Annotated in this window: 52 protein-coding genes and 6 pseudogenes (1 of these 58 cut by a window edge); 24 read left to right on the top strand and 34 right to left on the bottom strand. The window is 64.8% G+C overall.

All coding sequences use genetic code 11. The annotated features are described in order from the left end of the window. The 7 genes and pseudogenes from MYXE_RS10640 to MYXE_RS10670 form a co-directional block, all read left to right on the top strand. On the top strand, window positions 1–77 hold the 3' end of the coding sequence (locus MYXE_RS10640) for a helix-turn-helix domain-containing protein (protein ID WP_085194500.1). The gene continues 373 nt to the left of window position 1, outside the view; only the last 77 of its 450 coding nucleotides appear in the window; its start codon lies off the left edge, out of view; it ends in the stop codon at window positions 75–77. A 14-nt stretch (window positions 78–91) separates the two neighbouring features. After that, window positions 92–676 carry a PIN domain-containing protein gene (locus MYXE_RS10645; RefSeq protein WP_085194502.1) on the top strand — a complete coding sequence of 195 codons (585 nt, stop codon included), beginning with the start codon at window positions 92–94 and terminating at the stop codon, window positions 674–676. Window positions 677–980: 304 nt separating this feature from the next. Further along, a complete protein-coding gene (gene mauJ, locus MYXE_RS10650) occupies window positions 981–1,823 on the top strand; it encodes a methylamine utilization protein MauJ (protein WP_332102245.1) in 843 nt (280 codons plus the stop codon). A gap of 124 nt (window positions 1,824–1,947) precedes the next feature. Further along, window positions 1,948–2,112: a hypothetical protein gene (locus MYXE_RS10655; protein WP_157139263.1), complete on the top strand. Its 165-nt coding sequence runs from the start codon at window positions 1,948–1,950 to the stop codon at window positions 2,110–2,112. 15 nt (window positions 2,113–2,127) lie between these two features. Continuing rightward, window positions 2,128–2,721, top strand: coding sequence for a hypothetical protein (locus MYXE_RS10660; RefSeq protein ID WP_003920154.1), 594 nt, complete (start codon window positions 2,128–2,130; stop codon window positions 2,719–2,721). Between the two features lie 114 nt (window positions 2,722–2,835). After that, window positions 2,836–4,295: pseudogene (locus tag MYXE_RS10665) on the top strand (DDE-type integrase/transposase/recombinase). Between the two features lie 38 nt (window positions 4,296–4,333). After that, on the top strand, window positions 4,334–5,107 hold the full coding sequence (locus tag MYXE_RS10670) for an ExeA family protein (RefSeq protein WP_232061813.1): 774 nt from the start codon (window positions 4,334–4,336) through the stop codon (window positions 5,105–5,107). Between the two features lie 32 nt (window positions 5,108–5,139). Here the strand turns inward: MYXE_RS10670 and MYXE_RS24975 are convergent, their stop codons facing one another. The 10 genes and pseudogenes from MYXE_RS24975 to lpqS form a co-directional block, all read right to left on the bottom strand. Further along, a complete protein-coding gene (locus MYXE_RS24975; protein WP_269474422.1) occupies window positions 5,140–5,271 on the bottom strand; it encodes a hypothetical protein in 132 nt (43 codons plus the stop codon). Between the two features lie 443 nt (window positions 5,272–5,714). Further along, on the bottom strand, window positions 5,715–6,017 hold the full coding sequence (locus MYXE_RS10675) for a hypothetical protein (RefSeq protein ID WP_085196530.1): 303 nt from the start codon (window positions 6,015–6,017) through the stop codon (window positions 5,715–5,717). A gap of 238 nt (window positions 6,018–6,255) precedes the next feature. Further along, window positions 6,256–7,668 carry an MATE family efflux transporter gene (locus MYXE_RS10680; RefSeq protein WP_232061786.1) on the bottom strand — a complete coding sequence of 471 codons (1,413 nt, stop codon included), beginning with the start codon at window positions 7,666–7,668 and terminating at the stop codon, window positions 6,256–6,258. A gap of 11 nt (window positions 7,669–7,679) precedes the next feature. Next, window positions 7,680–9,050, bottom strand: coding sequence for a type III PLP-dependent enzyme domain-containing protein (locus MYXE_RS10685; RefSeq protein ID WP_232061787.1), 1,371 nt, complete (start codon window positions 9,048–9,050; stop codon window positions 7,680–7,682). Further along, window positions 9,041–10,060 (bottom strand): ornithine cyclodeaminase, encoded by a 1,020-nt coding sequence (locus MYXE_RS10690; RefSeq protein ID WP_085196534.1) that lies wholly within the window; start codon window positions 10,058–10,060, stop codon window positions 9,041–9,043. Before MYXE_RS10690 ends, MYXE_RS10685 begins: the two co-directional genes overlap by 10 nt. A gap of 129 nt (window positions 10,061–10,189) precedes the next feature. Further along, on the bottom strand, window positions 10,190–11,374 hold the full coding sequence (locus MYXE_RS10695) for a PPE family protein (RefSeq protein WP_085196536.1): 1,185 nt from the start codon (window positions 11,372–11,374) through the stop codon (window positions 10,190–10,192). A 14-nt stretch (window positions 11,375–11,388) separates the two neighbouring features. After that, window positions 11,389–11,688, bottom strand: a complete 300-nt coding sequence (locus MYXE_RS10700) for a PE family protein (protein WP_085196573.1) — start codon at window positions 11,686–11,688, stop codon at window positions 11,389–11,391. 103 nt (window positions 11,689–11,791) lie between these two features. Then, the gene (locus MYXE_RS25280) at window positions 11,792–12,061 is read right to left on the bottom strand and encodes an anti-sigma factor family protein (protein WP_415624468.1); all 270 of its coding nucleotides are present in this window, start codon (window positions 12,059–12,061) and stop codon (window positions 11,792–11,794) included. A 151-nt stretch (window positions 12,062–12,212) separates the two neighbouring features. After that, window positions 12,213–13,320: pseudogene (locus tag MYXE_RS10710) on the bottom strand (PLP-dependent cysteine synthase family protein). Between the two features lie 276 nt (window positions 13,321–13,596). Further along, the gene (gene lpqS, locus MYXE_RS10715) at window positions 13,597–14,106 is read right to left on the bottom strand and encodes a putative copper homeostasis (lipo)protein LpqS (RefSeq protein WP_232061827.1); all 510 of its coding nucleotides are present in this window, start codon (window positions 14,104–14,106) and stop codon (window positions 13,597–13,599) included. Between the two features lie 390 nt (window positions 14,107–14,496). Between lpqS and MYXE_RS10720 the strand changes: the two genes are divergently transcribed. Continuing rightward, a complete protein-coding gene (locus MYXE_RS10720; RefSeq protein WP_085196540.1) occupies window positions 14,497–14,766 on the top strand; it encodes a metal-sensitive transcriptional regulator in 270 nt (89 codons plus the stop codon). A 251-nt stretch (window positions 14,767–15,017) separates the two neighbouring features. Here MYXE_RS10720 and MYXE_RS10725 read toward each other — a convergent pair whose 3' ends face one another. Further along, the gene (locus MYXE_RS10725; RefSeq protein WP_085196542.1) at window positions 15,018–15,686 is read right to left on the bottom strand and encodes a DUF305 domain-containing protein; all 669 of its coding nucleotides are present in this window, start codon (window positions 15,684–15,686) and stop codon (window positions 15,018–15,020) included. Window positions 15,687–16,000: 314 nt separating this feature from the next. Here MYXE_RS10725 and MYXE_RS10730 point away from each other — a divergent pair, with 314 nt between their 5' ends. Then, on the top strand, window positions 16,001–16,597 hold the full coding sequence (locus MYXE_RS10730; RefSeq protein WP_085196544.1) for a class I SAM-dependent methyltransferase: 597 nt from the start codon (window positions 16,001–16,003) through the stop codon (window positions 16,595–16,597). A 30-nt stretch (window positions 16,598–16,627) separates the two neighbouring features. Here the strand turns inward: MYXE_RS10730 and MYXE_RS10735 are convergent, their stop codons facing one another. The 11 genes from MYXE_RS10735 to MYXE_RS23985 all read right to left on the bottom strand — a co-directional run bounded on the left by MYXE_RS10735 (window position 16,628) and on the right by MYXE_RS23985 (window position 29,785). Next, window positions 16,628–17,875, bottom strand: coding sequence for an MFS transporter (locus tag MYXE_RS10735; protein ID WP_085196546.1), 1,248 nt, complete (start codon window positions 17,873–17,875; stop codon window positions 16,628–16,630). A gap of 45 nt (window positions 17,876–17,920) precedes the next feature. After that, window positions 17,921–19,120, bottom strand: a complete 1,200-nt coding sequence (locus MYXE_RS10740) for a YHS domain-containing protein (protein WP_232061788.1) — start codon at window positions 19,118–19,120, stop codon at window positions 17,921–17,923. Between the two features lie 204 nt (window positions 19,121–19,324). Further along, window positions 19,325–21,613, bottom strand: a complete 2,289-nt coding sequence (locus MYXE_RS10745; protein WP_085196550.1) for a heavy metal translocating P-type ATPase — start codon at window positions 21,611–21,613, stop codon at window positions 19,325–19,327. 62 nt (window positions 21,614–21,675) lie between these two features. After that, window positions 21,676–21,882 carry a heavy-metal-associated domain-containing protein gene (locus tag MYXE_RS10750; RefSeq protein WP_085196552.1) on the bottom strand — a complete coding sequence of 69 codons (207 nt, stop codon included), beginning with the start codon at window positions 21,880–21,882 and terminating at the stop codon, window positions 21,676–21,678. A gap of 497 nt (window positions 21,883–22,379) precedes the next feature. Then, entirely contained in the window at window positions 22,380–23,768 is a 1,389-nt protein-coding gene (locus tag MYXE_RS10755) for an NADH-quinone oxidoreductase subunit N (RefSeq protein ID WP_085196581.1), read from the bottom strand. Between the two features lie 14 nt (window positions 23,769–23,782). Beyond that, window positions 23,783–25,279 (bottom strand): complex I subunit 4 family protein, encoded by a 1,497-nt coding sequence (locus tag MYXE_RS10760; RefSeq protein ID WP_085196583.1) that lies wholly within the window; start codon window positions 25,277–25,279, stop codon window positions 23,783–23,785. 2 nt (window positions 25,280–25,281) lie between these two features. Further along, window positions 25,282–27,138, bottom strand: coding sequence for a proton-conducting transporter transmembrane domain-containing protein (locus MYXE_RS10765; RefSeq protein WP_085196554.1), 1,857 nt, complete (start codon window positions 27,136–27,138; stop codon window positions 25,282–25,284). 7 nt (window positions 27,139–27,145) lie between these two features. Then, window positions 27,146–27,448: an NADH-quinone oxidoreductase subunit NuoK gene (locus MYXE_RS10770; RefSeq protein ID WP_085196555.1), complete on the bottom strand. Its 303-nt coding sequence runs from the start codon at window positions 27,446–27,448 to the stop codon at window positions 27,146–27,148. Beyond that, window positions 27,445–28,008, bottom strand: a complete 564-nt coding sequence (locus MYXE_RS10775) for an NADH-quinone oxidoreductase subunit J family protein (protein WP_085196557.1) — start codon at window positions 28,006–28,008, stop codon at window positions 27,445–27,447. Before MYXE_RS10775 ends, MYXE_RS10770 begins: the two co-directional genes overlap by 4 nt. 12 nt (window positions 28,009–28,020) lie before the next feature. Beyond that, window positions 28,021–28,944, bottom strand: a complete 924-nt coding sequence (locus MYXE_RS10780; RefSeq protein ID WP_085196585.1) for a complex I subunit 1 family protein — start codon at window positions 28,942–28,944, stop codon at window positions 28,021–28,023. Next, window positions 28,937–29,785: a hypothetical protein gene (locus MYXE_RS23985; protein WP_232061789.1), complete on the bottom strand. Its 849-nt coding sequence runs from the start codon at window positions 29,783–29,785 to the stop codon at window positions 28,937–28,939. Before MYXE_RS23985 ends, MYXE_RS10780 begins: the two co-directional genes overlap by 8 nt. Before the next feature lie 36 nt (window positions 29,786–29,821). Between MYXE_RS23985 and MYXE_RS24440 the strand changes: the two genes are divergently transcribed. Further along, window positions 29,822–30,034 carry a hypothetical protein gene (locus tag MYXE_RS24440; RefSeq protein ID WP_232061790.1) on the top strand — a complete coding sequence of 71 codons (213 nt, stop codon included), beginning with the start codon at window positions 29,822–29,824 and terminating at the stop codon, window positions 30,032–30,034. Between the two features lie 95 nt (window positions 30,035–30,129). On the opposite strand, the gene MYXE_RS10790 is transcribed toward MYXE_RS24440, so the two are convergent. Next, on the bottom strand, window positions 30,130–30,474 hold the full coding sequence (locus tag MYXE_RS10790) for an NADH-quinone oxidoreductase subunit A (protein ID WP_085196561.1): 345 nt from the start codon (window positions 30,472–30,474) through the stop codon (window positions 30,130–30,132). A 276-nt stretch (window positions 30,475–30,750) separates the two neighbouring features. On the opposite strand from MYXE_RS10790, the gene MYXE_RS10795 reads away from it, so the two are divergent. Further along, entirely contained in the window at window positions 30,751–32,265 is a 1,515-nt protein-coding gene (locus tag MYXE_RS10795; RefSeq protein WP_085196563.1) for a multicopper oxidase family protein, read from the top strand. Window positions 32,266–32,698: 433 nt separating this feature from the next. On the opposite strand, the gene MYXE_RS24445 is transcribed toward MYXE_RS10795, so the two are convergent. Beyond that, window positions 32,699–33,481 (bottom strand): hypothetical protein, encoded by a 783-nt coding sequence (locus MYXE_RS24445; RefSeq protein WP_232061791.1) that lies wholly within the window; start codon window positions 33,479–33,481, stop codon window positions 32,699–32,701. Window positions 33,482–33,776: 295 nt separating this feature from the next. Next, window positions 33,777–33,950: pseudogene (locus MYXE_RS24450) on the bottom strand (helix-turn-helix domain-containing protein); the annotation flags it as partial. Window positions 33,951–34,471: 521 nt separating this feature from the next. Here MYXE_RS24450 and MYXE_RS10805 point away from each other — a divergent pair. From MYXE_RS10805 to MYXE_RS10820, 4 genes and pseudogenes are all read left to right on the top strand, one after another. Continuing rightward, the gene (locus tag MYXE_RS10805) at window positions 34,472–34,816 is read left to right on the top strand and encodes a hypothetical protein (protein WP_085196565.1); all 345 of its coding nucleotides are present in this window, start codon (window positions 34,472–34,474) and stop codon (window positions 34,814–34,816) included. Between the two features lie 96 nt (window positions 34,817–34,912). Beyond that, window positions 34,913–36,361, top strand: a complete 1,449-nt coding sequence (locus tag MYXE_RS10810) for an FtsK/SpoIIIE domain-containing protein (RefSeq protein ID WP_085196567.1) — start codon at window positions 34,913–34,915, stop codon at window positions 36,359–36,361. A gap of 23 nt (window positions 36,362–36,384) precedes the next feature. Then, entirely contained in the window at window positions 36,385–37,953 is a 1,569-nt protein-coding gene (locus MYXE_RS10815; RefSeq protein ID WP_112650031.1) for a replication initiator, read from the top strand. Window positions 37,954–38,165: 212 nt separating this feature from the next. Then, window positions 38,166–39,855 (top strand): annotated as a pseudogene (locus MYXE_RS10820) (recombinase family protein). Window positions 39,856–39,949: 94 nt separating this feature from the next. Here MYXE_RS10820 and MYXE_RS10825 read toward each other — a convergent pair. Continuing rightward, the gene (locus tag MYXE_RS10825; RefSeq protein ID WP_019733675.1) at window positions 39,950–40,657 is read right to left on the bottom strand and encodes a hypothetical protein; all 708 of its coding nucleotides are present in this window, start codon (window positions 40,655–40,657) and stop codon (window positions 39,950–39,952) included. Window positions 40,658–40,697: 40 nt separating this feature from the next. After that, a complete protein-coding gene (locus tag MYXE_RS10830) occupies window positions 40,698–41,756 on the bottom strand; it encodes a hypothetical protein (protein ID WP_019733676.1) in 1,059 nt (352 codons plus the stop codon). 324 nt (window positions 41,757–42,080) lie between these two features. Here MYXE_RS10830 and MYXE_RS10835 point away from each other — a divergent pair, with 324 nt between their 5' ends. Further along, window positions 42,081–42,344: an SMODS domain-containing nucleotidyltransferase gene (locus MYXE_RS10835; RefSeq protein ID WP_019733677.1), complete on the top strand. Its 264-nt coding sequence runs from the start codon at window positions 42,081–42,083 to the stop codon at window positions 42,342–42,344. Window positions 42,345–42,385: 41 nt separating this feature from the next. Here MYXE_RS10835 and MYXE_RS10840 read toward each other — a convergent pair whose 3' ends face one another. Further along, window positions 42,386–42,793 (bottom strand): MerR family DNA-binding protein, encoded by a 408-nt coding sequence (locus MYXE_RS10840; protein WP_019733678.1) that lies wholly within the window; start codon window positions 42,791–42,793, stop codon window positions 42,386–42,388. Window positions 42,794–43,064: 271 nt separating this feature from the next. After that, the gene (locus tag MYXE_RS10845) at window positions 43,065–43,913 is read right to left on the bottom strand and encodes a DUF732 domain-containing protein (protein WP_075362388.1); all 849 of its coding nucleotides are present in this window, start codon (window positions 43,911–43,913) and stop codon (window positions 43,065–43,067) included. A 685-nt stretch (window positions 43,914–44,598) separates the two neighbouring features. Between MYXE_RS10845 and MYXE_RS24460 the strand changes: the two are divergent. The 5 genes and pseudogenes from MYXE_RS24460 to MYXE_RS10870 form a co-directional block, all read left to right on the top strand. Continuing rightward, a pseudogene (locus MYXE_RS24460) lies at window positions 44,599–44,924 on the top strand (cadmium-transporting ATPase); the annotation flags it as partial. Window positions 44,925–45,332: 408 nt separating this feature from the next. Continuing rightward, a complete protein-coding gene (locus tag MYXE_RS10855; protein WP_019734356.1) occupies window positions 45,333–45,644 on the top strand; it encodes a DUF1490 family protein in 312 nt (103 codons plus the stop codon). A 49-nt stretch (window positions 45,645–45,693) separates the two neighbouring features. After that, window positions 45,694–48,021, top strand: a complete 2,328-nt coding sequence (locus MYXE_RS10860) for a copper-translocating P-type ATPase (protein ID WP_085989686.1) — start codon at window positions 45,694–45,696, stop codon at window positions 48,019–48,021. 127 nt (window positions 48,022–48,148) lie between these two features. Continuing rightward, a complete protein-coding gene (locus MYXE_RS10865; protein WP_019734354.1) occupies window positions 48,149–48,787 on the top strand; it encodes a DUF5134 domain-containing protein in 639 nt (212 codons plus the stop codon). 1,100 nt (window positions 48,788–49,887) lie between these two features. Further along, window positions 49,888–50,286, top strand: a pseudogene (locus MYXE_RS10870) (PRC-barrel domain-containing protein); the annotation flags it as partial. A 210-nt stretch (window positions 50,287–50,496) separates the two neighbouring features. Here the strand turns inward: MYXE_RS10870 and MYXE_RS10875 are convergent. The 5 genes from MYXE_RS10875 to MYXE_RS10895 form a co-directional block, all read right to left on the bottom strand. After that, window positions 50,497–51,219, bottom strand: coding sequence for a cation efflux transmembrane domain-containing protein (locus tag MYXE_RS10875; RefSeq protein WP_196236150.1), 723 nt, complete (start codon window positions 51,217–51,219; stop codon window positions 50,497–50,499). Window positions 51,220–51,487: 268 nt separating this feature from the next. After that, window positions 51,488–53,743 (bottom strand): manganese-exporting P-type ATPase CtpC, encoded by a 2,256-nt coding sequence (ctpC, locus tag MYXE_RS10880; protein ID WP_033712784.1) that lies wholly within the window; start codon window positions 53,741–53,743, stop codon window positions 51,488–51,490. Window positions 53,744–53,752: 9 nt separating this feature from the next. Next, on the bottom strand, window positions 53,753–54,031 hold the full coding sequence (locus tag MYXE_RS10885; protein ID WP_014379988.1) for a DUF1490 family protein: 279 nt from the start codon (window positions 54,029–54,031) through the stop codon (window positions 53,753–53,755). Between the two features lie 278 nt (window positions 54,032–54,309). After that, window positions 54,310–54,648: a DUF732 domain-containing protein gene (locus tag MYXE_RS10890; protein WP_014379989.1), complete on the bottom strand. Its 339-nt coding sequence runs from the start codon at window positions 54,646–54,648 to the stop codon at window positions 54,310–54,312. A 43-nt stretch (window positions 54,649–54,691) separates the two neighbouring features. Then, window positions 54,692–54,862: a hypothetical protein gene (locus MYXE_RS10895; protein ID WP_019734015.1), complete on the bottom strand. Its 171-nt coding sequence runs from the start codon at window positions 54,860–54,862 to the stop codon at window positions 54,692–54,694. 248 nt (window positions 54,863–55,110) lie between these two features. Between MYXE_RS10895 and MYXE_RS10900 the strand changes: the two genes are divergently transcribed. The 3 genes from MYXE_RS10900 to MYXE_RS10910 all read left to right on the top strand — a co-directional run bounded on the left by MYXE_RS10900 (window position 55,111) and on the right by MYXE_RS10910 (window position 57,286). Then, complete coding sequence (locus tag MYXE_RS10900) at window positions 55,111–55,833, top strand: YoaK family protein (protein ID WP_033712808.1); 723 nt, start codon at window positions 55,111–55,113, stop codon at window positions 55,831–55,833. Between the two features lie 186 nt (window positions 55,834–56,019). Further along, the gene (locus tag MYXE_RS10905) at window positions 56,020–56,304 is read left to right on the top strand and encodes a TFIIB-type zinc ribbon-containing protein (RefSeq protein WP_014379992.1); all 285 of its coding nucleotides are present in this window, start codon (window positions 56,020–56,022) and stop codon (window positions 56,302–56,304) included. A gap of 76 nt (window positions 56,305–56,380) precedes the next feature. Continuing rightward, entirely contained in the window at window positions 56,381–57,286 is a 906-nt protein-coding gene (locus MYXE_RS10910; RefSeq protein WP_014379993.1) for a cation diffusion facilitator family transporter, read from the top strand. Window positions 57,287–57,671: the final 385 nt, after the last annotated feature.

The raw sequence follows: 57,671 nt of genomic DNA on the forward strand, positions 1-57,671 counted from the left end.
CCCGCCGGCGCGCGGCGCTTGACGAGCTAACCCGAGACTCGGCGAACGAGATCAAGGCGATCCTCAAGGCGCGGTGAGGGTTTAAACGAGCATGGCGTTCCCGGTGTTGCTGGATGCTTGCGTGCTCGTTCCCATGCCGCTTGTTGATTTTCTGCTGCGGCTCGCCGACGAAGGCATCTACCGACCGCTGTGGTCGCAGGACATCCTAGCCGAGACGCAGCGCACCCTAATCAACAAGCTCAACAAGACGCCCGAAGAGGCCGACAAGCGACTAAAAGCCATGCGGGACAATTTCATTGACGCTGAAGTCACGGGCTATCAGGAACTCGTCGGCGCGATGCGCAACGACGAAAAGGACCGCCACGTGCTGGCCGCAGCGGTCAGAGAACGCGCCGAGGTAATCGTCACCGCAAACCTCCCACACTTCCCAGCCGAGGCCGTCGAGCCCTACAACATCGAAGTGCGTCACCCGGACGACTTCCTGCTCGACCAGATCGACCTCTACGAGGACGCCACCCGTTCGGCCCTTCTCGGGATCGTGGCCGCTTACACGAACCCGCCATTCACGGCCCACCAGGTCCTCGATGCGCTGGGCACCCAGGTGCCGAAGTTCGCCGCTGAAGCGCGTCGGCTAATCCCGCCTTCATCGGTATCAATGCCGAAGCGAGGCGGCTGATCGCCAGAGATTCTTAGGCACGGTGGTGGCCGCCGCGTCGCTGCAGCGAGTTATCAGACAGTAACCAACTCCTAACCAGGAAAATCCGGTGGCAGGAAATCGCAAGCCCACAAGACCACGCCGAACACCGCCGGCTTCCCGACCCGCGGCATTCCCAGGCCCCAGTGCAAATGCGCTAGGGCAGCCCGGCCAGGCCGGACGGCCGTATGTCACGCAGGGCGTTTACTACACGGTGGTTCCGATACTGCCGGGAGGTCGTGAGCCTGACCCGGCCGGATCACCGGGTAAATACCGATTGACGTTCGTGCTCGCGATACCAGGCCGCGCAGTCGTTCTGGATGAGGTTAACTTCGCCAAGCTGATCGCGGCAGGTGACAGTCTGCTAGAGGTTGCGTCGGATGTTCACACGCTGCGAATGGACGGCCATGATGACGCCGGTAATAAGCACGCACTGACCGTTAATGTGAACGGACAGCACCGGCTACGTGATATCGAGCTTGAGGTCGACGCCGACAGTTTCATGCACGCGGCAAGCCGCGGCCACGATCTCATTGCGCCGGCATTGAGCCGCTGGGCATATCTGCACGACGCACCCATCACGACATCTGGGTTCCAGATCATCGAGCTCGCCACCGGAACTCAACTATTCTGGGTTAATCGGATGCTGGGCGCCGTAAAGGCATTCGCCGACACTGGTGGCGCAAGCCATCAAGATCACCGGATTCTGCTATCGGCATACCGCGATGGCATCAGCTCGACCGAACCACTCTGGCAAGCCCTTTCACTATTCCGCCTGATCGAAGGTGCATTCAAGATGCAAGGCGAGAGGCGTGCTGCCCTAATCGCAGCTGGTCGGCAACCACCGCAAGTCGAGTGCGTCCCAGCCGATGTAACCACGATCGGCCAAGAGAATGACTACGGGTTGCGTGACTCGTTAAAGCCTTACGCCGGCCAAAAGTTTACGCAGGTCCGCGACACAATCCGTGGCAAGCTCCGGAATGCGATCGCCCACCTCGACATCGACAGCGACATCCTCATCCAAGACCGCTGGGAGGATGTCCAGAAGGTCGAGCAGGTTTTGCCCTGCCTCCGCTGGATGGCCCGTCAACTACTCGACGCAGAGTTGCAGCAGACACCGCTGCAGTAGAGGCCCGCGGACGGGTTTCGGTACGGCAGTTCGCGGCTTCTCGGCCAGAATGAAGCATCCCGGGTTCGATGCACACCTCGTTTCGTGTGACCGGTGTGTTTCCGGGTGTTGACCGTCTCTCCGGGTGACGACCACGGCGGTCTTGTTCGTCATTGAGTTTGCCGATGTGGTTGTCGGCTTGTTCGCGGGGTTGATCTTGTTCGTGTGCACCGTCAGTGTGACGAGGAACTGGTGGGTGCGCGACACCCCGCTGAAGTCTTGGCGGGCTTGCGGGGTGCCGCGCTGTTAGTGCTTGGAGGCACCGATGGTGACGGTAGAGGCTGATGTTGTCGGCGTCGAGTCGCGGCTGGCGGGCGGTGGGATCGGATGCCCGACATGCCGGGATGGGGTGCTGGGCGGCTGGGGGTATGCCCGGGTCCGGCGGGTCGAGGGACTGGGCGGTCCGCTGCGGCCGCGGCGGGCACGATGCCGGGCGTGTTTGGTTACCCACGTGTTGTTGCCGGTGACCGTGTTGTTGCGCAGAGCTTATGCGGCGGAACGGATTTGGGCCGCGTTGACCTCCCGCGCCGAGGGAGCTGGGCATCGCCGGATCGGCGCGAGCCTGGGCGTACCAGCGGCGACGGTGCGGGGCTGGCTACGACGGGCGGCTGATCGGCTCGAGGTGATTTGGAATTGGTTCTTGCGGGTGGCCGTGGCCGCTGGAGTAGATGTGCAGATCCCGGACGGGTCTGGGTGCCCATGGCGCGACGTGCTGGCCGCGGTGCAGGCGGCGACCGCGGCGATCAGGTTCCGGTTCGGTGCGGTCGGGTTGGGCGGCGCGGTGACGCCGGGGCGGGTGGTGGTCGCGGGCAGTGGCGGGCGGCTGCTGGCACCGGGATGGTCGCCACCACGCAGTTGAGGCTGCGCAACACGAATCGCCCCTGCCGCTGCGGGCGATGATCGGTGATCCTCGCCAAGGCGCCTGCCCGGCAACGGTTTCGGGCAGGCCTTCGATTGGAGAGGAGAACCAAGGGTGTCGTTGGAGGAGCACAAGCGCCGCGAGCGGGCGCAGGCGATCGGGCTATTCCGGTATCAGCTGATCTGCCCGGCCCTGGACGAGGGGCTATCCACCAAGCAGCGCGGCAAGCTGGTGCGCGAGATCGCCGGCCAAACCCATGCCGACCCGTTCGGTAACCAGGTGCGCATCTCGCGGGAGACACTGGATCGCTGGATCCGCCGCTACCGCGCCGGCGGGTGTGAGGCGCTGGTGCCGCCCCGCGGCGGCTGGCGGCCCGCACCGATGCGCAGGTGCTGGAGCTGGCGGCGTCGCTCAAGCGGGAAAACCCGACCCGCACGGTGGCGCAGGTGGCTCGGATCCTGCGCACCGCCACCGGGTGGGCGCCCTCGGAATCCACGCTGCTGCGCCACTTCCATCGGCTCGATCTGATGGGGCCGGGCGGCGGGGAGGCCGCGGCGGTGTTCGGCCGGTTCGAGGCCGCCGACCCCAATGAGCTGTGGGTCGGGGACGCACTACACGGGCCGCGGGTCGGGGACCGCAAGACCTACCTGTTCGCTTTCCTCGACGACCACACACGGCTGGCGGTCGGCTATCGGTTTGGCTTCGCCGAAGATGCCGTGCGGCTGGCCGCCGCGTTGCGCCCGGCGTTGGCCGCCCGCGGTGTTCCGGCCGGGATCTACGTGGACAACGGCAGCGCGTTCGTCGATGCGTGGTTGTTGCGGGCGTGCGCGAAACTCGGTGTGCGCCTGGTGCATTCGGCACCTGGCCGGCCCCAAGGGCGGGGCAAGGTCGAACGCTGGTTTCGCAGCGTGCGTGAACAGTTCCTCATCGAGGTAACCGACACCAGCGGCGAGGACCTCGCCGCCGCCGGGGTCGATCACGCGACCGCGCTGTTGGAGCTTAACCGGCTGTTTGTGGCCTGGGTGGAAACCGAATACCACCGCCGTGTGCATACCGAGACCGGCCAATCGCCGCTGGATCGCTGGGAGGCCGGCTGGGACCGGCTCGGGCGCACACCAGCGATGCCCACCGCCGACGAGCTAACTGAGGCGTTTTTGTGGTCGGAATACCGTGTGGTGACCAAGACCGCCACCGTGTCGCTGCACGCCAACACCTACCAGGTCGATCCCGCGCTGGTGGGGCGCAAGGTGGAGCTGGTGTTCTCACCCTTCGACTTGGAAACCGTGGAGGTCCGCTACCGGGACAAGAGCTACGGGAAAGCCCTGCCGCACACCATCTCCCGCCACACCCACCCCAAGGCCAAACCGGAGACCCCTCAGCCCGAGCCGCCGGCGGCGACGGGGATTGACTATTTGGCGCTGACCGCGGCCGCCCACGACGAGCAGCTGCGCGGTGATGAACGCATCGGCTATTACGCCCTCTACGGCCAGGACGACCAGATCCCCGGTCAGCTATCCATCGACGATCTTCAGCCCACCGTCGATGACAATCCAGAAGGTGAGGTGTCGGCGTGAGTATTCAACGGCTGCAATCACATTGGGGATTCACCCGGATGCCGTTCGGGCGTGACCTAGCACCGGGGATGCTGCATCGCCACGCCGGCCACGGTGAAGCGGTGGCCCGCATCACCTGGTGTGTGGACCAGCGCGCGATCGGGGTGATCACCGGCGAGGTCGGCGCCGGCAAAACCGTGGCCGTGCGGGCCGCCACGGCCAACCTGGATCCCTCCCGGCACGTATTCATCTACCTGGCCAACCCCACCATCGGGGTGCGCGGCATGCTCACCCACATCGTGGCCACCCTCGGGCACACCCCCGCCTACCACAAATCCGCCCTGGCCCCACAGGCCGCCGAGGCGCTGGCCAGCGAACACGCCGAACGAGGACGCAACCCCGTGCTGGTCATCGACGAAGCCCACCTGCTGGATAACCACCAGCTCGAAGCGATCCGGCTGCTGACCAACCACGACATGGACAGCGGATCCCCATTCGCAGTCATCCTGGTCGGCCAACCCAGCCTGCGCCACCGGCTCCGGCTCGGGGTGCTGGCAGCGTTGGATCAGCGCATCGCGGTCCGCTACACCATCGCCGGAATGAGCGGCGCCGACACCGCCGACTACATACGGCATCACTGCAAGATTGCCGGCCGAGCCGACACGCTGTTCTCCGAGGACGCGATCGGGTTGATCCACAACGCCTCCCGTGGCCATCCCCGCGCAGTCAACAACCTCGCCCTGCACGCACTGACCGCCGCATTCGCCGCCGATCACGCCATCGTCGACGAAAAGGCCGCCCGCATCGCGATCAGCGAAATCGCCGCGGACTGAACCCGATCCGCGTCAACACAACCAGCACCACATCAACCCGACGAGCATCCCGTCACCACGCCCACCACCGCCCCGCTCACCACACCGAGCGGGGCCGTTCCCATCATCGGCTCGTCGTCAACCCCAATGACGCCATCATCGTCATCCAGAGTGACGCGCAACACCGGGTCCGGTCGTGAGCGTAGTCCGTGATGGCAACGCTTTGGTTGAGTTCATGTAGACATGTCGAGACGCTGGCGCGGTCAGCGGTCCGCGGCAATGGTAGCGGGGCGGTGTCCCGTAAAGGGATCCCCTTGCGGACCTTCGAAACCAATCAGTTTCGTTCGGTTGCTAAGGCGACCCTACCTACCCCTGGCGGACAAACCGCTGTGGGAGCTTCGCAAGCTTCGTCGCGCACCATGCTCACTCGAAATAAGTTGCACCGACTGCGAGCTGGTGGCGGCGCTGAGGTTCTGGGAAGAGGCCCTGAATGACTTTTGCGAAATTGGCAATGGCCGATCTTCGTGTGTTGCAGTTGTCATACTGGATTTCGGCGCTTGCACGCCGTGTGTGTGTGTGGAGCATGCCGGCGTATGCGGCCACCGAGACCGCCCGCATCGTCGGCCAGCTAAGGCATGCTGTGATGATTACTCGAAGGACGACACCTCGGCGGCGTCGTCATGATCACTTCTGTTGGACACGAGCGGTGCTGCTGCTCCACCCCACCCGCGCAGACGTAGTAGGCGTTGGGATCGTCGGGGTCCGGCAGGTACTGGACGTCGTCGGGGCCACCGTTCGGGCAGGTGATGTCAGTGCCCGGGGGGATGCGCGGCGGCTGGGCGTACGCGACGACCGGACTTACCGTAGTCATCCACCCGACGCCGGCAATGGCGGCCCCGATAACGCCCACGTGTTTGATTTTGGCGAACATGAACCCTCCTCATCATTCGGGTAGCACTCGTACTCGAATAGGTTCCGGGCCCGCGCGGTGTCCCGATAAGGGCCTTTTGGCCCGACACGATCGCCGAACGTCACCTGCTGCTTCACCGCACTCGGATCTTTCATGCACGACCAACACCACATAGGAACAAGCGTGCGGAGCAATCAGGCAGCGGGGATGCCCGGCTCGAAGAGCATGTTCGCAGCGGGGGCCACGGTGGACATCATCGTCAGTGCGGCGAGCCGGGTGGGGCGGTTCGGGGCAGGTCTTGGCGGAATCGGCGCAGCAGCAAGACTGCTGTGGTGGCGAATCCTATGCTCATCCCCAGCCATACGCCCGGCCCGTGCAGGCGCGCGGGGAAGGCCAGCAGCAGCATGGCGGGCACGCCGGCGATCCAATACCCGATAGTGGTGGCACGTAAGCCCGTCGCGGTGTCTCCGATGCCCCGCAGCAGTCCGATGGCGATATTTTGGGTGAAGTCCACGACCTGCTGAACTATGGCGAACAGCAGAAAAACCTTGGCCAGCACGATGGTTGCCGTGGCGGTGGGATCCAGAAATGGCCGCAGCACCCAGTTGGGCACGGCGACGTAGACCACTGCGAGGGTAGCGGTGGTGAGCCAGCCGAGGACTAGCGCTGCATTGGCGGTCTGCTGAGCCTGTTGTCTGTCCAGTCTGCCGATGGCACGACTGATGAGGATCGATGATCCGTGGGATAGGCCGATGCTGACCTGAAAGGCGATGCGGGTCAGCTGATTCACCACATTGTGCGCTGCCAGGGCGATCGGCCCGAAGGCCCCCATCACCACGGCGGCAAGGGAGTTGATGCCGGCCTCCGAGCCGTAGGTCAGCGAAATGGGAAAGCCTAGGCGAAGGATATCGCGAGCCATTGCAGCGTCGGCATTCCACCCGTCGATCGACAGCAGCGAGGCAAGCCGCTCATCACGGCGTAGTATCAGGTAGAACGCGGCAACGGTGAAAACCTGGACAAGCGTTGTCGCCAGCCCGATTCCGGCCAGGCCGAGTTTGGGTAAGCCGAGCAGACCATAGATGAACGCGAAGTCCAAGCCGGCGTTCACAGCAATGGAGGCGATGCTGACAGCTAAGAGCGGACCGGGGCGGCGCATCCCGACAGAAAACTGACGCAGAACATTAAGCCACACCATCGGAATCAGCCCGGGGGCTAGGGCGATCATCATCGGCCGGGCATGCGCGAGCACGTCCTTGTCCACCCCGAACAGTGGCAATACGTAGCCCAACCCGATCAGCGCAGCGCCCAGCATGACTGCAGCCCCCGTCGCCACCAGAAACGCTGAGCGTGTGATGTGGCGTATTTCCTCCTGCGCCTGCTCATCCGGCCAGTCACCTCCGGAACGTGCCTCGCCCTGTCCGGCTGCCCGGGCGACCAGGTTTCCCACGGCGGTCACCACACCGACACACATCGTGCGCATCAGGTTGTACAACACCGCAGCCAGCCCACCAGCGGCGATGGCCTGTACCCCGATAAGACCCATGACGGCCAAGTCAGTGGTGGTCAACGCCACTTGCGCGAATTGGACACCGGCGATCGGCGCCGCCAACGCGGTTAGTGCCCCGCTGGTGCGGATCAGTTGAATCAGGCGCGCGCGGCGCGTTTCTGCCACCGGTGGACGGCTCACTGCTGCCTGCCGCTTTGGTCGAGCCGCCAACGGAACCGGCCGTGGTCAAGGGTCAACACAATCTTCGGGGGCAAGGGCAGGTCATGAAACTGTGATTCGTTTTTGTCCATTTGATACCCGGCCGTATTGGGGTAGATCAGCATGTCGCCGTGACGGGGCTCGTGCGGCAACACGACTTTGCGCCAGGTCAGCATGTCGTATTCCAGGCAGCTGGCCCCGGCAACGCAGGTGAGCACGGGGCCGGTCGGCTCCGACTCGGTCGAACCCTGTTCGGGCCATAGCGTTGGATCCGGCAGGAACTCGCTGGATTTCCATTGCTCGGACAAGCTCATGCTCAACCCGTCAACGGTGACGATCCCGTAATCGCCTCGCCGCTTAAACCCCTGGACGGGGAAAACTGTGAACCCGGCTCCGTGCAGCAGCGCGCGTCCGGGCTCCAGCAGGAGCTTGGTCCCGGATGCGGCCAATTTTTCGCCGACGGTGCTTGTGCCGCAATCGGTTTCGCTGGCCAGAATCGCGGATAACATGTCGGCCCCGGTCGGCGCCTGATGATACGGGTAGAAGTGACTGAAGGTCTTGCGGCTGTGAAAATCGGTTTCCCGATGATCGCGCAGGAAGCGGGTCCAGGTGTCGGCGTCTAGATAGCTCACCGCGAACCCGCCACCGATAGAAATCGAGGTCGCCGCTAGCCCGTCGGCGCGTGCCTGGACGAGACGGTCAACCAGTTGGGCGGCCAGCTGCGCGCGTGGTTTGACCTCGTAGCCGTTGAGGTGAAAGGAAAACCCTTCCATCGACAGCCGGGAGCGCTGATGGGCGCATCGTTTCAGGGCGATGTCGAGGTCAGCGGGATCGAGGCCAAATCGGCTGTCGGGGTTCACCTCCGGAAGCACCCGCAACAGGATGCGAACGCCATCTGCTTTGCCGGCAAGCGCCATGACCCGGTCGAGCTCGTCGAGGGCGTCGACGGCGATCAGGCAGCCGTGCCGGGCGCCCAACCACAGCAAATGTTCGCTTTTGGCCGGGCCGGTGACCACGATGTCGCGTCCGCGCACACCATGAGCCAGTGCGTGAACCAGCTCCGCGCTGCTGGCCACGTCGACCCCGGCACCGGATTCGGCGCACACCGGTAGCCAGCATCCCGCCTTGTTGGCCTTTTTGGCGAAAAACACTTGGCCTTGCAGCCCCGACGAGGCGATGACGTCGGTGAAGGTCTTCAGGTTGTGCGCGAATTGCGGTGGAAACAGGACATGAAACGGGCCGCGGACCGCGTGGGCGATATCAGCCAGCAGTGACGGGTCGGCCCTGACTTGACCGGCCCATGACGGCTCAATCGCCGGCAAGGACAAAGGGCGTTGGGTCAGCTCCACAACCGGATCTCCTGTCCGCGCCCCAGCGCGATCGCCTGGGTGGCCAGCGCATGCGCGACCGGGATGTCGGTGATGGCCATACCGCTGTTGAACACGAAAACCCGGTCAGCCTCGTCTCGCCTGGCGGGCGCTTTTCCGGCAAGAATGTCGGGCAGTTGGGCATCCAGTGGTAAAGAGCCGTCCTCGTTGGCGAAACGCCTACCGGTCACGGCCAGTTGGCCCGGGCTCGTCGCGACGGCGTAGTCGGCGTCGCGCAACGACGACGGGTGCACCCCGGTACCGTTTACCGAGATAAACAGCGCCCCGGGTTTGAGCCAGCTGGTGCGCAACTTGACGTTGGTGGCCGGGCCGGCCGACGTCGCCACCATGACGTCCGATTCGCCTGCGGCTTTCTCCGGGTCGGTGACGACTTCGATGTCACGGTCGGGATGCTGCTCGCGCAAATACGCGCGCACCGAGGCGATCCCGTCTGGATGCGTGGCGAACAACAGCAACCGCTCCAAGTCCGGAAGCGCGTCCAGCAGGAACGGGAACGTTTCCCGCCCTTGGGCACCAGACCCGCTGACCAGCGCGGTACGCGCCCCCGCGGGGGCACATGCTGCCGCGATCAGCGCGGTGCTCGCTGCGGTGCGCAGCGTGGTGACACGGGTGCAGTCCATAAACGCGATCGGCGCCCCGGCCTTATCGTCGTAGAGGGTGATGGTGATGTATTCCTTTTTCCCCTCGTCGTTTTGCATGTAATAGTCTTTAAACGCTGACACATGCAATCCGCCATCGTAACCAGGCATCGCGTAGGCCACCGAATCCCGATGGGGCGAACGCATCATGATCTTGGCTGGGGCCACCGAGGAGCCTTGGGCCACGCGCAGATAGGCACCCCGCACCGCCTCGATCACATCGCCGGGAGTGACGGGAATATTGGCGAGGTCGCTGCGGGTAAGCACCGGCAGCGTCACACCCTCGCGGGACAAGATCTGCTGAACCGGCTGACTGGCTGCTGGAGAACTCATTTGCCGCTTTCCTTTCTATGTTCATCGTGTCAAATCGGTGAATGCGCGGTGTGCGCCATCGCTAGTTTCGCGGCGATAGCACGATGGCGCGACTTGCGTGGCGTCGTAGCGGAGCGTCTTTCCTCTCTGTTATCCGCCGGCCGGCACATGCGGTATCACGGTGGGACGCATGTCGAAACGGGGCGTGGCACTTGTGCCACCGCCGGCGCCGCGCCCAGTCATAGCGGCCAGCGGCATCGCGCCGGGTAGGGCATTCGGCCCGCCTTCGGGGATGCCGCCCAGGCTGGCGGTGGGCAGCGCCGCAGCGGCGGGGCTCATCGCCGAGGCGGTCGTGGCCCAGCTCTGCGGCACCGACAGCGCACCAAGGGACCCGGCGCGGCCCAGGCTGGCCGAGACCGCACCGCTACCGCCCAAGCCTGCCGACCCTACCGAGCCCAGTGCGCCCGTCCCCGAACCGAGCCCGCCCGTGACGGCCGATCCCAACGCCTTAGCCTCGGTACCGACAGCCTGGGCAGCGGCAGTTGTGGACGGCGCCATCATCTTCGCGACCGCACTCAACGAGTAGCCCACCGAGGAGCCCGAACTCAGCAGGGCCGCCGACGAACTCATCGACGACATAACCGAGCTCATCGACGACAGCGACGGCGTCGATGTCCCGGGCGACGCAAGCCCTTGCAGCGCCTGGGGCATCGCGGAAGTCAGCTGCGACAGGGTCGACTGGGCGTGGCTGGCGGCTGAGGTTCCGCTGGCTTGGGCCACCGCGGCGGCCTGGCCGGCCATCCCGGCAGGGTTCGTGGTGGGCGCTGGCGGGGTAAACGATGGCATCGTCGAGGCGGTCGCCGAATTGCCGGCATAGCCGTACATCGCGGCGGCATCTTGGGCCCACATTTCGGCGTATTCGGCCTCGGTTGCCGCGATGGCCGGGGTGTTTTGACCGAGAATGTTGGTCGCAACAAGCGCCATCAGTTGGGCGCGGTTCGCCGCGATGAGCGGCGGTGGCACGGTCATCGCGAATGCGGTCTCAAATGCGCCCGCCGCCGCCCTGGCCTGGTTCGCGGTCTGTTCGGCTTGCGCCGCGGTGGCGGTCAGCCATGCGACATGGGGGGCGGCGGCGGCCGCCATCGACGCCGACGCGGGACCCGTCCACGACGCGCCGGTCAGCCCCGAGACGACCGAGTGATAGGAGGTCGCCGTGGAGTACAAGTTGGCGGCCAATCCGTCCCAGGCCGCCGCGGCGGCCAGCATCGGCCCTGGCCCCGGACCGGCATACATGCGACCGGAATTGATTTCCGGCGGCAATATCCCGAAATCCATTGCCCCACATCTCCTTAGCTCGCCGCGACCGCGTTGGCGGCCTCGGTGGCCGCATACGAGCCGGCGCTTGCTCGCAGGGTGGCCGCGAACAGCTGTTGCACGTCGGCCGCCTGGGTGCTGATTGCCTGGTAGATGCCGGCGTGCGCGGCGAACTGCGCCGCGGTCAGGGCCGATACCTCATCTGCGGCAGCAGGGACCACTTCAGTGGTTGGGCCTGCCGCGGTGGCGTTCTGTGCGGTCATCGCCGAACCGATGGCATCCAAGTCGCCGGCCGCTGCCGCCAGCATATCCGGCTGCGTTGTCACGAAAGACATCTGCATTTCTCCTTTGTTCTCCGTGATCGCTCGATAGTTATCGGGCGCAGGCTTGTTAAGGTGATCGGTCCCAAGGCACTACATTGCAAGCCGTCCCGAAGCGCTACATTCCGCGGCCGCTGAAAGATTCGGGCGCTTCGCCGGAATTCGCGATCGATGCGAGCTCGTCGATGCCAGCCACCTCGTCGCGGTCGAGCAGTGCCAGCAGCGCGGCGACACCGCCAAGTTCGGTCAAGGCCTGCCAGCAGGATTCGCACTTGCCAAGGTGGGCCTCGAATTCGCGGCGCTCCGTCACCGACAGTGACCCCAATACGTATGCGGCGTCCCACATCGCATACTCGTGGCGACCCGCCCCGCCCGGCGCGCCGATCACGGGCTTGCCGCGCCGCGCGGCGGGCCTCAGCGAGGCGCACCTATGGCGTGCACCGGCTGTCAGCGCGGTTGTCACGCGTGCGACAGCGGCGACAGCATCCTGCAATCTCGTTCGACTGTTTTCCTTATTCACGATCGCAGTCCCTTTATGGCTAGGCCGGGATTTTCTGCTCGGCCGTGTCTCCGTCGTCGCTTGCCAGAATTGCCGGCCGCGCTTGGGGTTTCGCGACTGAGTGCGGGGCTAACGTGGTGGGGTCGACGACCGTGGTGCAGCGAGTCCAGCGGTCGACGATGGCCTCGGTGGGTGTGCTGATCTGGTCGGGGTGGGTGGGCGGCGCGACGTCGAGCAGCCCGTGGTCGCGGCAGTAGTCGTCGTTGTAGATGGTGTCGAAATAACGCTGCGGGCCGTCCGCGAACACCGCGGCGATGCTGGTGCCGCGCGGGTAGGTGCGTGCGGCCCAGCCAGCCACCAGGGCCACCGCGCCCACGCTCCAGCCGCCGCTGGTGTAGTAGGTGGCCGCCAGGGTGCGAGACGCCCACACCGCTTCGGCGGGCGCCACCCAGTGCACTTCGGCGAAGGCGCCGTAGTCGACGTTGCGCGGGTAGATGCTGGATCCCAGCCCGCGCATCAGCCGGGAGGCGGCGGGTTGTCCGAAGATGGTCGAGCCGATGGTGTCCACCCCGATCAGCTGCAGATCGGGGTTGGCTTGGCGCAGCACCCGGGCCACCCCGGCCGAATGCCCGCCGGTGCCCACCGAGCACACCAGCACATCGATGTGGCCGAGTTGGTCGAGCAGCTCGTGGGCCAGGGGCCGGTAGGCGTCGACGTTGTCGGGGTTGTTGTATTGGTTGGGGCACCACGCATCCGGTTCGGCGGCCAGCAACTCGGCGACGCGATCCTTGCGGGCTTGCTGCCAGCCGCCGCCGCGGATGCGGCTCTGTTACCACATCCACCTGGGCGCCGTAGGCGGCCAACATGTGCTGGATGATCGGTTCCATGCCGGGGTCGGTGACCAAGGTGACCGGATGGCGATAGACCATGCCGGCCAATGCGAGGCCCAATCCCAGGGTGCCGCTGGTGGATTCGACGATGCGTGCCCCCGGCAGCAGGTCACCGCGCAGGCGGGCCCGCTCGACCATGTGCATGGCCGGGCGGTCTTTCATGCCACCGGGGTTAGCACCTTCGAGTTTGGCCCAAAAACCGCGGTCGTCGGCGCCAAACGGCTCAGAGACCCATACCACCGGAGTGTTGCCGACCATGGCGCCCACCCGGCGATACTTTTCCGGGGCCGGGCGGCACTTATCACAGTTGGGGCCGCACTGGTGCGGGCTGGAACGAAACCCCTCGCCGGTAAGCGGATGGCGGCGGTGGGTGAGGTGGCGCATGCTGTGCGCCGCCGTGGTGTTGAAAGGTAGGACGTGGTTCATCGATCCTCGCTTGAACGTGGGGCCGCGGGCACACCAACGCGGCTATTGACACGGGTCGGCGGTCACCGGCCATATGTGCGGTGAGCACAACGGCCTGACGCTGACCAGTCAGCGCCGAGCGAGGCAGAACCGGGTCAATCTAGCTTGACCCGTAAGAACAAGGGCCAACCGCGGCGGGGGACCCCGCCCGGGGGAGGCCACCAAATAAGAGAGCACACCGGTGAAGGCGACGGCCGCCACCACCAAAGCCAGAGCGATCAACGCGGTGGTCGGCCGCTGCGGTAGCACCGCGGTCGCGAACTGCTCAGGATGATGCGAGAGCGTCGACCCGTCGACCAGATGGGCATGCCCGACATCAACCACAAACTCGTGATCCAGCGAGCTAAGCAACGGATGTGCATGCGCGCCGTGGTGCTCCTCCGGCAGCGCTCCGTGAGCGCCCACAGCCAGCAGCGCCCAAACCACGGCGGCCACGACAATTAGCGACCGCCACCGTGGCCGCCCGCTCGCGCTGGGGTGGCGCACCCGGGCGATGCTGGACAGGCCAGCAGCCAGCCGGCCACGCCGCACCGATCCGCCGCCGTCCTGCGGCGCGGAAAGGGCGACCACCCGTCGCATATCCACGTGCCCGATCTTATACCCCCTACCCGTACCAAGTAAAGAACTTCGCCGGGAACGTATACCGGCCCAGGGTACTTTCCTTGAGGTTATGCCGTAGCTAAACTCAGCACCATGCATACCCTGTCTGGGTATCCTAGGGGAAGCTATGACGGCACCAATGCGAGCGGACTGGCACTTGCGCGGCGAGTGGTTTGATGTATGCAGTTGCTCCCTGTCCTGCCCGTGCCGCTTTGCCCATGCGCCCACGCACGGGGACCGCGTGGGATACCCCTACCGGGAGCGTCGCCCCGCCGGGAAATCTGGAGCCGACGACACAAGGAAGAAAAATGACGACCATGCCAACTGAATCGGTAGCACCGGCCTCGCAGGCAGAGCCGCAGGGCCTACATCACCAATAAGGACCGCTACCTCGACCGGCTAAGGCGCATAGAAGGGCAGGTCCGTGGAATCCAACGGATGGTCGAGAACGACAAGTACTGCATCGACATCCTGACACAGGTGAGCGCACTCACCCGCGCCCTGCAAGCCGTGGCGCTCGGCCTGCTCAACGATCACCTCACGCATTGCGTTGTCGACGCCGCCGAGCTCGGCGGCGAAGAAGCAGACCTCAAAATCAAAGAAGCCACCGACGCCATCGCACGACTCGTACGTTCGTAATGGTTGACCGGCCGTGCGCGCGGCACGCGCTGAATGTCTTCGCCGCCACATGCCGCGCGACCGGTTTCGACCAGTGCGATTCGCCGGTCAGATAGCCCGCGACGACGCAATCTGCCGGTGCATCACATCTGATCGACGATCAACACAACCCCGCGGTCGCATTAGTCGTGACGATCACGGGAGCCAAAGGCCTCGATGTAGCTCAGTACTCGATGTAGCTCAGTAGATGGTCCCTTTGGGCCAAACTGGTGCTATAGCGAACCCAAAATGCTCTGCATCGTGTTGATCTCCTGCTGCTGGCTGGTAACGATCGATTGCGCCAGCGCAGTGGCGGGTTGGTAGTGACCGGACTTGATTTCCTTCTGGGCCATTGTGATTGCACCTTGATGATGCTTGATCATCTGGGTGAGGAACAGCTTGCTGGCATCGACGCCTTGGGCGTTCTGCAGGGCTTGCATGTCTTGTTCGGACATCATGCCACCCGTTTCGCCCATTGGTGGCATACCGCTCTGGTTCGCCATCTCGGGCATTGGGTGCTCTGCCGTCATGTTGGCGCTTGGAATCGTTGGCATCGTTGGCTGCCCCCACTGGGCCAGCCACGCCTGCATCTGTTGGATCTCCGGTCCCTGCGCCGCCTTGATCTGGTTGGCTAACTGAATCACGCGAGGGTCGATGCCTTCCTTGCCGAGAATGATGTTGCTCATCTGGATTGCTTGCTGGTGATGAGGAATCATGTCGTGGGCGAACGCGACATCTGCGTCGTTGTGGGCCGGGGCGCCTGATGGCAACGTCGATCCCCGCGAAGAGCTGGCCGACGTTGTGGTGGAGCCGGCCCGATTGCCTGAACTGTTACATGCGGTCAAGGTCAACAGCACCGCCAGCGCGGCCGCAACGACAATGCACAACCGTTGCCTCTTCACGGTGATTGTCCCTTCCAAACGTGGGTCGCGGGGCGGGTTTCACCCCTTGCCTCATATACCCAATACGGGTATACCGTAACTCTAGACCACAGACTTGCTCGACGGGGAAGGGTGCTAGCGATGGGATTGGCGCGAAAGCTACAGGTTGTCGCCCACGATCACCACGCTGGCCGGATGATCACGCATTGCAAGCAGGGCCGGGGACGTGTCGCGACTGCACTACCTGGCCGCAGAACGGCCACGCGAGTGACGACTCCGGCACAGAGGTCAATCTCGTTCAGCTTGGACCACCGGCTATGGATGGAGGAGATGTCGTGAAGCTCAACGCGATTGAGCGGGCCTTGATGAATAACCCTGTCCGCGCCGCCCTTCAGCACCGCAACCAGGCCGAGTGGTTTCGGCGGCTGGCCGACGGTTCGCTGTCTGGGCAAAAGGTGCTCGAGGTCGGGTGCGGGCGGGGCGTCGGTACCGAGGTCCTTCTGGATCGACTCGGCGCCGATAGTGTCACCGCCTTCGACCTCGATGAATTAATGGTGGAGCTCGCACGACGGCGCACGTACCGACGTCCGGTGTCGTTGTCGGTCGGCGACGTGTGCGACATCGCACAGCCGAGCGCGAGCGTCGATACTGTCGTCGATTTTGGCATCATTCATCATGTACCCGATTGGCCGCAGGCGATCGCCGAGATTGCACGGGTGCTCGGTCCCGGTGGGCTGCTGCTGTTCGAAGAAGTCCCACGCCACATCCTCGACACGTGGGTGTTTCGGACATTCACCGCTCATCCGCGCGAGAACCGTTTCGAGGCCGAGGAATTCGCCGCCGAGCTGGCCCGTCATGGTCTTCACGGCACCGGTCGAATCGAACGCCACTACGCCGGTTTGGTGTTCGTCGGCGCGGCTCGTAAGACATGACTGACTCTAGCCTTGAAAGGCTCCACGTCCTCAACGCGACACGACATGCGGCGCTTCCAGGTAATGGCGGCGGTCGAGACCATGAAGCGCTAGCGCGGCGATGATGCCGACGAGGATCAGCCCAGCCCATACGAGTTCGTCGAGGCCAGCCTCGCGTGCCGCGCCCATGAGCGCGCCGATGGCCAGATTGCCGACAAGGACTCCAGTTCCAACGATGGTGTTGTAGAACCCATAATGGGTGGCCACCTGCTGACCTCCGGCGAGGGAGACGACCGTGTCCATCTCGAACGGAAAAACGGCAGCGGCACCAATGGCCAGGATGGCGGCGGACGCCAGGAGTGCAGCCAGAGCCGGGATGATTCCGAATCGATGACTGTCGCGCACAATGCTCAGCGGCAAGAATGAAGCGGCCAGGATCGTCGTACCCATGGCAAGGCTACCCCCGGGGTTCCAGCGAGCGGCGAGCCAGCGGGTGATGCGCAGCTGAGCGGCGACTGGAACCAGGCCCGAAACCACGAAGAGCGCTGCCACCACAAATGATTCAAACTTCCGCGTAAGAATCGATGCCTGCAGCGGCATCGTGAAGAAGACCTGGGAAGACAACACGTAAGAGCCGGTCATCACTGCGGCGAAGAGCACAAAGGACCGGTTGACCACAACGGCCCGCCACTCGCGGATTATCGATGTCTGCTCCGATGCGGCGTCGGCGCGGCGCTCAGGCAGTGTCAAAAGCTGGGCCAGCGTCAGCATGGCGGATATCGCCGCGGCAGCCAGTGCGCTGATCCGGAAATCGACGGCCACCAGTGCAAGCCCGACCAGGGGACCGAGCAGAATCCCGGCCTGATAGAAGAGGTTGAACATCGCGAAGGCTGCCACGCGGCGATCACCGGCATCGGCGGCGAGGTAGGCGCGGATCGCGGGATTGAATAAAGCGGCCGTGAGACCGGTTGTGGCTGAGGCGATGAGCAAAGCCGGCAATGACTGCGCAACCGCCAAGAGTGCGAACGCTCCAGTGCGCAACAGGCATCCGGCCACAATTAACGCTTTGTAGCCGACCCGGTCGGCGAGCGTGCCGCCAATGATGAACATTCCTTGCTCCGAAAAGTTCCGGACGCCGCTGACCAGGCCAACGGTCCACGCGGCGAGCGCCAGAGCGCCCGCAAGGTAACCGGCCAGATACGGGATCAGCATGTAGAAGCCGATGTTGATGCCGAATTGATTAATCATCAGCAGCCGGCTGGGCCTGGAGAAACTGCGGAACTGCGCGATCAACGCCATTACCGCATCATGTCAGTTGGGCTGCGCATGTAGTGTCCGGCGCTCTCAACCTTCGATCCCGCGCGGCGAACGTTTGTGGTCCGCAGCAACGAAGCGGCCGGGATCTTCGTCGAAGGCCTCCGCGCAGGTCAGAGAGCAGAAGGCGAATGTCCTTCCATGCCATGTGATCCGAGTTGCCGCGTTGTGGGGGTGCAGTTGCATTCCGCAGACCGGATCGGTGGCACGGTGGGCGCGTTCCGGGCCGCGCGGCCGTACCTCGCTGAGGTGAACCGATTCCGCTATACCCTTGAGTCGTCGCGGTGGCAAAGCAGCGAACTCGGCGTCTACGCCGCCCTCGGTTGCGCGGCGCAGGTCTTGAGTGATCAGGAACTGTCCTGGGGCACTAGCCGACGCCACCCGTGCGGCGAGGTTCACAGTGCCGCCAACGTAGTCACCCTCCCGATACAGAACCCTGCCATGGTGGGCACCCATATGCAGGGCAGGAAATTGGGGCTCTGCGTCGACGAAACGACTTATCGCAAGCCCGAATTCGATAGCGTCTGTCGGCTGCGTGAACGTCAGCATGAATGCGTCGCCGATCTGCTTGAGGATGCGGCCTCCGTGCCGAGTTGCCGCGCTACGTACCGTGATGCCGAACCTGTGCAGCACTTGAGCGGCAGCGTGGTCACCCATTGCCGCGGTGAGCGGGGTGAAACTTGCGAGATCGACAAACAGAACGGTCGCTTGTTCCTCGCCCGGTGCCATGGAGGGTGGGGTGGTCTCCTCGGCGATATGGCGTAGCAGGTGTTCCCGGTTGGCCTGCTGATATGCGCGTCGGTGGAAATACACGACGGCCGGCTTTATCAGATCGAACAAGGGTTTCGCGATGCCGGTGCTCGCCCCCAGCAGCTCGCGGCCAACCAGTCCCTGTGCACGCAAACGCTCATGGACATAATTGTGGAATGTGCGCACCTCGGCATCGGCCAAGCGCTCCATGGCATCAGCGAACACTCGCACCAGCTGCATGAGGGTGTCGCGAGGCAGCCCCGATGCGAGTGCCCGGGCTACCACACGCAATACGGAAACGTCGGTATCGGTGATAGCCCCAATCTCATTCCATTGGAGAATTTCGATCAAGTCAGTGACTACCTCATCGTCGAGTCCCAGCTCCGCGGCGATGTCAGTAAGGTTTACCGGGGCGCCGCTGGGCGGCGCGAGCTCCTGGAAAATGTCCAATAGATCGCCATGGCTGGTGGCCGCCGCCAATTGCTGCGCACCGACACCTCGAGCCTGTGCGAACTGAATCAGCCGCAAGGGCTGCAGCGAGTCGGGCTCGAAGTCTGCGTCGGCGTGTCGGTACAGCAATCCCAAGTCGGCGTACGAACAAACACGTTCTTCGGTCTCGGCGGCTACCGTCGCCAGTCTGTGCAGACTCCAAGACCCGGCCATGAGATGCCACGCTCGATCCGATTACGTCGCCCTGGGCTTGACAGCGGATTCAGTCACGATTGACTGGAATCGGCGTAGCTGCAGACTGTTGCTGACCACGAAGGCCGACGAAACGGCCATCGCGGCGCCGGCCAGCATCGGGTTGAGCAGTCCGGCGGCCGCAAGTGGCAAGGCGGCGATGTTGTAGGCGAATGCCCAGAACAGGTTGCCTTTGATCGTCGCCAACGTCTTGCGCGCGAGGCGGATCGCGTCGGGCACGGCGCGCAGGTCACCACGCACCAGTGTCAGGTCGCTGGCCTCGATGGCGATATCGGTGCCAGTTCCGATGGCCAGTCCGAGATCGGCCTGTGCGAGCGCGGCTGCGTCGTTGACCCCGTCGCCGACCATGGCCACCACTTTGCCTTCGGCCTGCAGCCGCTTGATGGTGTCGACCTTGTCTTGTGGCAGCACTTCGGCGATGACTTCATCGATGCCTACCTGCTTGCCGATCGCGCGCGCGGCGGCCTGGTTGTCGCCGGTGAGCAGAATCGGTGTCATCCCCATCGAACGCAGCTGGCGTACCGCTTCGGCGGAGGTCGGCTTAACGGCGTCGGCCACCACCAGCAGCGCGCGAGCCGTGCCGTCCCAGCCGACGGTGACGGCGGTCTTGCCCTCCGATTCGGCTTCTCGCATGGACCGCGCCAGCTTGTCCGGTAGGTGCTGGGCCCAGTCGGCAAGAAGCCGCTCGCGGCCGACGACGACCGCGTGGCCCTCGACGACGCCCTGAACACCCAAGCCCTCGAGGTTGGTGAAGCCCTCGACGGGCGGCAGCTCGCCGACTTTTTGGCGGGCGGCCTTGGCGATCGCCGTGGCTATGGGGTGCTCCGAGGAGTCTTCGAGTGCACCCGCAACTCGTAGCACCTGGGCTGGCTGTTCCCCGTCGGCGGTGATGACGTCGAGCAGGTTCATGGTCCCGGTGGTTACGGTCCCGGTCTTGTCGAGGACCATCGTGTCGATGCGCCGCGTGGATTCCAGAACCTCTGGGCCTTTGATGAGGATGCCCAGTTGTGCGCCGCGGCCCGTGCCGACCATCAGGGCGGTGGGGGTGGCTAAGCCGAGCGCGCAGGGGCAGGCGATGATCAGCACCGCGATCGCTGCGGTCAACGCCGCGGCGATCGGTTCTCCGGTGCCGATCCAGAATGCGAGCGTGGCCGCCGACAGTGCGATGACGATCGGCACAAAGATCCCGGAGATCTTGTCGGCCAGCCGTTGCGCCCGGGCTTTGCCGGTTTGTGCCTCTTCGACGAGCTTGGCCATCTGCGCCAATTGGGTATCGGAACCGATCCGATTGGCGCGCACCACAAGTCGTCCACCAACGTTGACGGTGGCGCCGACAACTTGGTCATCCGGGCCGACCTCTACCGGCACGGATTCGCCGGTCAGCATGGACGCGTCGACCGCCGAAGAGCCCTCGATCACGATGCCGTCGGTGGCGATCTTCTCACCGGGCCGGACCACGAATTCATCGCCAACCACGAGTTGCTCGATCGGGATGCGTTGCTCCACACCGTTTCTGCGTACGGCGACGTCCTTGGCGCTCAGCTCAAGCAGGGCGCGCAACGCCGCGCCGGCACGCCGCTTGGAGCGCGCCTCGAAGTAGCGGCCGGCGAGGATGAATGTCGTCACCCCCGCGGCCACCTCGAGATAGACGTTGCTGGTGCCGTCGGTGCGAGTGATGGTCAACTCGAACGGGTGCCTCATCCCAGGCATTCCGGCCGTGCCCCAGAACAGGGCGTAGATCGACCAGCCGAACGCGGCGATCGTGCCCATCGAGATCAGCGTGTCCATGGTCGCGGTGCGCTGGCGCAGGTTGGCCCACGCGGCCTGATGGAACGGGAGCGCACCCCACACGACCACCGGCGCCGCCAATGTCAGCGACAGCCATTGCCAGTTGGTGAATTGCAGCGCCGGAATCATCGCCATCGCGATCACCGGCAGGGACAACACCAGGCAGACCAGCAGCCGCCGCCGCAGCGCAGCGGTCGAGTCTTCCTCGGTCGTGCTTCCTGAACCAGCATCTGGTTCAGGCTCTTTCCGCTTGGAAAGCTCCGCCCTATATCCGGCTCGTTCGATGGTTTGCACCAGCTGTTCGGCTGTGACATCCCCGACGTAGTCGACCCGGGCTTTCTCGGTGGCGAAGTTGACCGCTGCCGCTATCCCGGGCAGCTTGTTCAGCTTCTTCTCAATTCGGGCCGCGCAGGACGCGCACGTCATACCGCCGATGTCCAACTCGACGTGGCGGCTCGGGGTTCTTTGGGTAACGGGCCTCACAATCAACTCCTCGGATGGGAAGTCATGAGCCGGTGGTCGCGTTCGACGCTTCAGATGGTGTTTCAGCGCGCGAGATGATAGCCCGCCTCGTCGACGGCGTTCTCGATTGCGTCGCTGTCCAGGGGTCCGGCGCTCTCGATTGTCACTTTCCCATCGGTCATATCCACATCGACGGCCGTCACACCGGAGACCTTTGCGATCTCTTCCCGTACCGCGGAGGCGCAGTGTCCGCAACTCATTCCGGTGACGGTCACACTGACAGTGTTCATCTAGATGCCTTTCCGTAGCACCAACAACATATAGCATACCCCTGTAGGGTATGTAAACGGTCGGTTTTCTGTGCAGAGCCAGATGGCAGCGCCTTGGTCACCACGGCCGGGAGAGTTACGTACGCAGCGTCGCGTCCTGAGTAGAGGGATCTCGTTGTCGTCGAAACCGAGCTGGCCCGTCGGACCTGCGAAACCATTGGTGCTAAATCACCACGCGGTGCTCTCAGCACGATGCGCCCTGCCAAGCAGCAAGGCTGGCTCCCATGTGACCGCCGCCATGCGGCTCGTTCAGATTGGTGTTATGCCCTACCCGGCCCGCCGGCCGCAAACGGCGTTGGCAACAGCGCCAACCGGTTCAGCGTTCACGTCAGCGGCGTTCACTAAGCGCACGACCACTTTCACGCCTAGTTCCGATCGCTGTGCACACGTCGCGCACGCCGCACCGCTTATAGCGATGGCGAGGGTCAAGAACTTTCGATGCAGTAAGCAGCCAACGTTCAAGTGAGCAACTGCCACACGGCGCCGGCCGAAATGCCCAACGCCAGGCTGACGCCGGAAGCTAGCACCGCGGTGATGCTGGACGACTTTTTCGGGTCGAATACGTCGCCGCAGTGGGCGGTTGACTGCCTGAACGACGGAATGATCCAGCGCAGATAGTAGAACAGGCTGATGAGGGAGTTCACGAAAACGACCACGGCAAGCCACGATTGGCCGCCGTCCCAGGCCGCGGTGGCGGTGGTGAGCTTGCCGACGAAGACGGCAGTCGGGGGAGTGCCGAGCAGGCCGAGCAGCGCGACCAGCAGCGCACCGGCTAAACATGGCTGGGACCGGGCCAGACCACGGTAGGCGCCGAGGTCACGGCGGCCCGGCAGGGCGGTGGTCACCGCGAACGCGGCGCTATTGGTGAGCGTGTAGCCAGCCAGATAGAACAGCAGCGACGGCAGCGCGAGGTCGCTGCGGCCGGCCACCACGATGGGGACGAGCAGGAACCCGACCTGACTGACTGTTGACCATCCCAGCAGTCGGCGTGGGTCCTGTTGCCAGTAGGCGGCCAGGTTGCCCAGCGTCATGCTCGCGACGGCCAACACCGCGACCAGCAGCGGCCATCCGATGGTGTCCGGCAGGACCGTGGCCAGGCGGTATAGGGCGATAAGCGCACCGATCTTGGGCACCGTTGTCAAAAACATTGCCGCCGTGCCGTTTGCGCCTTGCGCCGCGTCGGGCACCCAAAAATGCGCGGGCACACCGCCGGCCTCGAACATCAGGGCGGCGAGGACGGCGACTGCCCCGGCGGCGACGGCGCCTGCCGGGGCGTTGCCGAGACGGAAGCCAAGCTCGTGATAACTGGTGGCACCGGTGACGGCGTAGAGGATAGATACACCGAGCATGAGCACGATGCCGAACAGCGCGCCGATCAGGTATGCCTTCATCGTCGCTTCCGCTGCAGTGGGGGAGCGCAGCAGCCCTATCAGCCCATAGAGCGGGATGCTGGTGAGCAGGAACCCGGTTATAAGCACAAGCAGGTCATCTGCGCCCGCCAGAATGAGCACCCCTGTGGTCGAAAACAGCAGCAGCGCATAGGTCTCGCTTTCTCGTGGCGAGCCCCGTATTTCGTCACCCGCCACGGCGAGAACCAATAGCGCCCCGATCGCAGCAACGATCCGGGCCAGACCGGTGCTGGTATCTATGGCGAACGTGTCGTCGAACGCGCTCTGATCGGGCCCCGTCATCCCGGTGATTGCCGCCAGGGTGGCACCGGCTAGCACCATGGCGGCGATGACGCTGGTCCACCACTGCCGGTGCTTCGCGAGGAAAGATCCGCTGATCATCACCACGAGTCCCCCGGCGAAGACCAGCATTTCCGGCAACATGAGCAGTGGCCGCATTCCGGCCTCGGTGTTCACGGGGATCTCCCGACGAGCGCGACGAGTGTGTTAGCAGCCGGTTCGATCAGATCGAGCAGTGGCCGCGGCAACACGCCGATGGCGACGGACAGCAGCAAAAGCATTCCGGCTGAGGCTATCTCGGAGGTGTAGGCGTCGCCGAAGCCGACCGCGTGACCGCGTGTCTTACCGGTGAAGATGCGTTGAAGCGCACGCAGAAACAGAGCGGTGGTGATCACGATGCCCGGCAAGGCAATCGCGGTGACGTGTGTGGCCGCGATGCTGCCGGTGAAGATCTGGAATTCGGCGATGAACCCGGAGAAGCCAGGTAATCCGAGCGACGCGAACGCGCCGACCGCATATAGGGCAGCGAACTTCGGGGCCGGGCCGGCCAGTCCACCGTAGGCATCCATGTCGTAGCTTGCCGCCCGGTCATACAGCACGCCAGCGAGCAGGAACAGCGCGCCGGTGATCAGACCGTGGCTGACCATCTGGGTGACCGCGCCGGTGACCGCGACACCGCCGGCGTGAGCAGTGCCGCCGCCGATCAGCCCCGCCGCACCGACCGCCAGCACGATGTAGCCCATATGGTTGACCGAGGTATAGGCGATCATGCGCTTGAAGTCGTTCTGCGCCAATGCCACCAGGGCGCCGTAGAGCACCGACACGATGCCCACCGCGATGATCACCCAGGCCCACGAGCGCCACGCCTGCGGAAGCATCGGCATCGCGATCCGCACAAACCCGTAGGTCCCCATCTTCAGCAGCACCCCGGCCAGAACGGCGGAGCCGATCGCCGGCGCGTCGGTGTGGGCGGGAGGCAGCCAGGTATGGAACGGAACGGTGGGGGTCTTGACCGCCAAGCCAAGCAGAATAGCCGCCAGCACCAGCCCGCCCACCAGGGGGCTTTTGGCCAACGGGGTGGTGGCGGCGATGTCGACCATGTCAAAGGTATGTGGCTTGGACGCGATATAGAGGCCGATGAACCCCACCAGCAGAGCCAGGGAGCCGAGAAAGGTATAGAGGAAGAACTTGAGCGCCGAGCGGCCCGCATCGCCGTGGCCCCAGCCGGCGATCACGAAATACATCGCCACGATCGACAAATCAAAGAAGACGAAGAACAAGATCAGGTCGGCCGAGACAAACAGGCCCAGGCTCACGGCTTGAAGGAACAAAAACAGCGCAGCTTCCAGCCTGGACCGGTCGCGCCCGCGCAATCCGTAGACCGCACAGGCCAGAAAGATCACCGCGGTCATGATCACCAGCGGCAGCGACAGACCATCCACGCCGACGTGGTAGCTGCTATTGATGCCGGGGATCCACCTCGCTTTTTCCTCGAACGCCAAGCGATCCGCGGGCGGCGGACGGTATCGCGCCCACATCAGCGCGGTCAGTGTCGTCTCTGCTGCAGCGACTGTGACCCAGACCAACTTGGCGCCGCTGTCGCCGATACGAGGAACGGCCAGCAGCCCGAACCCAGCGGCCAGGGGCAAAAACACAATCAGGCTAAGCACATTCACCTCACCGCAAGCACCAGCACGACACCGACCATGAGCAGCGCCACGCCGGCAAGGTAGTACTGGTGCAGCTGACCGGTTTGCGGTCTGCGGGCCAGCTCGCCGAGTGCACGCATGCGCTGCGCGACCGCCTCGACTGCACCGTCGACGCTTCGAATGTCGATCCGTGCCGCGCCTTCAGCGGCCCGCAGCACACCCATGGCCGTCACATCCACGGCCCGGTCGATCACATGGTCGTCGAATCGGGCCAGCATGCGGGCGAGACGCATGGTGGGTCCGGCGACAAGCACATGCGCGACTCGTTCAAGGCCGAGCCAGGCAGCGGCCCACCTCGGCTCCGGCACCCGCCACAGCACCACGGTCACCACAACCCCGAGCGACAACAGAGCAGAACCGGCCAGCCCGAAAACCGTTGCCTGGGCGGCTGATCGGTTGTCCAAGGCGCGGCTGAGTATCGAGCCGAACGGGGGCAAGGCAAGCACACCGGACACCGCGGCCCCGATGGACAGCATGACCAGCGGCGCTTGTTCGAAAGCCGTGAGCCGTCGCGCGTCTCTCGAGTTCGCCACTCGGGTGGGTGAATCAGCTTCTGGCTGTGCGGGTTTAGCGCGCCACAGAACTACCAGAAGTTTTCCTGAGTAGGCCGCCGAGACAGCCGCCGCAACGACACCTGCTGCATAAACCCCCGTCCAGCGATTCGCTGCCGCGGCAAGGACAGCATCCTTGGTCGCCCACAGCGACAGCGGCGCCACCCCGGCCAGGGCCAGAGCCGCGACACTGGCACACCAACCCACGAGTGGCCAGCGGCGAGCAACGCCCCGCAGATCGTCGAGTTGCTTGCTGCCCAGCAGGGACAGCCACGCGCCGGCGGCCAGGAACAATCCTGCCTTGGTGCTGGCATGGGCCACCAGCTGTGCAGCGCCACCACTGACCGTGCCCACGCCCGCGGCCATCACGACGAATCCGAGCTGCGCCGCGGTCGAGGCGGCGAGCAGTTGCTTGAGATCGCGCTGGGCCAGAGCCACCACACCCAGCAGCACCGCCGTCGCGACCCCAACCCACGCGACGGTAGCGGCCACCCATCCGGTGGCCGCGAGCAGCGGCTCGACCCGCAGCAGCAGATACGCGCCCATCGCGACCATCGCCGCCGAGTGCAGCAGCGCGCTGACCGGGCTAGGTCCGTCCATCGCCCGCGACAACCAAAACGAAAACGGCAGCTGCGCGGCCTTACCCAGCGCGGCGACCACCACACCAACCGCGACGACCTCGCGCCAGCCACTACTCGCGGCGGGCAGATCCGCCAATGCGAGTCCCGCGCCACCGGCCAGCGCAGCACCCGCGGCCACATAGAGCCCCAGATCAGCGGAACGGGTAGTTAGGAACGCGATCAGACCCGACGACACTCGGTGCTGGTCGCGCCACCAGAACCCGATCAGCGCGTATGACGCGGCCCCCATCAGTTCCCACGCCAGCAGCAAGGTCGGCACCGTCGCGGCCGTCGCCGTCAACATTGCGGCCGAAGCAAACAGCAGCATCAACCCGTGAAAGCGGCCCTGCGCGGCCCGGATATCCCCGACGGCGAACACCAGCACCAGCGAGGTCACCGCAGCGACCGCGGGCACCACCGTGGCGGCCAAAGCGTCAACGTGCATCCCAAAGTTCGCATCCGCCAGGTAGGCCACCGAGACCGTGGGCCGGGCGATGGCGGCCGCGATGGAAAGCGCCACCACGATCGCGGCGGTGGCCACCGAGACCGCCGCCGCCCACCGGCGCGCTCCACTGAGCACGAGCGCGGCACCAACCACTGCCGGCGCGCAAACCAAGAGCCACAGCAACAGCTGTGCCGCTGATGTCATTGCTATCTCACCCGGACAGGTCGGTGGCCATGTCCGTCATGTCGGCCCGGCGCTCGCGGTGCAGCAGCGTGGCCATCGCAAATCCCATCGCCATCTCCACCGTCATCGCGGCAATGATCACCAGGAGCAGCACCTGCCCCGTCGGCGCCGGCACGACAAACCACCAGAAACCCGCCACCGCGAGGATGACCGCGTTGATCATCAACTCCAGTCCCATCATCACCATCACCACGACTTGCTGGGACAGCGCGCCGTAGAGTCCGACGCTGAACACCGCCGCGGCCACCAGCAGCACCGTCTGCAGGGTCACGGTCCGACACCTCCCGGTTGTGGATCGCGGGCCGGTCTGCGCTTGAGGTCGTCACCAAATCGGTCATAGCGAGTTCGGCGGGCAGCCAAAACAATTGCCGCGACGATGGTGGCCACCATCACTGGGCTGATCACCGCCATGGCCAACATCTTCGGCCCCATCAACTCCTCGCCAAGCGCGGCGGTGAGATCCTGTGGCGGTTCGCCTCGCCGGGACGGCCAGTCGGTCAACAAAATCCCGGTCGCCAGAACGACGAACGTGACAGCGGCGGTGGCCAGGGCCCGGCGCTTGTCGTGCACCATGCTCATCGGCATCAGCGCCGGATTCATGCCCATGAACATGACCATGTACACCGCCATCACCGCCATCTCCATCACCATCATCAAGATCGTCACGACGCCGATGTAGTTCTGCTGCAACAGCAACACCGCGACACCTACCGCCACGAACGAGACCGCGAGTGCATATGTCGCGCGGGCCATCGAATTCACCCGAAACACAGCGGCCCCGGCCAGCACAGCGATCACACCGGCGATCCAGTACACGATGTGCACGACCATGTTTCAACTCCTTCAGACGGCGATGACGGCGACAACGAGGTCTTGCACCAGCACGGCCGGCAACAACACCACCCAGCCGATTTCCATGAACTTGTCCGGGCGAAACACCGGAACCCGCCGACGCAACCACACGAATGCCGTCAGCAGCGCCACGGTTTTCACCAGCACCCACATCCAGTCCGGCAGCAATGGTCCGGCACCGCCGCCGAGAAACATCGGCACCGCGAACGCCGCGCCCGCGGCGAGCAGCGCATACCGGCCAGCTAGGAAAACCAGCCGATCAACCCCAGATAGTTCAACGGTCACTCCGCCGGCGATGTCGGCACCGATCGCCGGGATAAATGGACCCCACACGGAAAAGCCCACTACGCCAATGCAATAGACCACGAAAGCGATCGGCATCCACACCGCGAACCACAAGGCGCGCTGGGTAGCCACGACAGTGCCGATATGCAGGCTCTGCGCTGCGATAGCCGGGGCGACGAGCGCGAACATCAGCGGCAGCTCGTACCCCAGTGCGTGGGCTAAAAAGCGGTAGCCGCCAACGAGTGAATGTGCGGAGTTAGGCCCCCATCCGGCAAGCCACACCAACGCCCACACCATCACGTCCATCGCGTTGAACCAGACCACACCGACATCGAGATCGACCAGCGTCCACCGCCCGAGCGGCACTACCGCCACCATCAGCAGGGCGACGACAAGCAAGCCGGCACCACCCGCCCGCCATAGCAGCCTGTCGGCAGCCACGGTGGTGCGGCGGCGCTGCCGCATCAAGCGCGCGGTCTCCCACAGCGGTGTGGCGATGGCTCGTGCGGTGTGCCCGCGCGTGGTGAGCACCCCGTTAACGCTGGCGGCGTACAGCGCGAGCAGCGACAGCAACGCCGCGGCAGCAAAGGCCCAAACGCCGGGCACGGTCGTGGTGGTCGCCTCAGCCATGGCGATTCGCATCAGCCGGCGTCGTATCGATACCGAAACTGGCCACCGCCAGTCGAGCGGTGGCCAGTTCGGCACCATCCAGTAGATCAGGCAGCGCGTCGATTCTGGTTGTCCGATCAAAGTTAAACAGCCTGCCTGCCAAGGGATCTGATACCATATCTCGTAATTCATGCGCCTGGGCAAGGAGCCGGTCGTAGGTGTCCCCGGCAAGCACGGCTGGCAAGTCGTGTCGTTCCAGATCCGCGGCGGTCAAGGGTGTCAGGCCGCGCAGTGACCAGCGCAGCAGTCGCGACCGACGAAGCACGCCAAGCAATTTCCCGACTGATGCCTGCACCCGACCGGTGTCTGGCGCATCCAGTAGCATGTCGCGGACGTCCCGGGCGATGTCGGCGGCGCGTGACCATCCGGCCAAGGCCAGCAGATCCACGATGTGGTCGCATCGTCGCGCAGCCCGCAACGACACGCTAATTGCTGACGAGACGGCCGCGAGCCCATGGTGCTGGTGGCCGTGGTCGACGATCCACGCCTGGCCGCCAGTAAGAACGTCTCCCTGCAAAGTGCACCGCAGCACCAGGCCCGCCGGCCAGTGGCGAAGGACCGGACCCAGGCGTACGTGTAGGACGTCCATTTCCAGACCGTCACGATCTTCACCGCCCTCGGCGAGGGCGATGCCCTGTGGAGCCATCTGCATGTGGCCGTGATGCATGTGGTGCTCGCCGCCGTGGTCCATGTCGTGCTCGTGGTGCGTGTGGTGATTGCCGTGGTGCATATGGTCGTCGTCGGTATGCCCATGATTCACATGGCTTTCGGACGAGTCTGCGCCACCGTGTTCACCGTTCACCTCCGGCGATTGGGGACGTTGACGCCCGTCGTGTCGGTGCTGAGCGACCTCCAGCAGTTCCTCAGCCGCACCGGCCAGTGCGGCGTCCACAGCTTGCGGATCATCGACGCCAATCCGGACCCGCGGGCCAGGCAACTGATCCCAGATGCGGTCGACGGCTGCAGCAAGCTCAGGTCCAGGCGAGCCGCACACCACGAGGACATCGGCGTCGGCTGGCGAGTCAGCCTCACACCACCCGCCAGCGGCTAGCCGCCGTTCGACCTGCGCGCGCAGTGACCAATTCCCCGGCACTTCAGCGACCAGAGCATGCGCCCGGCGCGCCGCGCACCTAGCCAGCATGTCGTTCACGCCCATCGCAGCGCGCCCTCTCGCCATGCCCATACCACCGCGACGAGCAATGCGCCCAGGAACACAAACATCTCGATCACCGCCGTGACGCCCATCCGTGCGACAACGACTGCCCAGGGATACATGAACAGCATCTCGACGTCGAACGCCAGAAACACCAGCGTCGCCGGATACCACCGCGCGTGATAGCGCGACAGCGCATGCTGCTCGGGCAGCCAGCCGGACTGATACGGAAGCGAGATCAGTGCATCAGGCACCACTGCCGTGAAACGATGAACCCCATAAAGTGCCGCAAGGCCGGCTAGTGATGCCAGTAGCGTCCAGCCCAACCCCGAGTACACGGCGGACTCCCTTCAGCAGTGCGGTCGCCGATATTCGTTGGAGGCCTCGAACCGATGCCCGCTGTACGAGCATCCACCTGGCGCACTCTATACCCGGTACCGGTATGAAGTAAACACGCCTGAATTGATCAACAAGCCCCGCGCTTGCACGATTCGCCTTTCTGCAAGCCCAGCCTGGTAAGCCGAGCGAAGGACAGGGTTGCAATTCTCGGTATACCTGGGCAGGGTATATCAGGTGAGGTGTGAGATCGAACAAATCGGGAGGCGGGCGCTCGTATGACGAGATCACCGTTCGGCACGGTGCAGCTCAACAGGCGCGGCTTCATCGCCACCAGCGTCGCCGCTGGATTTACCTTAGCCGGCTGCGGTCGATCGACACCAACCACAGCGACACGCGACGCCGCAGTGGCCGATGCCATCGCGGTGACCGAGGCGGCACGACCACACAGTGGGCGCACCGTCACCGCCACCTTGGCTCCACAGCAGGCCACCATCGACTTGGGTGGTGTCAGCGTCCAGACGCTGGCATACGGCAACACGATTCCTGGCCGGCTGATCCGGGCCAATGTCGGCGACGAACTCGCGCTCACCGTCACCAACCGGCTCAACCGGCCCACCTCGGTGCACTGGCATGGCATCGCGCTACGCAATGACATGGACGGCGCCGAACCCGCTACCGCGAACATCAAGGCCGGCCAGCAGTTCACCTACCGGTTTTCGGTTCCGCACTCGGGGACTTACTGGGCGCATCCGCACGTCGGCCTCGACGCCGACTACGGGCTGTATCTGCCTGTCATCGTCGACGACCCAACCGAGCCCGGCGGCTATGACGCCGAATGGATCGTCATGCTCGACGACTGGACCGACGGCATCGGCAAGACCCCCCAACAGCTGTACGACGACCTCACCAACCAGCGGCGATCCAACATGGACAACATGCCCGGCATGGTGGGAACGACGATGGACGGTGCCGCCATGAGCGACTTGCTCGGCGGCGACGCCGGAGATATCAACTACCCGTACTATCTGGTCAACGGTCGAATCCCCGCAGCTCCCAGCACCTTTAGCGTCAAACCCGGACAGCGGATCCGGATCCGGTTCATCAACGCCGGCTCCGACACCGCCTTCCGGGTCGCGCTGGCCGGGCATTCAATGACCGTCACCCACACCGACGGCCGCCCCGTGGTGCCCACCGAGGTCGATGCCCTGCTGATAGGCATGGCCGAACGCTACGACGTGATCATCACCGCAGCCGACGGCGTCTTCCCGCTGGTCGCACTCGCCGAAGGCAAAAACGCCGTCGGACGAGCCCTCCTCACCACCGCTGCGGGGACCGCGCCAGATCCGGGCTTCCGACCGCCCGAACTGACCAAACGGATCGGCACCGTCGAAACATTCACTGCCACACCGACAGTCGACTTAGGCCCAACCAAACCCGACGTCAAGCTATCGGTGGCCGTGCAGGGCGACATGATGAAGTACGACTGGACGATCAACGGCCAGCCCTACAGCAAAACCCAGCCACTAAGCATAAGGCAGGGCCGGCGCGCCCTGCTGACATTTGATAACACCACGGCCATGTGGCATCCAATGCACTTGCACGGCCACACGTTTCAAGTGATCAAAACCGACGGCAGCCCGGGCCCGCGCAAAGACACCGTGAATGTGCTGCCCAAACAAAAAGTCAACGCGATCCTCGTCGCCGACAACCCCGGCACCTGGCTATTACACTGCCACAACACCTACCACCAAGAAGCCGGGATGATGACCCGCCTGGACTACAAAATCTGATCTATCCGCGGACGGCTCATGGATAGCCTGCTCGACTTGATCCCAGTAAAGAAACTCCTCACCGCCGATGTCAGACATCGTTTTCAGGAGTCGATCGTGATCTGATCTGCGGCTGCGAGGGCGACTCGACGGCTGCGCTTGGGAGCGCCATGCGCACGGTGATCGCTGCCCGTTGTCCGGCCGGCGGAAGTTCTCCCACGGCTCACTTGGCGGCTGGTTTCGTTGGCGGGCGGCGGACGCAGGGCGCAGTGCAGCGACCGGCGCGGACGGGAGCGCCAGCGGACGGAAGCAGAGGGAGTGCAGCGGAGCCCGGAGGTAGCCGCCCGCCGGGCAGGCACGATCAGCTCGAGTTGGCGGTGAGCTGTGGGAACGGTGCTGCGGTGGCCGAGGCGGCGGGCACGCAGCGGCCGTGTCGCGGGATCGCGAGTGGCGTTTAGCTGTAGAGGCGTTGCCGGAGTTCACGCAGGCCGGACAGGCGCGGGCGTCGGTTGAGGGCTTCGATGTCGTCGATGAGTTCGGCGACGCGGGGTGATTCGGCGAGTTCTTCGACAGCGATCTGTTCGGCTTTGATCAGGGCTCGCAGCGCCTCGCGGCCGGAGCGGGTCAGTAGATGGGCTCGGGCGATGTCGACCAGGTAGCGGGCCTGGCGTTCGGGGGAGAGCTGCTCGGGGTGGCGGACATGTGCGGCGCGATCGAGAGCTTGTTGTCCGTTGCCGAGTTCGACCGCGACGCCCACGGCGTGCATGGCCACGTTGGTGGGTCCGAATTCGGTGTCGTGGTGGTTGCGGTCGGCGCCCAGGACGGTGGCGAGCCGACGTGCCACCGTCAGGCATTGTTCGGCGTCTGCGGTGTTGGCGTCGCGGGCGTGCAGAATCGCCAGCAGCAGCGCGCTGGAGCCCACGAGGGAGATCAGGCCGTGATCGCCGCCGGCGATGATGGTTTCGTGTCGTTGGGTTGCTTGGGTTAAGACGTGGCGGGCCAGTGCTTGTTCGCTGGAGTCGAGCAGGGTGCGGGCCATGCGTAGTTGACCGGCCAGGATCAGGGCGGGGTCGTGGGTTCGTTCGGCGGCGGCGATGGCGCGGTCGGCGGCGACCCATCCCGCACCGCGGTCGCCGACTTTGACCAGCATCGCCGCGGCGGCTTGATAGGTCTGGGCAAGCAGCGAAAGGAGTTCGGGGCGTTGAGTTTTCGCAGCGGTGCGGCTGGCTTTTTCCAACTCGCTGATGAGAGTAGCGATTGCTGGCCCTGTGTCGCGGTAGGCGCTGGCGTGGATATGCTGCCAGACGTGCAGAGTGCGTTGTCGCAGTGATTCCAGGTCGCAGGGTCGGCCCGTCGGCGACCCGCGTGATGATGCTGTCGGGGGCGGGATGGCCGGCGATGGCCAGACGAAGCCGCTCCACGTAGGGCCGGTTCCGGACGGTCTCGGTGTCGGGTCCCAGCGCGGCCTCGATGAACTCCTGTAGCGGCGCGCCGAGCACCGCAGCCAGCCGTTGTATGACGGTGAGGTCGATCAGTCGTATTTCGCCGCGTTCGATCTGGGCAACCCAACTGGCCGATCTGTGCATCTGACTGGCCAAGCGCTCTCGTGACCAGTTCTTCTCGTTTCGGTAGCGGCTGACCAGTTCGCCGGGTGTGGGGTCAGCGCGGGGCACCGTCGCCTCGAAATGGCCTTCCGTTGATCGCACCGGCAACGGGCGCAAGTGTCCACACCTCGGGCGCGTGGGCCAGGTGTTGAGTCCGCTCGGCCAGGAACCGGCGGATGTGTGGCGCGGCTGGGCTCGCCGGCGTGGATGTGGCTGGCATACACGATCGTGTCGGGTTCCTCGGTAGTGATCGCGGCCAGTGTGTGGGCGACGAGTGCGTCGAAGGCGTCCTCGTGTCCTGGGCGAACGCTGAACCCGACCAGCAGTGCGAACATCTCACCCCCACCTGCGACACCATCCTGGCGCGTCGTTGTCGTCTCATGTGCGCGGTTGCCGCACACCCTACCGGCTCCCTCGTTGGCGGCGTTGATGACAAGCGCGGGCACCGGCGGGCGGCGGCAACCCGTGAATCAGCGCCCGACGGTGCGGGTAGCGCACAGTTTTGCACAGCCCCACTGTGTGTTTGAGTCTGTCGTTCGCGACCGCATCGTTGTCCGGCTGCACTGGTGCTGCGCCCAACAACACCGTTGGGCCGCTCACCCGAGAAGACAGGACACATCATCATGAAGTTGCGAATCGACACCACCGGCGTGACGTTTCTCTGCACCCGAATTCCCGAGCAGCGCACCAATTTCGACACCGGCGCACCACACATCGACAAAGCCACCGGGCAGGCGTTGTGGCTGGTGCAGTTGATCGCCCTGGACGCCACCGGCGGCGAAGTGCTGGCGGTGACCGTGATTGGTGAGCCGAAAGCGATTGTCGGGCAACCCGTTGCGGTGTCGGGTCTGGTGGCGTTGCCGTGGTCGCAGGACGGCCGCTCGGGCATCGCGTATCGCGCCGAGGCCATCACCGCTGCCGCCGACCCGGCAGCGGCCGCCCCGAAGGCGGGCCAGCAGGCCCGCTAACCGAGGGTCTGGCCCGACAGCACCCGCACGAACGCGAGCTGTCGGGCCAGCCTCCCCGGCAATACCACAACCCGTCGTAATGGAAAGCGTGCCATCATGTCGAACACCTCAAACCGTAAGAACCACAACACTAGTCAGTCATCTAATGATGAATGGATCGGCGAGCTGATCTGGTCGCTGGCCAAAGCCGCCGGACAGCTGCTGTGGTGGGCAATCCTGTTCCCCACGCTCAGCATTCCGGTAATCCTGACGATCTGGGTCGCCATCGCCCACGGCACCCGCGCGGGTCTGCTGACTGCCGTCCTGGCCGTCGCGGCCTATATCGGCTGGGCAGTCGTGGAGCCGTCCTCGTTCACCGTGTGGGTGACCACGCCGGTGCGGCAGCGCTCGCTGTCGTGGTGGCGATACCGCCGCAACTGGGAGTCGGTGTGCACCCTGCACGGTTTGACCGCCCGGCTCGGTGACCGAACCTTGGCGCCGGCACTGCGGTCGGTGCAGATCGGCAGCCCCGCCGACGTGCTAACCGTGCGGCTGGTGACCGGCCAGTCGATCAACGATTGGCAGAAACGCGGTGCGGCACTGGCGGCGGCGTGGCGGGCCGAGCGATTGACGATCCGCGCCACCACCCCCGGCGAGCTGCGCATCATCATCAACCGAGGCGACGTGCTGGCCCAACCCATTGCCCTACCCATGCCGACCCGGGTAACCACAGTCAATCTGGCCGCGGTGCGGGTCGGAATCACCGAGACGCGGACCTGGTGGCGGCTCCCCGTGTTGGGCCAGCACATCCTGATCGCCGGTGCCACCGGAGCCGGGAAGGGCTCGGTGCTGTGGTCGCTGATCGCGGGACTGGCACCACACGTGAAGACCGGGCGGGTGCGGTTATGCGTGATCGACCCCAAAGGCGGCATGGAGCTGGGGGCTGGCGCCCCGATGTTCACCCAGTTCTGCCACCACACCGGCCACCCCACCGTCGAACTGCTGCGCCAGCTGGTGGCAGTGATGCACGCGCGGGCCAACCGGCTGCGCGGACACACCCGCCTGCACACCCCTAGTACCACGGAACCGCTGATCGTGGTGGTTATCGACGAGATCGCCGCGTTGACCGCTTATCTCACCGACCGCAAACTGCGCACCGAAATCGAACAACTACTCGGTCTGCTGCTCTCCCAGGGCCGCGCAGTCGGGATATCGGTGGTGGCCGCGGTGCAAGACCCGGCCAAAGACACCGTGCCGGTGCGGCAGCTGTTCACCGTGCGGATCGGGCTGCGCATGACCGAAGCCACCCAAACCGCGATGGTATTGGGCCAAGGTGCCCACGATGCCGGCGCCGAATGCGACTTGATCGCCGATGCCACGCCCGGTGTCGGGTACGTGATGGTCGACGGCACCGCCGACCCGATACGGGTGCGGGCATTTCACGTCACCGACCGTGACATCACGCTGTTGGCCCGAACCTTTCCCGCACCCAGACCCCGCACACAGGGCAGTGACAACAGCGCAGACCCTGGCACCGATCACCACGACAATCAGGGGCAGCGGTGAGCACCGTCGTGGCGGACAGCCCGATGATCGTGTTGCCAGGCCTACCGACCACCGTAGATCCCGGGCCGGTGATCACGCAGATGTTGCGCCGCGCCGCCTCACCGAGTTACGGGTCGTGGTGGCACCGCGCCGAATCGGTCGGGTTTTGCGCCCACCCCATCCAACTGCGCGGCACCGACACGGGCGGGCGTCGGCACACCGTGTGGACGCGCTGCAACAACCGCCGCGCGACGGTGTGCCCATCATGCTCAGACCTATATGCCCGCGACACCTGGCAACTCGTACACGCCGGAGCCGCCGGCGGCCACCACGACATACCCGCTGAAGTCGTTAGCCGTCCGCAGGTGTTCGCCACTCTGACCGCGCCCAGTTACGGCGTCGTGCACAATGCCAGCGGCACACCCTGCCAGGCTAAGCTCAGCGGATCGGCGGGCCGCTGCCAGCACGGAACACCACTGCGCTGCAACATAACCCACGCCGTTGATGACCCTATGGTGGGCCAGCCGCTGTGCCGGCAGTGCTACGACTACCGCGGGCATGTCTTGTTCACCTGGCACCTGCCCGAGCTGTGGCGGCGCTTCACCATCGCGCTACGGCGAGCTGTCACAACCCAGCTGAAAGCCGTTGGGGTAGAAGCGGATTCGGTGCGGGTCAGCTTCGTCAAAGTCGTTGAAATGCAAGCCCGCGCCATCCCACACATCCATGCCCTGATCCGCCTCGACCCACCACCAGCCAAGACCACGAAACCAGGTGACCACGATCGTCACGGCCCCGCCGCCCTTCGGGGTGGTCGGGAGCCCCGCTCGATAACCGACCAGCACACCGACTGGATCTCACCGATCACCGCCATCGACCTGGCCGCCCTGATTCAGCAGGCCGCGCGCCACGTCAGCATCGAGGTAGCCACCGGCGGCAGCGACTCCGACCACGAGGCAGGGCGGGCGCTGTGGTTCGGCACCCAGATCGACACCCAACCATTGACACCCGAAACCACCACAGCCGCAAACGATCCCACAACCAACTATTCCGCGCGCACGACGGCATCGCGGCTCTCGCCGCGCCGGGTCGCGGCATACCTGGCCAAATACGTCACCAAATCCCTGCACGACTTCGGCATCACCGCCCGACGCCTCACCGCAGAAGCGATCAGCGACCTAGACGTCAGCGAACACGTGCGCGCCATCCTGTCCACCATCGCCGAACTCTCCGAACACACCGCGGAGGGAGGACCTTTGGCAGGGATCGGGCGCTGGCTGCACACCCTAGGCTACCGCGGCCACATCACCACCAAATCCCGACACTACTCGACCACCATGGGTGCCCTGCGCGCGGCCCGCGCCACCTGGACCCGCCACCAGATGGCCAAACACTCAGGGCGACAAGACGACACACAATCCATCGATCGGTCGATGGCCTCTGACAGACGGTGCCCGTCACCAATCGACACCGATGAGATGCTATGGGAGTTCGACCACGCCGGACACACCACCCCCGGCGACCGCACCCTCGTCTATTCCGCGGCCCTCCGACGCATCCACATCCGCCGCATCGGGCTAGTGGAAGCCCGTCGCCAAGCCCCTGACCAACAATGAGATCCGCCAGGGGACGCGATGACTGACACGTCCCGAACAGCACATGCTCGCTCCAAGTGTGCCGATCGAATCGATGTGCCGGCCATGTCAGAGGGGAGTGTTGAAATTGTCCTGCCCGACCACTATCGACTTTCGTGCGAAGCCAACCGCGCGCTGGTACACGTGATAATGGCTGTGCGGGACCGGATGCTCGGATCAGGAAGGGGAGTGGCGTGAGCCTGACGTTCGCCTTCTATGGCCGAGTGAGCACGGAGGACGCTCAAGACCCGGAGGCGAGCCGCAGCTGGCAGAAGCGGCGTGCCATGGACCTGATCGCTCCGCGCGGCGGAGTCCTCGCCGCTGACTACTTCGATGTGGGACAGAGCCGCTCGTTGCCGTGGAAGCGTAGGCCGGAGGCGTCACGTCTCCTTGCTGATGTCGCTTGTCGGGACCGTAGCTTTGATGCCGTAGTGATCGGGGAGCCCGCTCGCGCGTTCTATGGGCCGCAGTTCGCGCTCACTTTCCCAGTGCTCACGCACTACGGAGTTGGCTTGTGGGTGCCCGAGGTCGGCGGAGCGGTCGATCCCGGCTCCGAGGCACACGACCTGGTGATGACTCCGTTCGGCGGCATGAGCAAGGGAGAGCGCGCTCGCATCCAGATGCGCGTCCGTACGGCGATGTCAGCACTCGCGCAGGACACCGCCAGATACCTCGGTGGTCGACCACCCTACGGTTACCGGCTCGTCGATGCCGGCCCGCACCCAAACCCTGCCAAGGCCAATCTCGGGCAGCGGCTTCACCGCCTCGAACCTGACCCCGCGACATCTTCGGTCGTCGAGCGGATCTACCGCATGTACGCCGACGGAGCGGGCCTGCGTTACATTGCGCAACAGCTCACCGACGATGGCGTGCCGTCACCGAGCCAGTACGACCCGGCGCGGAATCGTCATCGTGACCCGCGAGGATGGTCCCATTCGGCGATCCGCGCGATACTCGACAACCCGGCCTACCGCGGTATCCGTGTTTGGGGCAAGCAGGAGAAATACGAGGTTCTGGTCAACCCCGACGATGTCGCGGCGGGGTATGAGACTCGTATGCGGTGGCGCGATGAGGCCGACTGGATCGCACCAGACCGCCGCACGCATCAAGCGCTAATTCCCGATGAACTGGTGCAGGCTGTTCGCCTTCGGACGCAGGCACGGCGTGGTCCCGGCCTTGTGTGCAGCAGGGAATCGACGGTGCCGTATGCGCTGCGCGGGCTGCTCTTCTGTGCCGCGTGTGGACGGCGGATGCAGGGCGCCGCTCGCGTCGGGAAACGAACGACCCGCATCCTCTACCGTTGTGAGCTGGGTAAGTCGCGTTCGGTGCCCATGGACCTGATCGATCACCCGCGCACCGTCTATCTCCGTGAGGATGCGGTGACCTCCCGGCTCGACGAGTGGATCGCGTCCTTGGCCGATCCGGAAGACCTGGCGCGGGGGCAAGAGGTGGACCCGGTAGCCGGGGCTGGCTACGCGGCCTTGCAGCGCCAGCTTCGCGAGGCGAATGCCAAGGTTTACTGCTTTGGTTAGCGCCGTGGAGTCTGGCGTGGCCGTGGAGGACTTGACCGCCGCATTGCGTCGCCGCACCGCCGAGCGCGACGAGCTGAAGGCCCGTCTTGAGCAAGCGGAGCGGCCCCGGGTCATGTCTGCGGCACAGATCAGCGAATTGGTCGAGGAACTGGGTGGGCTGTCAGCCGTGCTCGGTGCGGCTACCGGGGCGGAACGCGCCGAGGTGTACGCGAGCCTGGGGCTCCGCCTTGATTACGATCCGCATCTGCGACAAGTCAAGGCGACGGCCGACTTAAGTCGTGTCGCCGGATGTGTCCGAGGGGGGACTTGGCCACGTGCGACACGAGTTGAGGTCTTCCAGCTGAGCCGTTGATCCTGACGAGTCATTATTCTGCCGACGCCGCGCTGGCAACTACTGACGAACGAATCAGTGCAAGCTTGTGCTGCTCCAAAGTGAGGTTCAGCGGTCAGTGGCCTAGCGCTCCGCTGAGTAGCTCGGCGGCGAGGTGGATGTCATCGAGACGTAAATCGGCGCCTTCGGGGATTGCGTTGATCAGTGATAGCGATCGGTCGGCACGCGCGTCGAGGCAGAACTCCACGTGTTGTGCGATGTCCCGCGCGAGCTGGGACTCAGCCAGTGAAAGCTGCTCTCGCACTGTGGGTCCCGATTGTTGATCCAAAGTGAGTCGGACGATGTCAAGCAAGTCCGTGCCTTCCTTGGCTTTGCCGCGATCGAAGGTCGCTTGAAGTTTCATGGCGATCAGCGGGCCGGGCTCGGCAACTGCAACCGCGATATCAGGCTGTCCGTGCACACCCATGATGACCGGAGTCGCGGTGGCAGCAGCCCAGGCGTGCGACAGCACGAAGAGCCGGCCGGTGGGATCGTCGGGCAGCGGGTGCAAATCGGCGTCGGCCACTTCCAAGACGTCAACGATCACTTTTCCGGCCGCAGTCGTGACCAGCGCCGCGTTGCGTCCTTCGACCGGCTCGCTCTTCGCTATCAGCAGTTCGAGCTGAGGGGCTTGATGGTCGTTGCGGCGGTTGACGATGTCGAGGTCGCTGGTGGCACGATGCGGGGTGCTGAGACGGCATATCACAGCCAGACCTCCGATCACCGTCACAGGCTGGCCAGTCAGGGTCTGGGTAGTGCGGATTGCGTCCGCCAGTGCCGACATTTGGGCGCCCAGCAGCTCTACCCGAGGGGTCTGAAGCTGTTTACCAGACACGAGACCACGGCTCTGGGGGAGTCCAGCTATCCAGTATCTCGCGCCCTCGACCTGGGTCCTGGGCCAGGTCGAGAGCCACGAATAGGGGGCGGGTCATGGGCCAGTACTCACTGTTCCCGTTGCCGGGAAAATCCACTGGATCTTGCCGGTATATGCAAACCAGGGGCGTGGGTGCAACACGCACGACGGCTGTGGGCGTGATGTGCTCGCGCGCGGGTGCGAGCAGTTTGGCTGCGCGGCGCATCACCTGCTGGTCGGGAACGTAGAGCACCGGTGGATGGTTTGATCTGATCGCGATCGGCGCGCCGTATACGGCGGCCGCGCGCGAATCGCTGAGCGCCCATCCCGGCTTGTCGAAGTCGTCGAGATTCACCCGCAGTGCATTAAGCAGGCCACCCTCTCGCGGCTCATTTGCGACGGCGAAGTCGGTGGGCTTCCACCGTGACGCTAACTCCCAGAAGAGCTCTGGTGTTCTAGGGTGCCCGGCCGGAGTGATCAGGTTGGCGTCGCGGAACGCGGCAATCGTGTCGGATACCGAGCTGGGGGCGCGGTCGATCTGCGTGGCGAGGGGACGAATGGAGACCACGCGGTCGGGTGTGAGCAGCATGGCTGACGCTAATTCGATGCCAACTTGACCGGCGAACGGTTCGCGCCGGCGTGGCGCGCGCATGGCAGCCGGCACGTTCGCGTCTACCAGCAGTCCATTGGCGGCGAGCCGTAGGTGGCCGCGAGTGTCCAACCAGCTCCAGCCGGCAGCGCGGAGCTCTTCGCGCGCATCGGCCGTAATGCGGTTGGCTACGACCACGCCGACGGTGTTCGCGCGCAGTTGGTGACTCCACAGTTGCAGCTGGTCCCGCAGGCCCTTTGTGGTCATTAGTGACGAGGTTTTGACCTCGACGAGCAGCTGGCGGTTGTCGGGCAAGACGAGGACCCCGTCCGCGTGCAGATCGTTCGCTTCGTTCGCGCGCACGAACTTGAGCCCCACCGCGGCCACGGCGTCGGCGAGTTCGTCGACAGCGTTCATCTCGGTGCGGAGCGATCCTGTCATGGGTAGATCCTCGCATGCTTTCGGTGTTCGGTCTATACCGAACACCGAACGGCGTCTTCAGTGGATGCTTGTCGGTCACGTGTCTCGCGGAATGCCGGTTCGCTCAGTTGACGCCGGCGTGCTGTACGTAGGAGCGGCACGCTGCGGGTCTTCGCACTTCGGGTCGATGTGCGCCGATCAATGCTTGCCGCAGCGCTTTCGCGTCATAGATGGGCGATCTCAGTTGGCGTGGCGACGCCATACTCGCCGCCTGGATGCCGGAAAGAGTCCTCGGCACGCGACTGCTCGGCGACAGCACGAAACGACTCGTCATCCCTGCTTAGGATGTGCAACTCGCTGATTACCGGCAAGAGGCCGCAAGGTTCGTGGGCGCATCGCACCATCATCGACCCCGCCGTCGGCGACAACGAGTTTGACGCCGACTTCATGCTCGATATGAGCGAGAACCCGGACTGGGCCGACAACCCCAAGGCCTGCATCGGTGAGGTCCACGCCGCCCTTCACCGGCACAGCACCTACGGCACCATGCCGCACTCACGGAAGTGCCGCTGCGTGCGGCTCGTCTACGCCAACTCCATGCACACCTGACGACCAATTTCTGATCGACCCCGGCCTCGTAGGTGGTCTCCTTATGCCGTTGGGGATTCAATGATGCGGCAGACGGTGGCAGCGCGTCCGCGGCGTTGATCGCTGCGGGCGGTTTGTAGCGCGGTGGTCAGGGTGGTGCGTAGGGCGCGTAGGTCGGCGATGGCGCGGTCGATGTCGCGAATGTGCTTGTCGAGCAGGGCGGTGACCTGCTCACAGGGCGCCGTGCCGTGGCGATGCAGGTCGAGGATGTCTTTGATCTCCGACAACGTCAGGCCGAGGGTCCGGGCCCGAAGAATGAACCGCAGGATCGCGATGTCGTGGTCGCTGAACAGCCGGTAGCCGGCTTGGGTGCGCTCAGCAGGCGGCAGCAGGCCCTTGGCTTCCCAGATCCGGATGGCCTTGGCGGACACGCCAATGGCTTTGGCGGCGTCACCGATGGTGTGCGTCACTAGGGTCCGTTCACGGACGGCGGCCGCTATCGATGACCCTTCCCAGCTGCGAGGTTCAAGCGTAGCCGTGCGAGTCCCGGATGCAGCTGCCTCACTCATTGGTCGTTAGGGGCGCGGTGCCGACGAGTCCGTTTCCCCTTCCTCCTATTCCAGCTGAATTGCAAGAGTGGTCCGGCGACGCCGCGCTCCGTCGCGAACGGCAACGTCGACGGTGACTCCAACGGTAGGGGTTGCCCCAGGGGCAAGGTCAAGGGTACGCCGCGGCAGCCTCTCACGGTGCGAGCCTGACAAAGCCCGGAGGCATGGGTCGCGCCGGCGACGGCTCCACCGGACCGCCACCGGCGTTGCCACCACTGCCTCCGCCGCCGATGCCGCCACCGCCGTTGCCACCGCCGCCGGCAGGGCCCCCCGGAGGAGCATCGGCAGGGGGCTCCACCTCTTGCGGTTGCGGCGGCGATTGTTTTGGTGGCGGCGGTGCGGCTATCGGCGGGGGCGGTGCCAGGATATGCGCCGTCGGGGGCGGTGGCGCCGGAATCTGCGGCGGGTTCGGTAGGAGGGGATCCCCCGCGGGAACCGCTCCGATCAGTGAGGCGAGCATTGTGCGGCCCGCCGCCGGCATATTGGTCATGTCCAACCCCGGCGGCGTGTCCCGCAGATCGCTTCCTGAGGTGACTGTGTCATGCGCGTACGCGGCGAGCCGGTGCGTCGGTTGCCTCGATCCCGGCGCGCGATTAGCCATGATGGAAGCTATCTTGCCCCGGTGGTACGGGCAGTAGATCTCCACTGCCGCGGTAATGAATCGGGCCTCGGTGCGCGCGAGGCGGCCGGGAGCGTATAGGCGCTCGGGCGGGTCGATGCGATACGCGTTGTTCACCATCTCGTCGACTAAGGCATCCACCGGCATGCCGCCATCGAGTTTGCGACAGACTTTATGGGCTGTGGCGATGAGGCTCGGAACGTTCTTGAGGGCGGGGATTTCTGCTTTATCGAGCAGTGCCAGAAACTGGTCGTCCTGGTTTGGGTCGGCCGCTGCTGCGCCGCCGCTCAGAATTGCGGCGCCGGTTAGCACCACGATGGCGGTGACCAGGGCACCGGCGTGGCTAGTGGTGCCGGTGAACATGGTAGGGGTTTCCATTCTGCTAGGGTTCCCACGGCGTCGCGGGCGGGCGATGCCGTGGTCGGTCTTGTGACGTGAGCCGTTGCGTCGCAGAATGTTTCGCTACGGCGCTGGTGCTCGAAGGATCGGTGTGAAGTGATGGACTATGTAGCGAATCGATGAATCTGCTTACGGCGTTGGTGGGTGCGCCGCATCAGTGGCCTACGGGGACCACGAGGCCTAATTACGTTGTCGCTCAGCTCATGTTCGCCTCCTTCGCGTGACTACGGTGGAGGCATCACCGCCGGTGACTCCAACGGTAGGGATTGCCTCAAGGGCAAGGTCAAGGCGCAGTGCCGTAATTCTTTGCCGCCCGCCCGCCCGCCCGCCCGCGTCGCGGGCCGTCGGCTTTCGTTCAACCGCACTGAAATTGCGTAAGAAAGTGCGTTTCAACGTCTTTCGTTACGGCGCACGTACGAACGATGGGGTCCAGTTAGGACCCGCGTGAGCTCGATGAATCCAGCCTCGGCGCCGGTGTGGCCTAACCCTTGACCTTGCCCCGGGGGCAACCCATACCTTGGGGTTGCTCGTCGGCTAACGCGAAGCGACGGGAGAGCGTGCGAGATGAAGGCGGCGCCCCACCTGGTGAGTTTTGCGGCGTACGAAGTTGCGCCCCCGCCGCGGCGGACTGACAAGGCCAGGATCACTGATGCTGACCGTTGATCCTGACCGGGATGTTGGGTTGACCGTTGTATCCGCCGCTGCGGGGCGGATGCATGTGTCCGCCAACGGGTTTCGTATCTACACGGTCCCGGCCGTCGCGATCGAGGATGCGGTCGGCAGCTGAGCGGTGTGCGTGCCGTGCGTGTCTATCCGCGAACGGCATCCGTTGTGATCCGGTATTCGCCCGCTGCCTGCGACACCGCTGCCGTCTTGTCGGCGATCACCGATGCACAGCACACCCCCGCCGCGTCGGTGCCCGCGCATGCCCCCCGCTCGGCTGATTTCGGCAACGGCGGCATAGTGGACAAAGTCACCGGCGGGATAGGGCGAACGCAATTACGCCTGCGCCATGGAGTGCCAGACCATCCGCCGGAGATCGAGCGGCGGCTGGAAGCTTCGAAGAAGATCGATACGGTCGTGTTTGACAAGACCGGCACCCGCACCCGCGCCCAGATACAGCTCGCCGATGAAACGCCATAGCATTAAATCCACGGGGTGGCCCTAGCACGGGCGCTGATTCACCTATGCATCAGAGGTCGAATAATCCAGTGCAGTTGAACCGTCGGACTCGATGAATCCGACCTCGGCGCTGGTGCGACCTAACCCTTGACCTTGCCCTTGGGGCAACCCTTACCTTGGGGGTGGCCCGTCAGCTGACGCGACCCGCGCCGCCGAGGCGTGAGCCATGCCGGGGCAACGATTGCGAAGGGAGCGTGCGAGATGGCATTGCATGGGTTTTTGGTGAAGGCGGCGCCCCACGTGTTGACCTTCGCCGCGTATGAGGCGCTACACCGAGTGGTGGCGAAGGCTCCGTGGCGGGAGGCAACGGTTTCCGCAATGGCCTGTGGTGTTCGCGGCGTGCGCACGGCTGAGGAGAAGGCCGAGCGGGCTCGATTGACGGCCGCCGACATGTTCGCCGAGGCGATAGAGCGCAGCGGGGAGAAAGCTCCGCTGTCAGCGGTGGCGGACGAGGAAGTTGCGCCCCAGCCGCGGCGGACTCGGAAGACTAGGACCACTGATGCTGACAATTGATGCTCAGCGAGATGTGGGCCCGACCGTTGCGTCCGACGCGGCAGGACGGATGCGTATACACACCAACGGCTTTCGTATGGACGAAGGCCGGGCCGTCGCAATCGAGGAGACGGTCGGCAACCTATCTGGTGTACGCACCGTGCGTGTGTATCCGCGCACGGCATCCGTTGTGATCCGATATTGGCCCGAGCGATGCGACACCGGCGCCGTCTTGTCGGCGATCACCGAGGTGGAGCGCAGCCCTGCCGCTTCGGAGCCGGCGCCTGTTTCGCGGTCGGCTGATATCGGCAATGGCGGCATCGTGGGGAAGGTCGTCGGCGGGATCGGGCGGATGCTGCTGGGCCTGCACAGTGACGAGTCAGAAGCTCCGCCGGAGATCGAGAGGCTACGAGAGGCGCTGAAAGGTATCGGCTATCACCTCGCGCCGGTTACCGAGGGTCAGCCCTCGCCGCGCGAGGAGGCCCAGCGTGGGATTCGGGCCTGGTTGCGGCGGGTCTGGTTGGCCTGGCCGCTGGGGCTGCTGGCGTCTGGCTTGACGATGTTCTTCGCCGCGTCCCCGTGGGCGGGGTGGTTGGCCTTCGCCGCGACGCTGCCCGTCCAATTCATAGCCGGGTGGCCGTTCCTGTTGGGGGCGGCCCAACGGGCGCGGGAGAAAACCGCGAACATGGACACGCTGATCACACTCGGCACGTTGACCGCGTTCATCTACTCCACCTATCAGCTCCTCGTTGGCGGGCCGCTGTTCTTCGACACCTCGGCGCTGATCATCGCGTTCGTGGTGCTGGGCCGCTATTTCGAAGCCAAAGCCCACGGCAAGACGCTCGAGGCCATCAGCAAGCTGTTGGAAATGGGCGCCAAAGAAGCCCGGCTGCTGGTCGACGGCCAGGAGCTCCTTGTGCCAATCGATCAGGTGCAAGTAGGAGACCTGCTGCGGGTGCGGCCGGGGGAGAAGATCCCGGTCGACGGCGAGGTCGTCGACGGGCGTGCCGGCGTTGATGAGTCGATGCTGACCGGCGAGTCCGTCCCGGTCGAAAAAACGGTGGGCGACCATGTTGCCGGGGCCACCGTCAACACCGACGGGCTGCTGACCATCCGCGCTACCGCCGTAGGGACCGACACCGCGCTGGCGCAGATCGTGCGACTGGTCGAACAGGCCCAGGGCGGCAAGGCCCCGGTGCAGCGCTTGGCCGATCGGGTCTCGGCGGTGTTCGTGCCAGCTGTCCTCGGCGTGGCCGTGGCGACGTTTGCGGGCTGGACGCTGTTCGCCGCCAACCCGGTCGCCGGCATGACGGCGGCGGTCGCGGTGCTGATCATCGCGTGCCCGTGTGCGCTGGGCCTGGCCACCCCCACCGCGATCATGGTCGGCACTGGCCGCGGCGCCGACATGGGGATCCTGGTCAAGGGCGGTGAGGTGCTGGAAGCCTCGAAGAAGATCGACACCGTGGTGTTCGACAAGACCGGCACCCTCACCCAAGCCCAGATGCGACTCACCGACGTGATTGCCGACAAGCGCCGTCAGCCCAATCTGGTGCTGCGAATTGCCGCCGCGGTCGAATCGGGCTCCGAACACCCCATCGGCGCGGCGATCGTCGCCGGGGCACACGAACGGGGGGTGGAGATCCCGGCCGCTACGGCGTTCACCAACCTCGCGGGGCACGGAGTGCGCGCCGAGGTAGAGGGCCGACCCGTGGTGGTCGGGCGGCGCAAGCTCCTCGATGTGCACGACGTGAAGTTGCCTGAACACCTTGCCGCAGCGGCGACGGAGTTCGAAGAACAAGGCCGCACCGCGGTTTTCGTCGGCCGCGACGGCGAAGTTGTGGGTGTGCTCGCCGTGGCCGACACCGTCAAAGACGACGCCGCCGACGTGGTCCATCAACTGCGCGCCATGGGGCTGCATGTCGCATTGATCACCGGCGACAACACCCGCACGGCGGCCGCGATCGCCAAGCAGGTCGGCATCGAGCAGGTGCTGGCTGAGGTGTTGCCGCACGACAAGGTTACCGAGGTGCGCCGACTCCAAGACGAGGGCCGCGTGGTCGCGATGGTCGGCGACGGCGTCAACGACGCGCCCGCCCTGGTGCAGGCCGATCTGGGCATTGCGATCGGCACCGGCACCGACGTGGCCATCGAGGCATCCGATATCACGCTGATGTCCGGCCGGCTCGACGGCGTCGTCCATTCGATCGAGCTCTCGAGGCTGACGCTGCGCACTATTTATCAAAACCTCGGCTGGGCGTTCGGCTACAACACCGCCGCAATTCCCCTCGCCGCGCTCGGCGTGCTAAACCCGATCGTCGCAGGCGCGGCGATGGGATTTTCCTCGGTCAGCGTGGTGACCAACTCGCTGCGACTTCGCCGCTTTGGCCGCGACGCTTGACATGTGGTCTGCAGTCTGCGAGTAGCTCAGCGGCCATGACACCCCTTAATCGTGAATCCAGCCAAAGGAGACGACCAACGGTGCCGGCGCAGCGCAGAGGAGTCCCGAGCATGCGGTGTAGCGGAACTTGATTGGCGACCTCGCGCTGCGGTGGACGGTTAGCGTCCTCTTCGGCGCCAGCTTCGCGGGACACCTGTACGGCCTTGTCGCGCAACGTGAACGATGGATATGCACAGTCGAACGCCTGCTGCACATAGTGATGTGCGCGGGAATGGTTGCGATGGCCTGGCCGGTCGGAATGGAACTCCCCACACTCGGGCCGATGGCCTTCTTCCTCGCGGCGGCCGTCTGGTTCGTGCTGGTGGCTGCCCACGTGTTCTCCGGCGACGATGGCCGACTGACCAACGGCTACCACGCCAACATGATGGCGGCGGTAGCTTGGCTGTACGCGGTAATGCGCGGCGGCCCGCTGGGCCGGCGCGATCACCCACCCGACCACACAATGCCCAGCTCGCCCGGAATGAAGATGCCGGGTATGGACATATCGGTACCCCACACAGCCGAACCCTGGTGGATCACTACCCTCAACTGGATCGCGGCGGTCGGATTCGCAAGTGCCGCAGTGTATTGGCTGTATCACTATTTCGCCCAGCGGAAAGCGAACCCTGCGCAGCACACCACGCTCCTCGGGGACTGGGGAACGCTATGCCAGGCATTCATGGCCTCCGGCATGGCCATCATGTTCGGCGTGATGCTGGAGGTATGACCCGCCGCAGCTCGGCGCACCAACGATGCTGCAGGCCCCTGCGTGGTGTGTTGCAGGCGTTGGGCGCCGGTTTTGGCCCTACGTGCTGCCGTGGCGTTCACCTCGTCACAGTCAGTCGCTGGTAGTTAACCCATTCCTGCGATGGCCCGGGATCCGTGTAGCCGTGGTCGTTGACTCGCCGACCCCGAAGCGCTCTGGCGCAAAGACCACTCGTAAGCCGCTGCCGGACGAAGATCACCAAACAACCAGATTCGTTCCGTTACTACGGCGACGCCGACAACCTCAACAGCACGATCAAGCAGGTGCTGTTCGGGCGCTCTGCTGGTGGAGTGCAGGTCTTCCAAACGTGCGCTATTCGTGTGAAACCGCTGGGGAAGCAGGCACCGATGCACGGCGGAGCATCGGTTCTGCGAAGCACAGCCTGGGTGCGACGCGTGGTGCCGACGATCCTTCCGCACCAGATCACTGAGTTTCCTCCAGTCCTTGGCCTCAGCCTCGGGGTGTTTTGCGTGAACCTTGGCCGCGATCGGGGCTAAGGAGGCAGCGCGGTGTCATCTGTAGCGCGCTGCCGGGGTGTATACGATTGTGCCCCATGGTTACTGCCGCAGGTGCGTGGGCTCGGGGACCTCAGCAAGCAGTACCACGCTCGGCCAACGAACTCGGCAATCACACAGTTGATTGCAATCGGCCTACCGATGACCGTCGTGCATTTCTCAGCAGACAGTAACCGGGTGGCACGCGCTATCGCCGGCGAACCCGGTTCGATCGTTCTCGGCCCCGTCGACGTTGGATGATGCGGATGATGATGATGTCACCACCGTGATCGCGGCGATCGTGGCGAGGATTGTTGTGCCGATGATTTGCTGGGCGTGGTTGTAATGGGGTAGGTAACCAGGTTCTGCGGCCGACCATAGACGCAGTGGTGTGCTCATGGCGGTGGCCGTCGACGCAGGTGTGGGCGCATGCTTATCGGCCCGTACAGCCGTAGCTTGATACGTCTGCGAACCTGGCCCTGGATTGGACACCACGGGTCGCCAGTATGGGGCCCTGAGCCCTGAGTGCAGACCGCTGGCGGCTCTATCGCGTTTGAGGAGAATGTAATGAATGCATCACAGGCTGCGGTCGAGCACGACGCGGCGCGGCCGGTGATCCACTTGTCGGAGTTGCTGCGTTCGCCGGTTTTGGCTCGCTCCGGCGAGGCTGTAGGCCGCGTGGAGGACGTGATCGTGCGACTGCGGGGCGCCGACGATCATCCGCGGGTGACTGGGATCGTGGCCGGGGTAGGTCGGCGGCGGGTGTTTATCGGCAGCCCTTCCATCAACGAGTACGCCGCGCAGCGAGTTGTGTTGGCCAAGAACACAATCGACCTCCGCAGCTTCGAGCGCCGCGACGGTGAGGTGTTGTTGCGCGCCGATGTGCTCGGGCACCGGTTGATCGATGTGGCGGCTGTGGAATTGGTACGCGCCTACGACGCGGAGCTCGAAGATACTGGCGGTGGGCGCGGCCGCTAGATCGTACGACCCTAATGCCGTCGATAGCCACCACCAACGGGTAAACATCGGTGACGGCTATTTGCTCGGGCTCGCCGAAACCGCCCGAGCCGCAGGAGAAAGGGAGGTCGGCATCGGCGGGCTTGCGCAATGCACGTGCATCGATTCAGCTTGCGGTCTCACCCGCGACGGCCGTGGTTGCTGGCGTTGCATCGATGGTTAGCAGCCGCAGTCCTCACCTCGCCAGGATCGAAAGCCTTGCCAGACCGCGACGACGGCAACGCCCAGCCCGATCACCGGATCGAGCCACCAACCGCCGGACCAGTTTGCGGTCGTCGCCAGGCCAATGAGCACCGCGGCAGCCTGAACAGCGCACAAATAATTCTGGGTGCCTTCGGCCACGGTGGCCGCCGAGTCCAATCGCGCACCGAGAATTCGTTGGGCGCGGCCCAGGAGCGGCATTTGCAGCACCGCGAAGGCGGTCAGCACGATGCCGATCACGCTGGTGTCGGGATGGCGCTCACCGAACAGATGGTGCACCGATTCGGCGGCGATGTAGGGGGCTGTCATCCAAAACGACACCGCCACACCGCGTTGGGCGCTGCGCTCAGCCGTCGCCGACAGCATCCGCGATCCGGTGAACCGCCAGATCACCACCACGCCGGCCAGACCCTCGGCCACACTACCCAGCGCCCAGCCGGTCAGGGCGACTGACCCAGCAGCCAAGCCTTGCCACAGCCCCACGGCGGCCTCAATGGCCAGAAAGACCAGGCTCACCCACGCCAGAGCGCGGGCCGCGCCGGCCGCACGCAGCCACCCCGCATCTGCGGCCAACACTGCCGGCGCATTCTGCGCGGACGCTGCGCAGCACGCATCGTCAAGCAACTCGCCCGGACCATTGGCCGGACCGGAATTTGTCACAAAGTACCTCACTGGCTGCATTTGGCCATTTTACGGGCGCGGGCGAAAGGCATCCACGACCGCCACACTCGCTGATCCAACCAAGTATGCCGGTGCAGGATTTCAACTTTCAGCGCCTGGATCCATCTTGGACGCGGCTGGACGCTTGGTGCTACCGCGGGGCCGGGTAGCAGACCGTCATGAACTGGCGGTCGCAGCTCGTTCCTCGACGAGCATTGCTTGCGAACTCACGACCTTGGGCTCGCAGGACGAGGGGCGAGCCCAAGGGTGTGAATCCGAAGTGACGCCGTCAACGGGATGATTCTTGGGCCACCAGCGGACGCACCGAGCCGCCTGGCAACTGCAGACTACCCTGGGTAGTAGTGCCGCGGTCCCCGGCATTACCCAAGGCGGTATCGCTGAGGCGGTAGCGGATCAGCCGGGAGCTGTTGGTGGCGACTGCGACTGAGGACGCGTTGTGCAGAATCGCGGCGAGCACCGGCGATAGTGCGCCGCCGGCGCCGATCAGCAGGCCAGCGGCGTTCACGGCGATCGACATGCCGTAGTTCTGCCGGATGACTTCGACCGCACGCGCACCCAGGTCCGGGACGTCGAGCAGACGTTGCAGATTGTCGTTGGCCAGAGCGACGTCGGCGGTCTCGACGGCCACATCGGTGCCAGCCAATCCCATGGCGATCCCGATGTCGGCGGTCGCCAACGCTGGGGCGTCGTTGACACCGTCGCCCACCATCCCCACGACGTAACCCTCGTCCTGCAAGGCTTTCACCACTGCGAGCTTGTCGTCGGGCAGCACCTCGGCGCGCCACTCCTCAATACCGAGTTCGTTGGCGACCGCTGCAGCGGTCTCGGGATGATCGCCAGTGAGCATGACAATCCGGCGTATCCCGGTGGCCCGCAATCTCTTCAGCACCTCGGCCGCCTCGGGGCGGACCTCGTCACGCAGACTGATCAACCCGACCAGCTTGCCGTCCACCGCGAGCAACAGCGGGGTTTCGGCCTGGCGGCGCAGCGTGTCGACCCACTCCGTAGCTTTCTTGGAGATGCGGACACGTTCATCACGCAGCAGTGACGGGCTGCCCAGCAACAGGATCCTACCGTCGGCCCAGGTGCGCATGCCCAGTCCCACCAGCACCTCGCATTCCTCATGTGGGGGAATGGTGATGCGGCGTTCCTCGGTCGAGCGGATTACCGCTTCGGCCAGCGGATGACGCGAGTGGATCTCGGAGCTGGCCGCATAGGCCAAGACCTGTTCTGGTTCCCAATCCTTGTGCAACGCAATGATATTCGTGACCACTGGGCGCCCAACGGTGAGCGTGCCGGTCTTGTCGAACACCATCGCGTCCACCCGGCCGGCCCGCTCCAAATGGGAGCCGCCCTTGATCAGGATGCCGCGGCGGGCGCCGTTGCCGATTGCGGCGCTGATCGCTGTCGGCGTGGACAATCCCACCGCGCACGGGCAGGCGATCAACAGCATGGTCATCGCGCGCCGCACATCCCCGGTCAGCACTAAGGTGAGCGCAGACAGGATGAACGAGGCGGGAACGAAACGACGGGAGAAGTTTTCGCCGACAGTCTGAATCGGTGCCCGATCGAGTTGCGCCTCTTCGACGCGGGTGATGATGCGTCCGATCACGGTTTGACTGCCCACCGCACTGGCGCGCACCACCAACCGTCCACGCACCACCACCGAACCGGCGTGCACCGGCGATCCCGCGGTGATACTGACCGGCAGGTTTTCCCCGGTGATCGCGGACTGGTCGACAATCGCCTCCCCGTCGATCACCTCACCGTCGACCGGGATGGCCACGTGATCGTGCACTACCACTTGATCGCCGATCTCCACGGTGTCGATCGAGACTTGAACCTCGCTGCCGTCATTCAGGCGAATCCAGGCGGTGTCGGCGGTGCCGCGCAGCAGCTCGGAGATGGCCCGCCGAGTCCGCCGCACGGTCAGATCCTGCAGATACTCACCAATGTTGAGCAGCCACAACACGGTAAGCGCCACCACGTTCTCGCGTAGCACCAAGCTGGCCACGGTGGCCGCAGCGACCAACGCGTCGGTGCCCGCGCGGCCTGACCGCAGCGAACGCAAGGCGCCGCGCAGGAACGGATACCCGGTGAAGATGGTCACGCCGGTTGCCACCAGCTGACCGGTCGGACTCAGCAGCGGTGGCCGTTTGAACCCGTAGCGGCGCACGCCCAGTAGGGCCAGCGCCGCCCCCCCGATCACCATGCGCAGCACCTCGGTGTTACGCACATCGGCTGATCGGGGTGAGCGCGCCGGAATCAGATTTTCGGCGATATGGGCGGCCTCCGCGATTGCCCGCTGCACTGCGGAACGGTCGCAACGTCTCGGCGAATACCACACCACCACCGAACCAGTGTGCGGATAGGCGTGCACCGCCCGCACGCCGTGTTGCCGTCCTACTGACTCTTCCACCGCCACAGCGCGACGCGAATTCGCCTGCACCCATGGGACCACCACCCGCATCCGCCCACCGGCATCCGACACGACCGGCAACACGGTGTCATCGACAACGGTCATATCGAGCGATCAGTGGTCGTGGTCGTGGACGTCGGCAGCGGCGGGAGGCGGCACCTCTTCGCCAATGCGCTCACGGGCCTCGGCGACCACGTCCGACACCTTCAGGCGCGCCGACTCCGCCGCGACCTCAGCGCGCCGTGTCCCGCGCAAACCCAGCTCCGTCGTTGCGACCGCAGCTCGGCGGAACGGCGCCTTACCCACCGCCTTTTTCACCACTTCGTAGGCGCTCACGCCGACCAAGCCGGTAAACACCGCCGCGCCCGCCTTACCCAATAACCCGTGCAGCATTACTCTTCGTTCCTTCCTTCCCGGGTCTGCCCCTGATGGGCAGACGTTCACCGCGTCACCAACCGACGTTAACATAGACGCATTGCAATATCGACATACATTGCCGGTGAAGTCTTCGCCTCAGAGATCCGGGCGGTCAGATCGGATGAATAGCCCACATCGCGGATCAGACCGCGCACCCGGACGCCGGCCCCAACAGCGCGAGTTGTGGCACAGACAGTGGCCGGCGCACCGGACGCAATGGGCCGCGCCTAACCTAATTTCACGCGGGCATCGGGCTAGAACGCCGAACCGTCGAGCTCGCTCTTATGTTGCGGGCAGTAGGACGTTACCGAGGCGCCGATGAAGTACCCGGCTTCATGTGCCGACAGATTCGTGTCCTTCACCAGCGACAGATCCACGAAGATAGGCGTTTGGCCTTTGTCCAGTCCCGCGCACACGGCGTGTCCCATTGCGATCGAGGTGTTGGCGTCGGTCACGACGACCGCGTGTCTTTCAAGCGTCGCGAGGAACGCGTCATCTGTTTGATCCGCCCATGCTGGCGGCGCGCAGAGCAGCCCGGCGGCCGACAACACAACAGCAGTGATCATCGACCGCTTCGCCGAGAACGGGTTCATTCCGGTCCTCGCGTCCCGCCAGTGGCGAACGTGTGCCTGCGCATTACAGGTCACCCCGGTGGTGGTTGCTCATTGATCGGCCGACAAGGTTGAGGATTTCCTGCCGCCGGATCGCGGTCAACTGCGACACCGACGGGCCTTGCAGCCCAATGCGAACAACCAGCAGCTCGTCAATCCCCTCGGGATTTTCGCATCGCGACGTCAGCGGTGCCATCCCAGCCCGGGCACCGCTAACACGACAACGAGCAGACCGCGAAGAGGACCGGTTGAACCCCATAGCAACATATAGTAATTTGCGCATGCAAGAGCGCCAACCACACGAGCCGCTGGGTCAGCGCATGGGCCGCATTCAGGGAGCACCGTCGCTCGCTTCGGCGAGGATTTTCGTTTGGCGGCTATGGTGGTGTCGCTGCTGAGGCGCTCGCGTTAGCGTCGCGCCGATCACTGGAGATGAAAGAGACGATGCCGCAAAAGCTCACGTCTAAAGACTGGCCGACTCGGTTACTCGTTCTCGGCTACGGAGGGCTGTTGGCCGCAGTCGCCGGGTTCGTCAATTCGGTGGCGTTGCTGGTATTGGCGTTCCCAGTGGGCAACCTGACCGCCTTGACCACCAAGTTGGGCATGGATTCAGCCAATCCGCTGCTGTATGAGAGCTGCATGATCGTGCTCATCGTGTTCGGGTTCCTGTGTGGCGCCGCGGGCGCCGGCGCTATGTTGGGTGGCACGCGGACCAACACCGGCCCGCGCCACGCTGCAGTCCTGGTCGGCGAAGCCGCGCTGCTGCTCGCGGCGACCGCCGGGGGACTTGCGGGAATCAAGGTGTTGCTGGCCGCCGCCGCGTGTGGGCTGCAAAACGGCATGACGTCGAATTTTCGCGGGATGACGATCCGTACCACGCATTTCACCGGCACCATGACCGACCTCGGCTTCATGCTGGGCCGCAGCCGTCGTCACGGGCTCGACACGTGGAAGGCCACGGTTCTGGTCACCACGGTGGTGTTGTTCCTTGGCGGCGGCGCCGCCGGGGCGGTGATCGGCGGCCGAATCGGCGACCACGCCCTGATATTGCCGGCGACCGCCTGCCTCACGGTGGCGGCTGCCAGTCTGCTGCATGCCCGTCGACGTGACAGTGTGGCGGCTCGCGCGATATTCACGCCCGAGCCCGCGCCCGCATCCTCCCACTGACCGGCGTCAGCCAGGTCAGCCCAGGACGACCTTACGCGCGACTTTCATTCATACATGCGAATGATTCTATTATTTGTTAGCCTGTGGACGTTGCTGCGATCAGCACCGGGAGGTCAAGTGAACGATGAGCGCGGATCAGCCGAGACCAGGGAGTCGCCCCTGCAGTGTCCGCGGTGTGTATCGCAGATGTTGCCGGTGCAGCGGTTCGGGGTGACGATCGATCAATGCACCGGCTGCGGGGGCATATTCCTGGACCGCGGCGAGCTTGAGCAGCTCGCCGAGGCCGAAGCCAAATTCTATTCCGCCCAGCAGCAACCCCAATCCCCTCCGAGCCCCTATCCGCCGCAGCAGCAGTACCCGGCGCAGCCGGTGTATGTCGAGGGCGCCCGCCCGAGAGGCTTTCTAGGCGGGTTGTTCGGCGAGGGTTATTACGGTGGCCGCCACGGAGGTTATCGCGGTGGACACCACTGATCCCAGGTGCCAAGCGCCCCGCCCCCCGGTGGAGCGGGCCAACGCACACGGCCAAGCTCACGACCACGGCCATGGGGTGTCCGCGGACGCGGACCGCAAATGGCTAGCAACCGCGCTCGGTTTGATCGTCGCTTTCATGGGCGTCGAGGTGGTTATCGGCGTTGTAGCGAACTCGCTGGCGTTGATCTCCGACGCCGGCCACATGCTTACCGACGCGGCGTCAATCATGTTGGCGCTGATCGCGATCCGGCTGGCTGACCGTCCGGCGCGGGGCCGCTACACCTACGGTTTCAAGCGGGTGGAGATCCTGTCGGCACAGGCCAACGGGATCACACTGCTGTTGCTGACGGCGTGGTTCCTCTATGAGGGGGTGCGTCGGCTTATCGCCCCGCCAGAAGTTGCGGGCCCGCTGGTGCTGTTCACCGCGCTGGCCGGGATCGTGGTGAACATTGGCGCTACCTGGTCGATCAGCCGCGCGAACCGCACCAGTTTGAACGTAGAAGGCGCTTTTCAGCACATCCTCAACGACCTATACGCGTTCATCGGCACCGCGGTTGCCGGTCTGGTGGTGTGGGTGACTGGCTTTGCCCGCGCCGATGCCATTGCCGCCTTGCTTGTGGCTGCATTGATGGCGCGCGCCGGCTGGGGGCTGCTCCGCGAATCTGGCAGGATCTTTTTAGAGGCCGCCCCAGCGAACCTGGATCCGGCCGAGATCGGCGCCAGGGTCGTCGCAGTACCGCAGGTGATCGAAGTGCACGACCTGCACGTCTGGCAGATCACGTCAGGCCAACCTTCACTCTCAGCGCACGTACTCGTCGCTGACGACGCCGACTCCCGCATGGTTCGCTCCCACATCGAAACGGTGCTGCACGACGAGTTCGGTCTCGAGCACACCACCTTGCAAGTCGACCACACTGTCGCCGATGGCGACAACGGCGGCGAGCACTGCGCCGGACCACACGGGCCAGTGCACCGCCCGTGATCCGAGAACGAGGCAGGAGCTATGCGCATCAACGGAGCGAATCGGATGCCCAGCCCGGACCAGGGCCGGGGAAGTTCCTCCTCAGAACGACGAACGCCACAGCGAAGTGCTTCAGGCTCTTCATGGCTCTCCTCGCTTGTGCCGGTATCGCGTTGAGCGTGGCGGCCCGAGCCACCGCCGATCCCAGTCCCTTTGGCAGCCTCTCTTGCTCCTGCGATCACCCGGTGTCAGGACCACACCGTCCCCCTGCTCAGCAAATAATGCAGGGCATCCGGGACGGCGTGCCCAACCTGCATCAACACAGCACCAAACCGAGCGAGTGAGCGAGTTGACGGGCGTCGCCTTGGTGGTGATGCCGCTCGTGGGTCGGGCGAACCACATACTG

This window comes from Mycobacterium xenopi (assembly GCF_009936235.1).
GTDB lineage: Bacteria > Actinomycetota > Actinomycetes > Mycobacteriales > Mycobacteriaceae > Mycobacterium > Mycobacterium xenopi.

Bases quoted from the DNA above. Each gene is read 5' to 3' on its own strand.
- MYXE_RS10775 (WP_085196557.1), bottom strand. From the start codon at position 28,008: ATGGTCGTGCACATCGTGTACTGGATCGCCGGTGTGATCGCTGTGCTG.
- MYXE_RS10805 (WP_085196565.1), top strand. From the start codon at position 34,472: ATGAAGTTGCGAATCGACACCACCGGCGTGACGTTTCTCTGCACCCGA.
- MYXE_RS10900 (WP_033712808.1), top strand. From the start codon at position 55,111: ATGCCGCAAAAGCTCACGTCTAAAGACTGGCCGACTCGGTTACTCGTT.
- MYXE_RS10695 (WP_085196536.1), bottom strand. From the start codon at position 11,374: ATGGATTTCGGGATATTGCCGCCGGAAATCAATTCCGGTCGCATGTAT.
- MYXE_RS10670 (WP_232061813.1), top strand. From the start codon at position 4,334: ATGCCGTTCGGGCGTGACCTAGCACCGGGGATGCTGCATCGCCACGCC.
- MYXE_RS10845 (WP_075362388.1), bottom strand. From the start codon at position 43,913: ATGTTCACCGGCACCACTAGCCACGCCGGTGCCCTGGTCACCGCCATC.
- MYXE_RS10660 (WP_003920154.1), top strand. From the start codon at position 2,128: ATGGTGACGGTAGAGGCTGATGTTGTCGGCGTCGAGTCGCGGCTGGCG.
- MYXE_RS10855 (WP_019734356.1), top strand. From the start codon at position 45,333: ATGGCATTGCATGGGTTTTTGGTGAAGGCGGCGCCCCACGTGTTGACC.
- MYXE_RS10815 (WP_112650031.1), top strand. From the start codon at position 36,385: ATGATCGTGTTGCCAGGCCTACCGACCACCGTAGATCCCGGGCCGGTG.
- MYXE_RS10895 (WP_019734015.1), bottom strand. From the start codon at position 54,862: ATGGCACCGCTGACGTCGCGATGCGAAAATCCCGAGGGGATTGACGAG.
- MYXE_RS10890 (WP_014379989.1), bottom strand. From the start codon at position 54,648: ATGAACCCGTTCTCGGCGAAGCGGTCGATGATCACTGCTGTTGTGTTG.
- MYXE_RS10690 (WP_085196534.1), bottom strand. From the start codon at position 10,060: ATGAGTTCTCCAGCAGCCAGTCAGCCGGTTCAGCAGATCTTGTCCCGC.
- MYXE_RS10825 (WP_019733675.1), bottom strand. From the start codon at position 40,657: ATGTCGGCACTGGCGGACGCAATCCGCACTACCCAGACCCTGACTGGC.
- MYXE_RS10765 (WP_085196554.1), bottom strand. From the start codon at position 27,138: ATGACATCAGCGGCACAGCTGTTGCTGTGGCTCTTGGTTTGCGCGCCG.
- MYXE_RS10905 (WP_014379992.1), top strand. From the start codon at position 56,020: ATGTTGCCGGTGCAGCGGTTCGGGGTGACGATCGATCAATGCACCGGC.
- MYXE_RS10830 (WP_019733676.1), bottom strand. From the start codon at position 41,756: ATGACAGGATCGCTCCGCACCGAGATGAACGCTGTCGACGAACTCGCC.
- MYXE_RS10795 (WP_085196563.1), top strand. From the start codon at position 30,751: ATGACGAGATCACCGTTCGGCACGGTGCAGCTCAACAGGCGCGGCTTC.
- MYXE_RS10675 (WP_085196530.1), bottom strand. From the start codon at position 6,017: ATGTTCGCCAAAATCAAACACGTGGGCGTTATCGGGGCCGCCATTGCC.
- MYXE_RS10700 (WP_085196573.1), bottom strand. From the start codon at position 11,688: ATGTCTTTCGTGACAACGCAGCCGGATATGCTGGCGGCAGCGGCCGGC.
- MYXE_RS10860 (WP_085989686.1), top strand. From the start codon at position 45,694: ATGCGTATACACACCAACGGCTTTCGTATGGACGAAGGCCGGGCCGTC.
- MYXE_RS10780 (WP_085196585.1), bottom strand. From the start codon at position 28,944: ATGGCTGAGGCGACCACCACGACCGTGCCCGGCGTTTGGGCCTTTGCT.
- MYXE_RS10885 (WP_014379988.1), bottom strand. From the start codon at position 54,031: ATGCTGCACGGGTTATTGGGTAAGGCGGGCGCGGCGGTGTTTACCGGC.
- MYXE_RS10875 (WP_196236150.1), bottom strand. From the start codon at position 51,219: ATGCAGCCAGTGAGGTACTTTGTGACAAATTCCGGTCCGGCCAATGGT.
- MYXE_RS10645 (WP_085194502.1), top strand. From the start codon at position 92: ATGGCGTTCCCGGTGTTGCTGGATGCTTGCGTGCTCGTTCCCATGCCG.
- MYXE_RS10835 (WP_019733677.1), top strand. From the start codon at position 42,081: ATGTGCAACTCGCTGATTACCGGCAAGAGGCCGCAAGGTTCGTGGGCG.
- lpqS (WP_232061827.1), bottom strand. From the start codon at position 14,106: ATGCGACGGGTGGTCGCCCTTTCCGCGCCGCAGGACGGCGGCGGATCG.
- MYXE_RS10755 (WP_085196581.1), bottom strand. From the start codon at position 23,768: ATGCGGCCACTGCTCATGTTGCCGGAAATGCTGGTCTTCGCCGGGGGA.
- ctpC (WP_033712784.1), bottom strand. From the start codon at position 53,743: ATGACCGTTGTCGATGACACCGTGTTGCCGGTCGTGTCGGATGCCGGT.
- MYXE_RS10750 (WP_085196552.1), bottom strand. From the start codon at position 21,882: ATGAACACTGTCAGTGTGACCGTCACCGGAATGAGTTGCGGACACTGC.
- MYXE_RS10735 (WP_085196546.1), bottom strand. From the start codon at position 17,875: ATGGCGTTGATCGCGCAGTTCCGCAGTTTCTCCAGGCCCAGCCGGCTG.
- MYXE_RS10810 (WP_085196567.1), top strand. From the start codon at position 34,913: ATGTCGAACACCTCAAACCGTAAGAACCACAACACTAGTCAGTCATCT.